The sequence below is a fragment of the Tsukamurella strandjordii genome (genome assembly GCF_039525985.1).
Taxonomy (GTDB): domain Bacteria; phylum Actinomycetota; class Actinomycetes; order Mycobacteriales; family Mycobacteriaceae; genus Tsukamurella; species Tsukamurella strandjordii.
Window position 1 is genome coordinate 464,689 of record NZ_BAAAII010000006.1, and the last position, 56,375, is coordinate 521,063.

Consider the following 56,375-nt stretch of genomic DNA (forward strand, 5'->3'; position numbering starts at 1 on the left):
TGTCAGCGCAGGAGGCTGAGCAGGTAATCGCTCGACGAGGGATCGATCGACAGACCGATGATGATCAGCACGAGGAGCACGATGCTCAGCAGCAGCCCGACGACACCGGTGATGAGGCCGGCGAGAGCCATGCCGTTGCCGTCCTGACCGGTCTGCTTCGTCTGCTTCATGGCGATGATGCCCATGATGATCGCGGCGATGCCGAACAGGATGCCGAGCCCCCACACGCAGGCCGACGGGATCGACAGGATGCCGCAGACCAGCGAGGCGATGGCCAGGCCGTTCGTGCCGCTCTGGGCGGGCTGGCCGTAGGCGGGGTAACCCACGCCCGGGCCGTTCGGGCCCGGGTAGGCGGGGTACTGGGGGAGCGCGCCGTACTGCTGCCCCGGCTGCGCGTACGGATCCGCGGGGGCCTGGTAGGGGTTCTGCGCGGCGTACGGGTCCGCGGGGGCCTGGTACGGGTTCTGCGCGCCGTACGGGTCCGCGGGAGCCTGGTACGGGTTCTGCGCGGCGTACGGCTCGCCCTGCGGCGCGTACGGGTTCGGCTGCGCCTGGTACGGGTTCTGGTGCGCGGCGTAGGGGTCGGGCAGTGCGTACGGATCGGCCGGGGCCGAGTACGGGTACGGGTCCGGCTGCGTCGGATACGCGGTGGTGGGGGCGTCGGCATCGCCTGCCGGCGAGGCACCCGCCGACCCGTCGGCCTGCGGCGCGATCACCGTCGGATCGTTCTCCCCCGTGCCGGGCTGTTGCGGATCGTTAGAAGTCATGTCCGCAAGTGTAAAGGTCGCCCCCGACTAGCTGCGGATGCCCGGGAACGGCCCCGTCACCGGTGTCACGCCGAGCGCCACCCGCCACCGTGCGCCGCGGACCGCCGCGGCACCCAGCCCCGTCACACCCAGGTGCCGCAGGCCGTCACTGTCGCCCTTGGAGAGCAGGCTGCGGTAGGCGGCCGCACTGTCGTCCTCGACGGCGGCGGCCACCTTCGCGGCGCTCACGGGATCGGTCACGGGCTCCGGCGGCGTGTACGCGGGAGCGGCGACGGGGACCTGCACGCCGGCACCGCCGAGCGCGCTGACCAGCGAATCGCGCTGCGCGCGGTGCTCCGCGGCGTACTTGGCGATCTCGCCGCGACGGGCGGGGGAGGCGTAGGCGTCCACCACGCCGTACAGGTACACGGCCGCGTATTCGGCCTGGAGGGCGGCGACGGCCGCTTCCTGCGCGGGGGTCATCCGAGCACCACCTCCGCGTGCACGCGGGTCGCGGCGGCCACCGAACCCAGGAGTGCGGCCTGGTAGCCCGATGCGGCGACCGCGGCATCGCCGGCGTCCTTCGCCGAGCGGGCGAGCTGCGCGGCGAAGGTCTGCCGGTTCAGGGTGCCGCCGGGGGCGGGCGCCGCGGACGAGGTGGGCGGAGACACCGAGGTGGGCCGCCGCAGGTAGCGCGACAGCTCGTCGGACAGTGCGGTGGCGTGCTGCGAGCGCTGATCGGCGATGAGCCGCATCTGCGGACCCACCGCACCGTCGAGTACCGCCAGCCCGCGGGCGGCGTCGGCGTCGGCCTGCGCGGCGAGGGCGGCCGCCTCCAGGCGCGTCGCCTGCGGGTCGTCGGCCTTCTCCTCGGGCGCGCAGCCGGCGAGGGCCGATGCACCCAGCAGGGCGCCGCCGGCGAGGAGCGCGGACGTCAGTGCGGTCCGCCGGTCGACGGTGCCGCGAAGGGGTTGCTCGGGTTCGGGACGCACGGTGCACGAGTCTAAGGGGACCGGCCGGACCGTGGTCGCGGCGCGTCGTAACGCGGGTACACTGATCGGAGCGTTCGGCACGGGGCGATGTGCCCCGTGACAATTTCACAGGGAGGCGCGTATGGCATACGACGAATCGGCGGTCCGCACCGTCATCGCACCTCACCTGGACGCGGCGGGACTCGATCTCGAGAATCTCCGCATCACCAACGCCGGCCCCAAATCGGTCATCGCCGTGGTGGTCGACAACGACTCCGGCCCCACCCTCGATCTCCTCGCGGATGTCGCGCGCACCCTGTCGGAGGCGGTCGACGGCGCCGACGATGTCTTCGGCGGGCAGGCCTTCACCCTGGAGGTCACCACGCCCGGTGCCGAGCGCCCGCTCACGCAGCCGCGGCACTGGCGGCGCGCCCGCGGGCGGCAGGCGGCGATCGAGCTCACCGACGGCACCAACCTCCTGGTCCGGATCGGCGCGCTCTCGGACGACGAGTCGACGGTGACCGTCGTCGTTCCGGGGGAGCGGAAGTCGGAACCGACCACACGCGATATCGCGCTGGACGAGGTGGCCGCCGCCGCGGCACGGGTGGAGTTCCGCAAGCCGAATCCGCGGGAGCTGGAGCTGTCCGGAATCACCCCGGGCCGCGTGATTCCCGGTGCCGAGCCGACCGACCTGACAACAGATGAGACCGGGCACGACGCCGGAGAAGAGGGCTAGATGAACATCGACATGGCGACCCTGCGGGCCATCGAGGCGGAGAAGGACATCTCCGTCGACACCGTGATCGATGCGATCCAGGTGGCACTGCTCACGGCGTACAAGCACACCGACGGCCACCAGCCGCACGCGCGGATCGACGTGGACCGCCGCACCGGCGAGGTGAAGGTGCTCGCGCAGGAGCTCGACGCCGACGGCAACATCATCACCGAATGGGACGACACCCCTGAGGGATTCGGCCGCATCGCCGCCGATTCCGCGCGCCAGCTGATCACCCAGCGTCTGCGCGACGCGGAGAACGATCGCACCTTCGGCGAGTTCGCCGTGTACGAGGGTGAGGTCGTCTCCGGTGTGGTGCAGGCGGACGCCCGCGCCGCGGCCCGCGGCTTCGTGGTGGTGCGGATCGGCAGCGAGCGCGAGGGCCACGAGGGCCTGCTCCCGCCCGCCGAGCAGGTGCCCGGCGAGACCTACGAGCACGGCGACCGGATGAAGTTCTACGTCGTGGGCGTGAGCCGCGGTCAGCGCGGCACCCAGATCACCCTGTCGCGAACGCACCCGAACCTGGTGAAGAAGCTGTTCGCGCTGGAGGTCCCGGAGATCGCCGACGGCAGCGTCGAGATCACCTCGGTGGCCCGCGAGGCCGGCCACCGGTCGAAGATCGCCGTGCGCACCTCGGTGCCGGGACTCAACGCCAAGGGCGCCTGCATCGGCCCGATGGGGCAGCGCGTGCGGAACGTGATGAGCGATCTCGACGGCGAGAAGATCGACATCATCGCCTACGACGACGATCCCGCGGTCTTCGTGGGCAACGCGCTGTCCCCGTCGTCGGTGGTGTCCGTCACCATCGTCGACCCGAAGGAGAAGGCCGCCCGCGTGGTGGTCCCCGACTTCAAGCTCTCGCTCGCCATCGGCAAGGAGGGGCAGAACGCCCGCCTCGCCGCCCGGCTCACCGGCTGGCGGATCGACATCCGTTCGGATGCGGAGACTGGCAGCCCCGAGTGAGTGAACCGGTCCGCACCTGCATCGGGTGCCGCCGCAGGGCGCCCGCCGCGGAGCTGATCCGCACGGTCGCGGTCGCGGGGGACGACGGTGCGCTGCGGGTCGTGGTCGACGGTGCGCGGCGGCTGCCGGGGCGCGGTGCCTGGCTGCACGATGCGCCCGAGTGCGTCGAGCAGGCGCGCCGCCGGAACGCGTTCCGGCGGGCGCTGCGGGTATCCGGCCCGCTCGACGACTCGATGCTGTCAGTCGGCGGCGGAGCTGCTGCCCAGTAGCTCCCGGACCCGGTTCGCGATGTGGATGAACTCGGAACGTTCCATCGTCTCGGAGTAGTCGCGTTCGGCCGGGAGATCCACTGCGAGCTCCTCGACGATGCGTCCCGGCCGCGGGCTCATCACGACGACGCGATTGGCCAGATACACCGCTTCAGCGACCGAGTGCGTCACCAGCACCACGGTGGTCCCGGTCTCGCGCCAGATCCGGTGCAATTCGACGTTCATCTTCTCCCTGGTCAGGGCGTCGAGAGCGCCGAAGGGCTCGTCCATGAGCAGGACCTTGGGCTCGTGCATCAGCGCCCGGCACAGCGAGACCCGCTGCTGCATACCGCCCGACAGTTCGTAGGGCATGGCGTTGGCGAAGCCGGTGAGCCCGGTCATCTCGAGGAGATGGTCGCACCGCTGCGCGGCGTCCTGCTTCGGCATACCTCGCATCTCGGCCTGCAGCAGGATGTTCTTCCGGACGTTGCGCCATTCGAGCAATGCCGCGCGCTGGAAGACGTAGCCGATCTCGCGTTGTGGACCGGAGACCACCTTGCCGCGCAGCCGGACCTCGCCCTGCGACGAGTCGGTGAGCCCCGCGATCACCTTCAGCAGCGTCGACTTTCCGCAGCCGGAGGGGCCGGCGATGGTGACGAACTCGCCGTCGGCCACGGTCATGTCGATGCCTTCGAGGGCGGTGGTGGTTCCGCGCTTGGAGGAGAAGGTGACGGTGAGGTCGGAGACGGAGATGGCTGCGGGCGCCGTCTCCGTGCGTTCCTGTGCAAGGGACATCGACATCGCTTCTCCTACTTGTCCTTCGGGGTGAACGACGAGTCCCAGTAGGTATCCGGGGCGTTCGCGGACTTCAGCAGACCCGCCTGGTTGAGCGTGGACAGCGTGGTCTTCCAATCCTCCTCGGCGTTGAGGCCGGGGCCCTTGCCCGCGGTGGCGGGCGTGTTCAGGAGCGGCACGGTCTGGCGCCACTGTGCGAGCAGGACGTCGCGGGCCGGGAGCTGCGGATCCTTGCCCGCCATCGAATCGACGGCCGCATCGGGTTCGGCGATCGCGGCGGAGAAGGACTCGCGGACGGCGTCCACCATCGACTGCACCAGTTCACGCGAGCCGCTGATGGTGTCGGTGGCGGTGATCAGTCCGTTGCTGTAGTAGTTCAGGCCCGCGTCGGAGTACTTGAGGTACCGCACCTCTCGTCCGCTCTTGGCGGCGATGGTGGGGCCCTGGTCGTGGGCGAAGCCGATGAGACCGTCGACCCGGCCGGACAGCATCGCGGACATCTTGCCGGCCGCGTCGAGGCTCTGCTGGGTCACCTGATCCTTGGCGATCCCCACCTTGTCGAGGTAGATCGGGAAGGTCGTGGTCGGTGCGTCACCGGCGGAGACTGCGATGGTCTTGCCGATCAGGTCCTTGGGGGTGTTGATGCCCGAGTCCGCGAAGACCTGTACTGCCGACGGTGTGGTCTGGAGGAAGACCGAGACGCTCTTGATCTTGACCCCCTTGTCGATGTTGCTCAGCACGGCAGGGGTGTCGGCCCAGCCGAATTCGGCCTGTTTCGCGCCGACGGCCTGTGCGGTCTTCGTCGATCCCTGCCCGGCGTCGATCGTGAGATCGATGCCGTGCTTGGCGAAGATCCCCTTCTGTACGCCGTAGTAGAACGGGGCGTGCTCACCGTACGGATACCAGTTGAGCATCAGGGTGGCCGCCTTGTTCCCCTTCGAGTCGGGAGCGGACTTCGCTCCGTCTCCGGATCCGCCACAGGCGGTCAGGGTCATGGCGATGGTTCCGGCGGCCGCGATTGCTGCCATCGTCCGGCGGTTGGGGTTCATGGTGTCTCCTGGGATGGTGGGCGCGTCAGACGCCGGGGGTTGTCGATGAGGCCGCGCGGCGCGAGGAATGCCACGGGATGAGCATCTTCTCGGCGATCTCGATGATCGCGAAGAGCACGATGCCGAGGCCGGACATGATGATGAGAGCCGCGAACAGCATTGCGGTGTCGACGTTTCCGTTCGCCTGGAGGATCACGTACCCCAGGCCTTCGTTGGATCCCACGAACTCGCCGACGACGGCGCCGGTCACGGCGAGGGTCGCCGCGACCTTGAGGCCGGACATGAGCTGGGGGAGCGAGGCGGGGAACCGGACCTTCGCGAAGGTCTTCAGGCGGCTCGCGCCCATCGTGGAGGTGAGCTCCAGGATCTCCGGGTCGACGGATCGCAGGCCGGCGAGACCGGATATCGCGATGGGGAAGAAGGCCATGAGGACGGCGACCAGGATCTTGGGCGTGGGGCCGAAACCGAGCCACACGATGAACAGGGGGGCGATGGCGATCTTCGGGACCACCTGTGCGAAGAGGATGAGCGGGTACAGGGTCTTCTCGATGTTCGGTGAGTAGACCATGACCACCGCGACGGCCACGCCGACGATCGCGGCGATGATGAAGCCGATCACCGTCTCCCACGTCGTCACCCACGTGTTCTCGGCCAGGTAGGAGGCATTGTCGCGTGCGACGCGCCAGGTATCCGCGGGCGAGGGGAGGATGTACGGCGCGACCAGTTCGGCCTTGGTGACGGCCCACCAGGCGATGAGGAGGCCGACGATCAGTGCCAGCGGACGCCAGAGGGTAGCGATGGTCGAACGCTGGATGAAGGAGGGTCTCGATCGATGGGGAACCGGTTTCGCGGTGCGAAGCGGTTCTGCCGGCGCGGATACGGCCATGGGCAGTTCCTCTTGTTCGAAGTGCCGGGAACGATCATCCGGGGATGATCGCCCGTGTGGGAATGCGCTTTCCGAAGCGTCTCGACGATAACGTGACGTAGCCCACACTGTCAACGAATTGGGCGAATCGGGCCCGTTCGCTCAGCGGGGGAGTCGCGTGCTGTCCCGCAGGACCACGGATCCGGTGAAACGTTCCCGGAGGTCGCCGTCGTTCGTATCCGTCCGCAGCGCGAGTTCGACGGCGCGGTAACCGATCTGCTCCAGGGGGAGGGCGACGGTGCTCAGGCTCGGGGTGTGGTCGCGCAGCGTGGGGATGTCGTCGAAGCCCGCGATGCAGATGTCGTCGGGAACGCGGAGTCCCTGTTCTCGCCACGCCGCGATGGCCCCGATCGCCATGACGTCGGTCACGGCGAAGACGCAGATCGGTGCGCGGCCCGAATCCGGTTCGAGGTGCAGGGCATCGGCGAGGCGGCGTGCGGCCGAGTAGCCGCCGTCGCGGGTGAAGTCGCCCGAGACCTCGACGAGCGGGGTGATCGCGTGGTTGCCGAGGGTCTCCACGAATCCGTTCCGCCGGTCGACCGCGGTGCGGATGGCCGCGGGGCCACCGATCACGGCGAAGTCGCGATGCCCCACCTCGACCAGGGCGTCGGCCAGTTCGCTTGCTCCGAGCCTGTTCTCGGGCTCGACGGCCCCTCCCGATGCGAGCGGCTGGCCGATCACCACGACCCTCCCGCCGTTCGCCTGATACTGGGCGAACAGTGCCTCGAGATCGCGGTCCAGGTCGCCGCTCTGGCGGGAGCCGGCGAGGATGATCGCATCCGCGCGGTGTGCGATGAGTGTGCTCACGGCGTCGCGTTCGATGGTGAAGTCCCGGTCGGTGCTCGCGAGGAGCACCTCTTTGGCCGCCGTCCGGGAGGCGCGCTGCACGCCCTGTGCGATCGACGAGAAGTACGGGTCGGCGATGTCGTGCACGATGAGCCCGAGCAGTCCGGTCGATGATCGGGCCAGGGCCTGGGCCTGGGCGTTGGCGACGTAGCCGAGTTCTCGCGCTGCGGTGCGGACGCGGTCGGCGACGTCCTCGCGCGGTGTGCGACTCGAGCCGTTGAGCACCCTGGAGGCGGTCGCCTGGGAGACGCCGGCGCGATCCGCGACGTGCTGCAGGGTGACCGCCATCTCGCCTCCGTCTCGGTTAGTGCCTGGTCGATTGTGCCGCTTGACTCCCGCGGCGGTTCTACCATACGCTGGGAAAGCGCATTCCGAAGTGCAACCGAACGCACGCGCGGCGTCCTGTGACGACCGCGCCCGAAGACGGGGCACACCCATATGACGAACAAGTCCACCGCACCGCGCCGCACTCTCCGGATCGCCATGAACGGCGTCACGGGCCGCATGGGGTACCGGCAGCATCTGGTCCGATCGATCCTGCCGCTCCGGGAGACCGGTCTGCGGCTCGACGATGGCACGCTGGTCGACGTCGAACCGATCCTGGTGGGACGCAACGCCGACCGGCTGGCCGAGCTCGCCGCGCTGCACCAGGTTCAGACCTGGACCACCGATGCCGCGGCCGTGATCGCCGACCCCGCCATCGACGTGTACTTCGACGCCCAGGTCACCTCGCGGCGCGCCGCCGCCCTGACCGCGGCGATCAAGGCGGGCAAGCACATCTACACGGAGAAGCCCACCGCCGAGACGCTGGAGGAGGCGATCGAGCTCGCCCGACTGGCGCAGAACGCCGGCGTCGTCGCGGGCGTGGTGCACGACAAGCTCTACCTGCCCGGCCTGGTGAAGCTCCGCCGCCTCGTCGACGAGGGGTTCTTCGGCCGCATCCTGTCGATGCGGGGCGACTTCGGCTACTGGGTGTTCGAGGGCGACGGGCAACCCGCGCAACGGCCGAGCTGGAACTATCGCGCCGAGGACGGCGGCGGCATCACCGTGGACATGTTCTGCCACTGGAACTACGTGATGGAGGGCATTCTCGGTCCGGTCCGATCGGTCACGGCGAAAGCGGTCACGCAGATCCCGGTGCGATGGGATGAGAACGGTCGCGAGTACGCCGCCACCGCGGACGACGCCGCCTACGGCATCTTCGAGATCGATGGCGGGATCATCGCGCAGATCAACTCGGCGTGGACGGTGCGCGTCCGTCGCGACGAGCTCGTCGAGTTCCAGGTCGACGGGACGCACGGCTCCGCGGTCGCGGGACTGCGCAACTGCGTCGCGCAACACCGGTCGAGCACCCCGAAACCGGTGTGGAATCCCGATCTGCCGGTCACCGAACCGTTCCGCGATCAATGGCTCGACGTTCCGGCGAACGCCGATCTGGACAACGGCTTCAAGCTGCAGTGGGAGGAGTTCCTGCGCGATGTGATCGCGGAGCGGCCCCACCGTTTCGGCCTGTTGTCGGCCGCACGCGGGGTGCAACTCGCCGAACTCGGCTTGCAGAGTTCCGAGCGCGGGATGCGCCTCGAGGTGCCGGAGATCGCGCTGTGAGCGTCACGGCGGGGCCCGGCGCTGATCTGGTCCTCCCCATCGACGGTCAACTGCACGCGCACCGCCTGGGGGAGCCCGGGCCATGGCATCGTCCGACTGCTCCGATCACCTCACGGATCGCCTTCGCTGCGGCACACGTCATCCCGCGTGTCACCGCCGATAACACCCCCGGTGCCCCGGCCGATCTCGATTGGGACGCCACCCTGGCCTACCGGCGTGAACTGTGGTCGTACGGACTCGGGGTGGCGGACGCGATGGACACCGCGCAGCGCGGTATGGGGATGAGCTGGACCGCCACCGCCGAACTCGTCCGGCGCAGCGCCGCCGAGGCGAATGCGGCGGGCGGGCGGATCGCCTGCGGCGCCGGCACCGATCAGCTCGATCTCGCCGTCCTCCCATCGGGCGCAGCCGGCCTCAGGGCTATCGGCGACGCCTATCGGGAGCAGGTCGATGTGGTGGCCGGCGCTGGAGCGCAGGTGGTGCTCATGGCATCTCGTGCGCTCGCGGCCGTCGCCCGGTCCGCCGAGGACTATCTGGCGGTGTACCGGACCGTGCTCCGCGAGGTGGAATCTCCCGTGATCCTGCACTGGCTGGGCGACGTCTTCGACCCCGCCCTCCGGGGCTACTGGGGCAGTACCGATATCGGTACCGCCACCGATACCTTCCTGCAACTGATCGGCGAGTACGCCGCGGTGATCGACGGCGTCAAGGTGTCCCTCCTCGACGCGCAGCACGAGATCGCCCTCCGCCGTGCGCTCCCGCCGGGCGTTCGGCTCTACACGGGAGACGATTTCAACTACCCGGAACTGATCGTGGGCGACGAGCGCGGACACTCCGACGCGCTGCTCGGGATCTTCGCGGCGATCTATCCCGCCGCATCCACCGCTCTGCAGGCGCTCGATGCGGGGGACGTGGACCGCGCCGGCGCGATCCTGGAATCCACTCGCGAGCTCGGGCGGGTGGTGTTCGAAGCGCCCACCTACTACTACAAGACCGGGATCGCGTTCCTGTCCTGGCTCAACGGCCAGCAGCCGGGCTTCGCCATGGTCAACGGGCTGGCCAGCGGCCGGTCGGTGGAGCATCTGTCGAAGGTCTTCGTGCTCGCGGACCGGGCCGGACTCCTGCGGGACCCGGGTCTCGCGGCGCACCGAATGCGCGGCTACCTCGAACTGAACGGAGTCTCGGCATGACGGATTTCGATCGGTTGTCGTTGAACACCCGGACCACCGAATCCTGGACCCTGCGCGAAGCGGTGGAGGGCGCGGCCGCCGCCGGACTCCCCGCGGTGGGACTGTGGCGGGACCGGCTCGCGGAGGCCGGCATCGACGAGGCGGTGAAGATCCTGCACGACAACGCGATACGCGTCTCCAGCCTGTGTCGCGGCGGGTTCCTCACCGACCACGACGATGCCGCGCTCGACGACAATCGGCGCGCCCTCGACGAGGCGGCCGCGGTCGGCGCTCCCGAACTGATCATCGTGGCGGGCGGTATGCCCGACCGCGATCTCCGTTCGGCGAGACAGCGCCTCGCGGACCGCATCGCCGAGCTCGTGCCGCATGCGGCCGAGCGCGGCGTGCGCCTCGCGCTCGAACCCCTGCACCCCATGTACTGCGCCGATCGGGCGGTGATCTCGACGCTCGGCCAGGCGCTCGCCCTCGCGGCACCGCATCCGGCCGCGAACGTCGGCGTCGTCGTGGACGCCTTCCACGTGTGGTGGGATCCGGATGTCGCCGATCAGATCGCCGAAGCGGGACGGCAGGGACGGATCAGCAGTTACCAGGTGTGCGATTGGCTCGTACCGATCGCCGCCGATCCGCTGCTCTCACGCGGGATGATGGGCGACGGTGTGATCGACTTCGGCCCGCTCACCGAGCAGGTGACGGCGGCGGGATATCGCGGCGACATCGAGGTCGAGATCTTCAATCGGGAGATCTGGGACGCCGACCCCGCCACCGTGGTCGAGACGATGAAGCGACGCTACCGCGACCTGGTGCTGCCGGGTCTCGCCGTCGGCGCGTGAGAGTCGTCATCGCGCCGGACTCGTTCAAGGGATCCATCGATGCCGAGCAGGCGGCGTCGGCCCTTCGCGACGGCTGGCTCGGCGTCCGGCCGGATGACGAGGTGATCGCCCTGCCGCAGGCCGATGGTGGCGAGGGGACCGTCGCCACCATCGCCGCGGCCCCGCAGTGGCTGAACCGATCCTCCGAGGTCACCGGCCCCGATGGGCGTCCCGTGCGGGCGCGCTGGACCCGTGCGCGCGGCGGTGACACGGTGATCGAGCTGGCCGAATCCTCGGGGATCGCCCTCGTCCAGCAGCTCATGCCGATGACCGCGACCACCGACGGCCTGGGCGAGGTCATCGCCGCCGCACTCGACGAGGGCGCCACCCGCATCCGCATCGGGCTGGGCGGATCGGCGAGCACGGACGGCGGTTTCGGGGCGCTGCGCGCCCTCGGGTTGCGTGCCTTCGACCGGTGCGGCTGTGCGCTCGGGACGGGGGCGACGGTGCGCGACGTCGCCGCCGTCGATCTGACCCATCTGCGTTCCCTGCCTCCGGGCGGCGTCGAACTCCTCGTCGACACGGACATCCCGCTGTACGGCCCCGACGGGGCCGCGCAGGTCTACGGACCGCAGAAGGGCGCGGATTCCACCCAGGTGCGCGAGCTCGACGACGGGCTCCGCTCCTGGGCGGCCGCGCTCGCCGCCGCGGGATGCGATCCCGCGCTCGTCGGTGCCCAGGGCGCCGGCGCTGCCGGTGGAGTCGGGTTCGGTCTCCTGTGCTGGGGCGCCACCGCGACGTCGGGGGCGGACCGGATCGCCGAGCTGACCGGGCTCGCACAGAACCTGCCGACCGCCGACATCGTGGTGACCGGGGAGGGGAGATTCGACGCCACCTCCCTCACCGGCAAGGTCGTCGGGCGGATCGTCGACCGGTGCCGGGCCGCGGCTACCCCCGTCGTCGTGGTCGCCGGGCAGGTCGCGATCGCCCCGCAGACCGGGATAACGCCAGTTCACACGCTTTCGTTGACGGATCTCGCGGGTACCGCGGAGGAGTCACTCGCCGATCCGGCGCGCTGGTTGCGGGCCGCCGGCGACCGCGCGGCGAAACGATTTGCCCCGACGCGCTAGTATTGACAACGGTCTGAAGACGGCAGGTCTTGCAGTGACCGCCGTACGGAAGAATCGAAGGAATCGAGCTGAAGACATGAGCAAACCGTGAAGCACCAGCGATGAACGGCAATCGGTGTAACTAACCGAGGTCGGCGGGACCTTTCCAGTGCCCTCGACCTCGCAGATGAGGAGAGTAGTGGCAGGCAAGGCCCGTGTGCACGAGTTGGCTAAAGAGCTCGGTGTCACCAGCAAGGAAGTTCTCGCACGGCTCAGTGAGCAGGGCGAGTTCGTGAAGTCCGCGTCGTCGACGGTGGAAGCACCCGTCGCGCGACGCCTGCGCGAGTCGTACGGATCCAAGTCCGACGGCGCCGCGAAGCCGGGGCCCGCGGCCCCGGCGAAGAAGCCCGGCCCCGCGGCCGCGAGCACCCCCGCCCCGTCGTCCGATGCGGCCCCCAAGCCCGCGTCCGCCCGTCCGGGTCCCCGCCCCGCCGCACCTGCGGCGGAGCCGGCACCCGAGCCCGCAGCACCGGCCGCACCCGCGGCCCCCGCTGCGAGCGCGCCCGCACCGTCGACCGAGGATCGTCCGGCCGCGCCGTCGCGTCCCGGTCCGCGTCCGGCGGGCCCGAAGCCCGGCCCGCGCACCCCGCGCGTCGGCAACAACCCCTTCTCGTCGCAGGCTCCCGTCGAGCGTGCGCCGCGTCCGCAGCCGGGCCCCGGTGGTCCGCGTCCGCAGGGCGGCGCCCGTCCGGCTCCCGGCCAGGGTGGTCCGCGTCCTCAGGGTGGCGCGCGTCCGGCTCCCGGCCAGGGTGGCCCCCGTCCCCAGGGTGGTCGCCCGGCGGCCGGTCCCGGTGGGCCCCGTCCCACCCCCGGCAGCATGCCTCCCCGTCCGAACCCCGGCGCCATGCCCTCGCGCGCTGCGCGTCCGGCCGCTCAGGGCCGTCCCGGCCCCGGTGGTCGTGGTGGGCCCGGCGGTCGTCCCGGCGGCGGTGGCGGCGGCTACCGCGGTGGACCCGGCGGTGGTACCGGAACCGGTGCACCCGCGGGTGGATTCCGGGGACGTCCCGGTGGTGGCGGTCGTGGCCGTCCCGGCGGGACCGCCGGTGCCTTCGGCCGTCCCGGTGGCGCACCGCGTCGTGGCCGGAAGAGCAAGCGCGCGAAACGCGCCGAATACGAGAACATGCAGGCTCCGATCGCCGGTGGCGTTCGGCTTCCGCGTGGTCAGGGCGAGACCATCCGTCTCGCTCGCGGCGCCTCGCTGAGCGACTTCGCCGAGAAGATCGACGCGAACCCCGCATCGCTGGTCCAGGCGCTGTTCAACCTGGGCGAGATGGTCACCGCGACCCAGTCGGTGAACGAGGAGACCCTCGTGCTGCTGGGCGAGGAGATGAACTACGTCGTCCAGGTCGTCAGCCCCGAGGACGAGGATCGCGAGCTGCTCGACAGCTTCGACCTCACCTACGGCGAGGACGAGGGCGACGAGGACGATCTCGAGCAGCGTCCGCCGGTGGTCACCGTCATGGGCCACGTCGATCACGGTAAGACCCGACTGCTCGACACGATCCGCAAGGCGAACGTCCGCGAGGGCGAGGCCGGCGGCATCACGCAGCACATCGGTGCCTACCAGGTGCTCACCGAGCTCGACGGCAACGAGCGTCTGATCACGTTCATCGATACCCCGGGTCACGAGGCGTTCACCGCCATGCGTGCCCGCGGTGCCAAGGCCACCGACCTCGCGATCCTCGTGGTCGCGGCCGACGACGGCGTCATGCCGCAGACGGTGGAGGCCATCAACCACGCGCAGGCGGCCGATGTGCCGATCGTGGTGGCGGTGAACAAGATCGACAAGGAGGGCGCGCAGCCCGAGAAGATCCGCGGACAGCTCACCGAGTACGGCCTCATTCCCGAGGAGTACGGCGGCGACACCATGTTCGTCGACATCTCGGCCAAGCAGGGTACGAACGTCGAGGCGCTGCTCGAAGCAGTGCTGCTGACCGCCGATGCCTCGCTGGACCTGCGGGCGAACCCGGACATGGACGCGCAGGGTGTGGCCATCGAGGCCCACCTCGACCGCGGCCGTGGCCCCGTGGCCACCGTGCTCATCCAGCGCGGCACCCTGCGGGTCGGCGATTCGATCGTGGCGGGCGACGCCTACGGTCGCGTCCGGCGCATGGTCGACGAGAACGGCGACGACATCACGGAGGCGACCCCGTCGCGTCCGGCCCAGGTCATCGGCTTCACGTCGGTGCCCGGCGCAGGTGACAACCTGCTCGTGGTCGACGAGGACCGGATCGCCCGGCAGATCGCCGACCGGCGTGCGGCGCGCAAGCGCAACGCGCTGGCCGCGAAGTCGCGCAAGCGCGTCTCGCTCGAGGATCTGGATGCCGCGCTCAAGGAGACGAGCCAGCTCAACCTCATCCTCAAGGGCGACAACTCCGGCACCGTCGAGGCCCTCGAAGAGGCCCTCCTCGGCATCGAGATCGACGACGAGGTGCAGCTGCGCGTCATCGACCGCGGCGTCGGTGGCGTCACCGAGACCAACGTCAACCTGGCGTCGGCGTCGAACGCGATCATCATCGCCTTCAACGTGCGTGCCGAGGGCAAGGCCACCGAGCTCGCCAACCGCGAGGGCGTGGAGATCCGGTACTACTCGGTGATCTACCAGGCGATCGACGAGGTCGAGGCCGCGCTCAAGGGCATGCTCAAGCCGGTCTACGAGGAGAAGGAGCTCGGCCAGGCCGAGATCCGCGCCATCTTCAAGTCGTCCAAGGTGGGCAACATCGCGGGCTGCCTGGTGCAGTCCGGGATCATGCGCCGCAACGCGAAGGCACGCCTGCTGCGTGACTCGACCGTGGTGGCCGAGAACCTCACCGTCACCTCGCTCAAGCGCGAGAAGGACGATGCGACGGAGGTCCGCGAGGGCTACGAATGCGGTCTGACGCTCTCGTACTCCGACATCAAGGTCGGCGACGTGATCGAGACCTACGAGCTGGTCGAGAAGCCGCGCGCCTGACGGGTACCGCGGTGTTCATCGGCGCCCTCGAGATAGATCTGCTGCTCGGGGACGTGCACTCGCTCAAGCAGAAGCGGTCGGTGGTCAAGCCCATCCTCGCCGAGCTGCGGAGATTCTCCGTCAGCGCGGCCGAGGTGGGCCACCACGACCTGCACCGCCGTGCGGTGATCGGGGTCGGCGTCGTCGGCCCCGATCACGCGCACGTCGTCGAGATCCTGGACCGGTGTGAGCGCTCCGCCGCGGGGCATCCCGAAGTGGAGCTGCTGTCGGTGCGCCGCCGGTTGTTCGGTCCGGAGGACTGAGGATGCACTGTGTCTCAGTCGTGTAACAAGGTGTGTATATGCTCGCTCAATCGCGCAGCATGCAAGTTCGAGAGAGTGAGGGATTGATCGATGGCTGATCCGGCCCGGGCGGCGAGGCTCGCCAAGCGGATCGCGACGATCGTCGCGACCGCCATCGAACACGACATCAAGGACCCGCGCCTGGACTTCGTCACCGTGACCGACGCGCGGGTGACGAACGATCTGCACGACGCCACCGTGTACTACACGGTGATGGGTCCGACCCTCGATACCGAACCCGATTACGAGTCCGCGGCGGCCGGCCTGGAGAAGGCCCGCGGCCAGCTGCGCACCAAGGTCGGGGCCGGCACCGGCGTGCGGTTCACCCCCACGCTGCGGTTCGAACCGGACACCGTCCCGGAGGCCGTGGCCACCATGGAGGCGCTGCTCGCCAAGGCCCGCGAGCAGGACGAGCGGGTGGCCGCTGCGGCCGCGAACGCGACGCCGGCCGGCGAGGCCGATCCCTACAAGCACGACGACGACGCCGATCTCCCGGCGGACGAGGACGAGGCGGACAGGTGACTTCGGGCCTCGCGGCCGTCGCTGCCGCGCTCGATGGTGCGCGCCGGGTGGCCGTGTACTGCCACGTCCGGCCCGACGCGGACACCATCGGATCCGGACTGGGACTGGCCCGGATCCTGCGGGCGCTCGGCGCCGAGGTCTCCGTGACCCACCCCGGCCCGTCGCTGCCGTCGGGGATCACCCGGCTGATCACCGACGACGCCTTCCGTGCCCCGCTCGATGCCGAGGTGGCCGTGGCGGTCGACTGCGCCAGCTCCGAGCGGCTCGGCGATCTGGAGGAGTCCTTCCTCGCGGCACCGGTCCGCGTGGTGATCGACCATCACGCCACCAACAACGGCTTCGGGACTGTGAACCTGGTGGACCCCGCGGCGAACAGCACCACCGAGCTGGTGCTCGCCGTGGCCGACGCGCTGGGCGTGCCGATCGACGCGCCGACCGCCGACTGCCTGTACGCCGGCCTGGTGACGGACACCGGCTCGTTCCGCTGGTCCACGCACACCGGGCACGTCATGGCCGCCCGACTCCTCGAGGCGGGGGCGGAGGGCCGCGAGCTGGCCCGCGAGCTGCTCGACACCCACCCCCGCGCCTGGTTCACGATGGCGGCGGCGGTGCTCGGTTCGGCACGGGCCGCACTCGACGCCTTCGGCGGGCTCGGCGCGGTGTACGCGGTGTGTTCGGCCGCCGACCGCGGCGACCTGCGCTGGGATGCCGCCGAATCCCTCATCGACCTGCTGCGCACCGCCGACGACTGCGAGGTCGCCGCGCTGTTCAAGGAGGGGGAGCCGGGCGTGTGGTCGGCCTCGCTCCGCGCCCGCAGCCTCGTCGACGTCTCCGCCTTCGCCCGCGAGGTCGGCGGTGGCGGTCACCGTCTGGCCGCCGGATACACCACTCGCGGCACGGCCGACGAGGTGGTGCGCGCCTTCCTCGAGCGCGTGTGACCGAGGCCGCCACCACCTCGACCCGCGGTCTCGGGCGACGCATCGTCGGTCAGGCCCTGCCCGCGCTGGGCGTGCTGGCCGCCGAGCCGCTGTACCTGTTGTGGGACACCGCCATCATCGGACGCCTCGGCGCGTTGCCGCTCGCCGGACTCGCCGTGGGCGGACTGATCCTGGCCACGGTGTCCACCCAGCTCACCTTCCTGTCCTACGGCACCACCTCGCGGTCGGCGCGGCGGTACGGCTCCGGCGACACCGACGGTGCCGTCACCGAGGGAGTGCAGGCCACGTGGCTGGCGCTCACGGTCGGCGGCCTGCTGCTGCTGGCCGTGCAGATCTTCGCCGGACCGGTGACGCGGGCGATCGCCGGCCGCGAGGACATCGCCGCGGCCGCGGAGTCCTGGCTGCGGGTGGCCTCCTTCGGCATCCCCTTGATCCTGCTGACCATGGCGGGCAACGGGTGGCTCCGCGGCGTGCAACGGCCCCGGCCGCCGTTGGTCTTCGTGCTGGTGGGGCTCGGGCTGTCGACGGTGCTGTGCCCGGTGCTGGTGCACGGCCTCGCGGGGGCTCCGGAGCTGGGACTGGTGGGCTCCGCGTGGGCCAACCTGGCGGGACAGACGGTGAGCGGAGTCCTCTTCCTCGGGGCGGTGGCGCGTGCCGCGCCGTCCCTGCGGCTGCGGCCGGCGATCGTGCGCGCGCAGTTGGTGCTGGGCCGCGACCTGATCGTGCGCAGCCTCTCGTTCCAGATCTGCTTCATCTCGTCGGGCGCCGTGGCGGCCCGCGCGGGTGCGCAGTACGTGGGTGCGCACCAGATCGCGATGCAGCTGTGGAACTTCGTGGCGCTGGTGCTGGATTCGCTGGCGATCGCGGCGCAGACCCTCGTCGGTGCGGCGCTGGGTGCGAAGGACCGGATCGGTGCGCGACGGCTCGGGTGGCGGGTCACGGTGTGGTCCACGGGGTTCGCGGTGGTCATCGCCGCGGCACTGGCGGCGGCCAGCGGGGTGCTGCCGCGGGTCTTCACGACCGATCCGGCGGTGCTGGACGCGCTGCGGGTGCCGTGGTGGTTCCTGGTGGCGATGATCCCGGTGGCGGGGGTGGTGTTCGCCCTCGACGGTGTGCTGCTCGGCGCGTCGGACGCGGCCTTCCTGCGCACCGCCACGATGGCCTCGGCGCTGATCGGCTTCCTGCCGCTGATCTGGCTGTCCTACGCCTTCGGGTGGGGCCTGGCGGGCATCTGGTCGGGGCTCGCGGCCTTCATGGCCCTGCGCTGCATGACGGTGGTGGTCCGGTTCTCCGGGACCGCGTGGGAGCGGGTGGGCGCACCGGCCTGAGCGGCTGGCTTGCAATGACGCCGGAAATACGTTCGTATGTCACACATGATGAACACTGTGAACTTCGGCACGTCCGGCGTCCGCCGGCTGCTCGCCGTCGCCGCCGCGGTGGCCGGAGCGGGTGCCGTGGTGGCCTGTTCCCCCTCGGACGGCGGGTCGATGCCGTCCTTCACCGTCAACCCGTCGGCGCCGGCCACCGTCTCGGCCCCGTCGTCCGCGTCCGGGTCGTCGTCGGCCTCCGCGACCACGACGACCGCCGCCCCTGCGCCGGCACCCACGCAGGGCGGCAGCACGCCGTGGCAGACGACCTATCCGCAGACGCCGTACCCGACGGCCACGGAGACCACCCAGACCCCGGTGCCGCAGACCACGCAGCCGCAGCAGCCCACGATCCCGCGCACCATCGTGCTGCCGTCGGGGATCCAGCTGCCCCCGGGCGTGCCGCCCACGATCACGCTGCCGCCCGGGTTCCCCACGCAGCTCCCGCGCTAGCGGGAGGCGCGGGGCGCGCCCTGGCCCGGATCGATCCGGGTGGGGCCGTCCTTGCCGGGGGTCACGTCGAAGTCGAAGATCGACGTCGGGATGTACACGGTGGCACAGGAGTTCGGGATGTCGACGACGCCCGAGAGGCGTCCCTCGATCGGTGCCGCTCCCAGCAGTAGGTAGGCCTGCTCCGGGCTGTAGCCGAACTTGGTGAGGTAGTCGATCGCGTGCAGGCAGGCGCGCTGGTACGACAGGTGCGAGTCCAGGTAGCGCTGCTCGCCGTCCAGGGTCACCGAGGTGCCGGAGAAGGCGAGGAACTGCTCGTACCGCGGGCCCACGTCGCCGCCGGGCAGGAAGATCGCGTTCTCGCTGACGCCGTAGGTCTCCATGCCGCCGGAGATGATGTCGACGTGCAGGTCGATGAAGCCGCCCATCTCGATGGCGCCGCAGAAGGTGATCTCGCCGTCGCCCTGGCTGAAGTGCAGATCGCCCACCGAGAGGTTCGCGCCGTCCACGAACACCGGGTAGAAGACGCGGGTACCGCGGGTGAGGTTCTTGATGTCCTGGTTGCCGCCGTTCTCGCGCGGCGGCGCGGTGCGCGCGCCCTCCGCGGCGGCCGCGGTGAAGGCGTCGCCGGTGAGGGTGCCGAGGACCGCGTCGTTCGGCTCGGGCGGGAGCGCGAGCGGCGGCACGCGGTCGGGGTCGGTCGCGATCAGCGCGGCCTCACGGGCGTTCCAGCGGGCCAGGAGGTCCTTCGACGGTGCGGTGCCCATCAGACCGGGATGGACGATCCCGGTGAAGCTCACGTGCGGGATGTGCCGCGAGGTGGCGGTGTGGCCGGTGAAGTCCCAGACGGCCTTGTAGGCGTCGGGGAACTGATCGGTGAGGAAGCCGCCGCCGTTCTCCTTGGCGAAGATGCCGGTGTAGCCCCAGCCCTGGCCGGCCAGCGGGCCGCTGTCCTCCTGCGGGATCGGGCCCACGTCCACGATGTCCACGATCAGCAGGTCACCCGGCTTCGCGCCCTCCACGGCGATCGGCCCGGACAGCGTGTGCACGGTCGACAGCGGCGCGTTGAGGATGTCCTCGGCGGAGTCGTCGTTGTGGATGGCACCGTCGAACCACTCCCGGCAGTGCACCCGGAAGGTGTCTCCCGGCTTCACGGTCACGGCGGGCGGGATGGCGTAGTGCCACCGGTTGTGGCCCACCTTCTCCTGATCGGTGAACTTCTTCGAGGAATCGAGCGGGAAGACGACCTCTGGCATGGGACGAGCCTCTCTTCGGTGGGTGTTTCAGGGACGGGGGAGCGCTGCGTGCCGCGGGTTCGACGGTGCGCCGCCGCCGGACCGCGGGCCCGGGCTGCTGACCACTGCGGGCCGTTCGGCGGTGGCCTTGGTGGCGTCGAGCAGGCGCATCGCGCCCGAGGCGCCCGCGCCCAGTCGCGGTGCGGTGATGCCGCGGGGCGACTGTTCGCCGCAGCGACACGCCGTGGCATCGGGGACATCGCGCATCGAGAAGACCGCGTCGAACGGTCCGCAACTGCGGCACCGGAATTCGTAGGTCGGCATGTTTAGTACCGTATCGGTGCTACCCGATCCGTGCAGGTTTTCCATCAGGTCCGGGGGTAGCGTTACCGCCGATGCCACCCAAGAGCCGCAGCCGCAAGGCCGTGATCGCGCGGCGCCGAGCGCGCCGCGTGGCCGCCGCCGACAACGATCTGACCCCGCAGGACTGGAGTCTGCTCGTCGAACTGTGGGGTGCCTGCGCCTACTGCGGGGCGCCGGGGCCCTTCCAGAAGGACTGCGTACTGCCCATCTCCCGCGGGGGCCGCTACACCCGCGAGAACGTGGTGCCCGCCTGCCGCTCGTGCAACGCCAGCAAGTGCAATTCCGAGGTCACGGGGTGGATGCGCCGGAAGCGCCTGGACGAGAAGGCCTTCCTGCAGGGGCATGCGGAGATCCTGTACCGGCTCCGGCAGTGAGCTCCGCCGTCGCCGCGGCCCGCTTGTCCTGATCGTCTTTGCGCTGCACCGACGCCCGCATCTGGTCGATGTTCTCCCGAAGCACGTCGGAGACCAGCTCGTCGGTGCGCGGATCCTTGAGCACCTGGAAGACCATCCGGAAGACGGTGTCGGTGATCAGCCGGATGATGTCGTCGTGGAACGGGATGTACTTGACCCGCTTGGTCTGCGGGTCGTTCTTGACCGTCTCCAGGATCATCTCGTCCATCTCGCCGCGGTTCTCCTCGAGGGCCGCGGCGATGTTGGCGGTGTAGTTGCCGGTCCGCAGCACGTCGGCCACCTCGTCGAGCACCGCGACGGTGATCGGGCGCTTCACCGCCTCCACCACGGTGCCCGTGGCGCGGTTGACCACGGCGGCGGTGATCCGGTCGCCGTAGACCCGGTCGATCGCGCGGGCCAGCCGGGCCAGCGCCACGACGATGCGCAGCAGGCGGAAGGCGCGGAACCACGGCGCCGTGAGCACGAACGCCGGCACCATGCCGAGCACCTCGTACCAGTTGTGGAGCAGGAACTTGTGGTGCCAGCCCACGCGCCGCCACCGCCACAGGAACTCGGCGGCGAAGATCGCGCAGATCACGCCGTCGACGATGAAGATGGTGGTCTCGGTGGATTTCGCCACGTCGAAGAAGCTGATCCACGCGATCAGGGCGACGGAGACGACGGCGAGGCCGACCATGGCCCAATCGGTCCACAGGACGGGCGGTTTGCGTGGGTACGCGCCGAGTTCTTCGGTTGCGGTAGCGGCCATCGCCTCCGAGACTACTGAGCGGCGCGGCGGGTGGTCACGCCTTCGGTGTGGCGACGCGCTGCACGTCGTCGATGATCCGGCCGGCGCCGATCACGCCGATGCCCACCATCCACGTCTCGTCCTCGACCGCGTGCGCGCGGTTCGCGGCCACGGCGGGCAGGGCGCCCCAGCGCTGGGTGACGGTCTGCGCGGACGGGGCGGCGTTGGCGCCGAGGGTGTAGAAGATCGAATCGCCGTTGATCTCCCCGAAGTTCTCCAGCGAGGTCTCGATCATCGAGTACTCGTTCCACTGCTTCGGCGGGATGGTGAAGCCCATCGAGGTGAGCACGGAGCCCGAGAACGTGTCGGGACCGTAGAGCCGGAATCCGGAGGCGCGGAACCGGACGATGGAGACGGAGGTGCCGGGGGCGCCCACCTGCTTGCCCACCTCCGCGGCGCGGGCGTCGAGGTCGGCCAGCTGCGTGGTCATCTGGTCCGTCCGGTTCACCGCGAGTGCGGTGATGGTGGCCTGCTCCTTCCAGTTCGTCCCGGTGTCCACCGAGTAGACGGTGGGGGCGATGGCGCTGAGCTGCGGGTAGATCTTCTCGTGGCGCACCTTCGAGCCGATGATCAGATCGGGCTTGAGCTTGGCGATGGCCTCGAGATCGGGGCTCGTGGTCAGGCCCACGGATTCGGTGCCGTCGAGCTTGTCGCGGAGGTAGCCGGGGAAGCCCGCCTTCGCGGCGGACTCCGAGGCGCCCACGGGCTTGATGCCGAGCGAGACCAGCGCGTCCAGGTGCGGTGAGTCGATGACCACGATCCGCGTGGGGTTCTCGGGCACCTTCGTCCGGCCCATCGCGTGGTCGACGGTGCGTGTGGGCGCCGCTGTGCCGGTATCGCTCGAGCCGCAGGCGACGAGGGTGGCGGCGGTCGCGACGGCGAGCGAGGCGGCGAGGAAACGGCGGCGCGTGGGCCGCGGTGCGGTGGTCATGGATCGAGACCCTAGCATTCGGACATTAGGGTTACCTTGCCTAAATTCTTGGGATCGCATCGCCGTGCGGCGTCGGTGGCGCGACGCACCGGCCGGTAGCGTGGAGGGGTGGCGAAGCTCTTTGCGATCAGTGACCTGCACGTCGGGCATCGCGGCAACGAGGTGATCGTCGAGCGGATCCAGCCGGAGTCGCCGGACGACTGGCTGATCCTGGCGGGTGACATCTGCGAGCGCACGGATGCGCTCGACGAGGTGCTGGCCGCCGTGGCCCCGCGGTTCGCGAAGGTCATCTGGGTGCCCGGCAACCACGAGCTCTACACCACCGCGAAGGACCCGATGCAGGTCTTCGGCGAGGCCCGCTACGACCATCTCGTGGACCTGTGCCGCAGCCACGGCGTGCTCACGCCGGAGGACCCGTACCCCGTTTTCGACGATCCCGAGCTCGGACCCGTGACGCTGGTGCCGATGTTCCTGCTCTACGACTACACCTTCCGCGACGCCGATAAGACCGCGCTGCAGGCGCTGGCCGCGGCGCGCGAGAACAACGTGGTGGCCACCGACGAGTTCCTGCTCTCGGCCGAGCCCTACGCCACCCGCGACGCCTGGTGCCGGGCGCGACTGGAGTACACGCGTCGCCGGCTGGCCGCGCTGCCCGCGGACACGAAGACGGTGCTGATCAACCACTGGCCGCTGCGCCGCGAGCCCACCGAGGTGCTGTTCTATCCGGACTTCGCGCTGTGGTGCGGCACGGTCGAGACCGCGGATTGGCACGTGCGGTACAACGCCGAGGCGGCGGTGTACGGGCACCTGCACATTCCGCGCACCACCTGGTACGACGGGGTGCGGTTCGAGGAGGTGTCGGTGGGCTATCCGCGGGAGTGGAAGCAGCGCGGGCTGCCCGAGCCCTTCCTGCGGCAGATCCTGCCCGCTCCCGGTTACACCGAGGAATCGCTGGGCGAGTACGGCGTGCACTTCACCGTGGATCCGGCGGAGGCGGCGAAGGCACGGGAACGAGTAGCGAACATGCGCGATGCGGCGCGCCAGCGCGTGGCGGAGCGCCGGGCGGCGCGCGAGGCCCGGGAGGGGAAGAAGTGATCCTGCAGTCGATGATGCCGCGGGGAGTGGTGGCACGGGAGTCCCACTCCGATGTGGACGCCCCGCTGCATCCGCGGGAGGCCGCGCAGATCGCCAAGGCGGTCCCCAAGCGTCAGGCCGAGTATGCGACGGTGCGTTATCTGGCGCGGGACGCGCTGGGCGAGTTGGGCATCGGCGATGCCGTGCTGGTCAAAGGCGAGGGCGGCGGTGTCGACTGGCCGCGCAATGTGGTCGGCGCGCTCACCCATTGCGACGGCTACCGCGGCGCGGTGGTGGGCTACCGGATGGGGGTGCGCACCATCGGGATCGACGCTGAGCCGCACCTACCGCTCCCGGACAAGGTGCTGCCCTCGGTGTCGGTCGAGTCCGAGCGCGAGGTGCTCGCCGCCCGCCCCGAGGACGGCCTGCACTGGGACCGGCTCCTGTTCTGCGCCAAGGAGGCCACGTACAAGGCCTGGAACCCGATCACGGGCCGGTGGCTGGGTTTCGAGGACGCGGAGATCACCTTCGAGCTCGGTGCGCGGACCGACGACGCCGCCGAGGGAACGTTCCACTCGCGGATCCTGATCGACGGGAAGGCGACGGACGGCGGGGCTCCGGTCGCCTCCTTCGACGGCCGGTGGCGCATCGTCGACGGCCTCATCGTGACCTCGATCGCGGTGGTGTGAGGTGGCCTATCTCGAACCGGACGGCGCCGGACTGATCATCGTCGACAAGCCGGCGGGCCTCACCAGTCACGACGTGGTTGCGCGCTGCCGCCGCGCAATGGGCACCCGGAAGGTGGGCCACGCGGGCACACTCGATCCGATGGCGACGGGCGTGCTGGTGATCGGCATCGAACGTGCCACGAAACTGCTCGGCCACCTCGCGCTCACCACCAAGGCCTACTCCGCCACCGTCCGGCTCGGGGCCAGTACCTCGACCGACGACGCCGAGGGCGAGATCACCGGCGGCGCCGCGGCGTCCGGGATCTCGGAGGCCGAGGTCCTGGCCGCCATGGTGCCGCTCACCGGCGATATCGAGCAGGTGCCGTCCTCCGTGAGCGCCATCAAGGTCGACGGTAAGCGGGCGCACCAGTTGGTCCGGGAGGGAGCGGACGTGCAGCTCAAGGCGCGCCCGGTGCGGGTCGACGAGTTCTCGGCGTCGGCCTTCCGGCGCGACGGCGATTTCCTCGATGTCGATGTGCACGTGGAGTGCTCATCGGGCACCTACGTGCGGGCGCTGGCCCGGGACCTCGGCGCGGCGCTCGGCGTGGGTGGCCACCTGACCGCGCTGCGCCGCACCCGCGTCGGGCCCTTCGGGCTGGACCAGGCGATCACGATCGACGATCTCTTCGAGCAGCCGCGCCTGTCGTACGACATCGACGCCGCCGTGGCAACGGGTTTCGCGGTGCGTGAGATCACCGAGGAGCAGGCCGTCGACCTCTCGCTGGGGCGGTGGCTCGAACCGATCGGGATGCCCGGCGTGTACGCCGCCGTGGCGCCCGGCGGACGGGCCATCGCACTGCTCGAGGAGTCCGGCAAGCGGGCGAGCTCGGTCTTCGTGGTGCGGCCCGCCGCCTGAATCACACGCCCGGGATCGGTGCGGGGCCCACGTAGCGCGCGGACGGCCGGATGATCTTGCCGTCGCGGGCCTGTTCGAGGATGTTCGCGGTCCAGCCGACCACGCGGGCCACTGCGAAGGTGGGGGTGAACATCGACGGCGGCAGGCCGGCCTCGCTCATCACGACCCCCGCGTAGTACTCGACGTTCGCGTACAGCCTGCGGCCCGGCTTGAGTTCGTTGATGGCCGATTCGATCTCGCGCTCCACCGCGGTGGCCCGCCGCACCAGCGCGCTGTCGTAACCCATCGCGACCTGCTTGAGCAGTTCCGAGCGCGGGTCGTGCGTGCGGTACACGGCGTGCCCGAAACCCATGATCTTCTCCTCGTTCGCGATCCGTTCGCGCACCCAGGCGCGGGTGTTCGACGGGTCGCCGATCGCGTCGAGTGCGGCGAGAGCGCGGCTCGGCGCGCCGCCGTGCAGGGGGCCGAGGAAGGCGCCGACCGCCCCCAGTAGGCAGGAGGCCATATCCGATCCGGCGGAGGCGATCACGCGTCCGGCGAAGGTCGAGGCGTTGAAGCCGTGGTCGATCGTGGCCACGAGATAGGTCTGCACGGCGGCCACATCCCTCGGATTCGCTGCGCCGGTGGCCATCCGCAGGTAGTCGGCCGCGTGTGCCGCCTCCGGATCGGGGTCGAGCACGTCCAGTCCGTTCGCCAGACGGTGCGCCGCCGCCAGGATGGTGGGGAAGGCCGCCGCGTAGCGCAGCGCCGCCTCCCGCCGGGCCTCCTCCGGGAGGTCGAGCATCGGGCGATCGTCGAGGCCGAGCGCGGAGAGGGCGATCCGCAGGGCGCGCAGCGGGTCGGCGCCCTCGGTGACCGTGGCGCGCAGCAGGTCCACGGTGCCGCCGGGGATCGCACGCAGCTCGCCGATGCGGCGGGCGAAGACGGCGGACTGCTCGGGGGTGGGGAGTGCGCCGTCGAGCATGAGCTGCCAGACGTCCTCGAACGGGCGGGTGCGGGCGAGCACGGTGGCGTCGCGGTCGCGGTAGTGGAAGAAGCCCTGTTCACCGCGGACGTCACCGAGTTCGGTGTCGGCCACGACGACGTTCTTGAGTCCGCGCGGGGCGGTGATCGCACTGGTCATGCCCCGAGTCTGGCGATGTTGATCAATGTCTGCAATGTTGATTGAATCAACCCTGTGGACACCTGGATCACCACGACGGAGGCCGCGCAGCGGCTCGGGGTGAAGCGCGGCACGCTGTACTCCTACGTGAGCCGCGGCGTGCTCGTCTCGCGCCGGATGCCGGGGCAGGCGGAGTCGCTGTTCGATCGGACGCAGATCGATTCGCTGGCCGCCGCCAAACACGACGGCCGGCGCGAGGCCGAGCGGCTACTGCGGTTCCGGGCCGTGACCACCCGGGTCTCGGCGTTGCGCGACGATCGGTTGTTCCTGCGCGGACGGTCGATCGAATCCGTGTGCACGGCGATGGATTTCGGCGGCGCCTCCCGCTTCGTGCTGCAGACCGCGGTGGCGCACCCACCGCCGGACGTGGCGCTCGACGTCGCGCGGGCCGTGAGCCTGGAGCGGCGCATCCCACTCGCCGTGGCGCTACTCGCCGCACACGATCCGCTGCGGGCGGACCGCTCCTCGGTGGCTGAGCGGGCGCTGGGGTTGCTCCCCGTACTCGCGGACCTGGTCCCGGAGGTGCGGCTCGATCATCCGTGGATCGATGCACTCGCGACCTGTCTCATCGACAACGGTCTCGCCGCCTCCACCACGGCGGCCCGGGTCGCGGCCTCCGCCCGGGCCGGCCTGCTCGACGCCCTCGTGGCCGGCTACGGCGCCATGTCCGGACCGCTGCACGGCGGTGCCCCGCTCGCGGCGTACCGGCTGCTGGAGAGGGTGCTGCGTGGTGACGACGTGGACGAGGTGATCGCCGAATCGGCCGGTGGCGGAGCCGTCCCCGGGTTCGGGCACATCGTGTACACCGATCACGATCCGCGGGCGACCGTGGTGCTCGACCTGGTGCGCGCCCAGCGGCCGGAGGCACCCGCGCTCGCGGCGCTCGCCGCGGTGGCGGAGCGGGTGGACCGCCGCATCAACATCGATCTCGCGGGTGCGGTCGTCGCGTTGACGCTGGAACTGCCGCCGCAGACGGGCGAGGTGCTGTTCCAGTACGGTCGCACCGTGGGGATGGCCGCGCACATCGCCGAGGAGTACGACGAGGCGCCGCTGCGGTGGCGCGGATCGAACAGCGGGGGAGAGCGATGACCGCACTGGCCGAGGCGATCCGGGCGGACCTGCGCGCCGCCGCCGATCCCGAACGGGCGCCGAAGATGCAGGCCTACATGAAATCGACGATGCCCTTCCTCGGTGTTCCGGCGCCGCTGGCACGCTCGATCACCTCCGCGGCCCGGCGCGAGCACACACCGACCGATCTCGACGATCTGCTCGGCACCGTGAACGACCTGTGGGACGGCGCCGCCTACCGCGAGGAGCGCTACGCCGCTCAGCACCTGCTCCGTGGGCGGCTCACCAAGGGCCGGTTCGATCTGCTGCCGCTGCACGAGCACATCGCGGTCACCGGGGCCTGGTGGGATCACGTGGACGAGGTGGCCCGCCACATCGCTGATCTGCACGACGAGTACCCCGACCGGACCGCCGATGCCGTGCGGTTGTGGAGCCGGGGCGAGAACCTGTGGCTGCGCCGGCTGGCGATCATCTCGCAGCTCGGCCGCAAGGACCGGCTCGACACCGCGCTGCTGACCGAGGTGATCGAACCGGCCCTGTCCGAATCGGAGTTCTTCCTCCGCAAGGCGATCGGGTGGGCGCTGCGTGAGCACGCCAAGACCGATCCCGCATGGGTCCGCGATTACGTGGCCGAACACGAGGACGTGCTGAGCGGGCTGTCCACACGCGAGGCGCTCAAGAACCTCTGACGCTGCATCCGCGCATCCGCCAGGACCAGCGCCACGGCAACCGCCGCGAGGACGGCACCGGCGACCGGCAGTGCGCGGTAGCCCAGTCCCTGATCGAGTAGGGCGCCACCGAACCAGGGACCGAAGGCGATGCCCACGTTGAAGGCGGCGGCGGTGAAGGCGGGCGCCAGGGCCGGTGCGCCGGGAGCCAATCCGAAGATCCTCGAGTTCAACACCGGGTTGGTCACGAAGCCCGCGGCGCCGAGCGCCCCGGCCGCGATCGCAGTCGGAATCGCCTGGGGGAGAGCCGCCGCCAGGACTAGCGAGACGATCGCCAGGGCCGCGGTACCCGCGACCAGGGTCGACATCGGGTGCCGGTCCGCGATGCGTCCGCCGAGCGCGATGCCCCCGACCGCACCGACCCCGTACAGCGCCAGCACCAGCGGGACGGTGCTCGGTGCGAGCCGGGTGGTGTCGATGAGCATCGCGCCGAGGTAGCCGAACGAGATCAACAGTGCCGCCACGGACGTCGCAGTGATGGCGTAGGAGAGCCACAGCCGGGGGACGCGCAGTCCCCGGATCTCCTCCCGGGGGCGCGCCGACGCGCCACCGCCGACGTCCCGCGGCACCGTCACGGCCACCGCGATTCCCGCCACCGCGGTGGCGACCGCGACGGCCAGGAAGGTCGCCCGCCATCCCGCGTGCTGTCCGAGCACGGTTCCCGCGGGCAGGCCGATCACGGTGGCCACGGTGAGCCCGCCCGCGATCACGCTCATCGCCCGCCCGCGCCGGTCCGCGGGGACCAGCGCCATCGCGGTGGTGGCGGCCACCGCCCAGAAGCCCGCGTAGACGAAGGCGCCCGCGAAGCGCATCGCGAGGAGCACCGCGAACGAGTCCGTGGCGGCGCTGATCAGGTGGGTGACGGCGAAGACCGCGGTGAACACCAGCAGCGCGCGCCGCTTGGGCCAGCGCAGGGTGGCCAGCGCCAGCACCGGTGCGCCCACCATCATGCCGACGGCGAAGCCCGAGATCAGGAGTCCCGCACGGGGAATGGATATTCCGAGGTCGACGGCGAGCTCGGGCAGCAGCCCGGCGAGCATCATCTCCGAGGTTCCCTGGGCGAAGATGCCGAATCCGAGGATCACGATGGCGAGGGGCATCAGAGCAGCGACCCTCCGCTGGCGTCGATCCACTGTCCCGTCACCCAGGCGGCGGCGTCGGATACCAGGAAGCCGACGATGCCCGCCACGTCCGCGGGCTGTCCGATTCGGCCGAGGGGTGAGTCGGCTGCCATGGCGGCGCGTCCCTCCTCGGTGGCGAGCCGGGCGGCGTTCATCTCGGTCGCGGTGCCGCCCGGACCCACGGCGTTGACGGTGATCGATCGGGGAGCGAGTTCTTTGGCCAGGGCGTAGGTGAGTGCGTCGACCGCGGCCTTCGACATCGCGTAGGGCAGGAGGGAGGGGTTGTACGAGCCGTGGGTGAAGCGCGTGGAGATGTTCACGATCCGGCCGCCGTCGCGCAGGCGCGGGAGGCCGCGCTGCGTCACGAAGAAGGGGGCGCGGGCATTCACCGCGTGCACCAGATCGAAGGCGTCCACCGTGACGTCCTGGAACGGGAGCCGCCCGCCGAGGATGCCGGCGTTGTTGATCAGGATGTCGACGCCGTCGAAGTGGGCGTCGTACTCGGTCCACAGCGTCTCGGCGTCTCCCGTCGTTCCCAGTTCGGCCGCGATGGCCACCGCGGCGCCGCCCCCGGCCTCGATCCGCTCCACGGTCTCCCGGGCGGCGTCGGCGTTGCTGCCGTAGTGCACGGCGACCCGCGCGCCGCGGGCGCCGAGGTTCTCCGCGATCGCCCTGCCGATCCCGCGCCCGCCGCCGGTGACCAGCGCTGACTTGCCGGTCAGGTCCTGTTCCATGTCGCTCCTCCAATAACGTAGTGATCGTTACGGAAGTACCGTAGCAGATTACGTAGCGATCGCTATAGAATGTCTTGCATGGCTACCTCGACCCGCGGGCGACCGCGTTCCTTCGATCGGGATGCGGCGCTGGATGCGGCCGCGAAGCTGTTCTGGGAACGCGGCTACGAGGCGACCTCGGTGCGCGACCTCACGGAGCGGCTGGGGGTGGAGGCGCCCAGCCTGTATCGCGCCTTCGGTGACAAGCGCAGCCTGTTCGAGGAGGCGGTCGGGGAGTACGACCGTCGGTACGGCGGATTCATCGACCTCGCGCTCGCGGAGGGGGCGACGGCGCGGGACGCCGCGATCCGGCTGCTCACCGAGGGGCCGGCGCGGTACACCCGCGACGGGCTGCCGCGGGGCTGTCTGGTCGTCAGTGGCGACGCGGGAACCGCGGACGAGGGTGTCGCCGGATGGATGATCGCGATGCGATCGGCCAACGTCGCGCGACTGACGGACCGCATCCGGCGCGACGTCGCCGCCGGCGAGTTGCCCGCCGATGTCGATCCGCAGGCGTTGGCCCGATTCACGATGAGTTCGCTCAACGGGCTCGCCGAGGCGGCCCGCGAGGGCGTCCCGCTGGTGGAGTTGGAGGCGGTCGCCGCGATCGCCCGCGGCGTGTGGGAACGAATCAACGATTGATTGTCGGGTCAGTTGATTTCATGGTGGAGGCATGCGCACCGTGCCGCGCCGAAGTACGCGCACAACGCGGTCACGCTCCTTATGGTGCTGCGCGCCGCCGGCTGGGCGTACGCCCGGCGCGGCGCCTGGTCAGTCCCGGACCCAGATCGACTGGGCGGCCACATCTCCCAGGTCGAGGGGCGCACCGTCGTTGACGGTAACCGCGATCGTCCCGAGGAACTTGCGTAGTTCCACCACGTCGATGCGTGCGTCGGGCGCGATGCCCACCTCTTGGAAGTAGCGCAGCATCTCCGGGTCGGCGTCGGAGATCCGGGCCACGGTGCACGTCTGCCCCGCGCCGAGCTCCGAGAGCAGCCGGGCGTCGGGCGTGGGGACGGTGCCGTCGGGTTGGGGGATCGGATCGCCGTGCGGATCGCGCTCGGGGAAGCCGAGCCGCTCGTCGAGCCGGGCCAGGAACCGCTCGGAGACGGCGTGCTCGAGGACCTCGGCCTCGTCGTGCACCTCGTCCCAGCCGTAGCCCAGTTCCGACACCAGGAAGGTCTCCAGGAGCCGGTGGCGCCGCACCATCGCGGTGGCCGCCGCCCGGCCGGCATCGGTCAGGGTCACCGCGCCGTACTTGGCGTGATTGACCAGACCTTGATCGGCGAGTTTGCGGATGGCCTCGGACGCGGTGGAGGCGGAGACGCCGAGCGCATCGGAGAGCGACTTCGTGCTGACCTTCACATCGGACCACTCCTGAGCGGTCCAGATCTGCTTCAGGTAGTCCTGTGTGACCGCGGACAGCTCGCTCACGGGCCGGGCGGGGGCGGGCCGCGAATCAGACAGGGGAGGCTTACTCACGCGTCCACCATAGGCGGTCCGATAGGGTGAGTGCGTGCTTCGCTGGCGAGGGCTCGATGACGTTCCCGCGGACTGGGGACGCTGTGTGGTGACGATCGGCGTGTTCGACGGTGTACACCGCGGACACGCCCAATTGATCGCACGGGCGACCGCGGAGGCGCATGCCCGCGGCCTGCCGGCCGTGCTCATGACCTTCGACCCCCATCCCGCCGAAGTGGTGCGGCCCGGATCGCATCCGCCGCAACTGACCACGCTCACGCGGCGCGCCGAACTCGCCGAGGAGCTCGGCATCGACGTCTTCTGCGTGATGCCCTTCACCGCCACCGTCATGGCGCAGCCGGCCGAGGATTTCGTGCATTCCGTTCTGGTCGAGCGCCTGCACGCCGCCGCCGTGGTGGTGGGCGACAACTTCACCTTCGGATACCGCGCCCTCGGCAACGTCGAGATGCTCACCACGCTGGGCCGCAAATTCGGCTTCTCAGTGGATTCGGTGCCGCTGCTCACCGAGCACGCCGTGACCTTCTCGTCGACCTACATCCGGTCCTGTGTCGACGCGGGCGATGTGGCCGCCGCCGCGGAGGCGCTCGGGCGCCCGCACCGCGTCGAGGGCGTCGTCGTGCGCGGCGACGGCCGCGGCCGGGAGCTGGGTTTCCCGACCGCCAATGTCGCGCCGCCGATGTTCGCCGCGATCCCCGCGGACGGCGTGTACGCGGCGTGGTTCACGGTGCTCGGCGCCGGCCCGGTCGTGGGCCAGGTGACGCCGGGGGAGCGGTACCCCGCCGCCGTGTCGGTGGGCAGCAACCCCACCTTCTCGGGGCGCACGCGCACCGTCGAGGCTTTCGTGCTCGACACCTCCGCCGACCTCTACGGCCAGCACGTGGCGGTCGACTTCGTGGAGCGCGTGCGCGGCATGGTGCGCTTCGATTCGATCGACGAGCTGCTCGAAGCCATGAGCGGCGATGTCGACAGGACCCGGACGATTCTGGGAATCGCCTGACCTCTGGTAAGTTGGTTGATCGTGCCTGCTGTGGTTCGCGGCGGCGGCACGGATGTAGCGACGCGATACTGAAACAAGGAGCCGATCCATGGCGCTCACCACTGAGCAGAAGAAGTCCATCCTCGCCGAGTACGGCCTGCACGAGACCGACACCGGTTCTCCCGAGGCCCAGGTCGCGATGCTGACCAAGCGCATCGTCGACCTCACCGAGCACCTCAAGACCCACAAGCACGATCACCACAGCCGTCGCGGCCTGCTGCTGCTCGTCGGCCGTCGTCGCCGTCTGCTGAAGTACGTCGCCTCGGTCGACATCAACCGCTACCGCACGCTCATCGAGCGTCTCGGCCTGCGCCGCTAAGAGTTCTTCACCGACGGCCCGCTCCCGGAACTCGGGGGCGGGCCGTCGGCGTTTGACCTCCGGGTGCGGTTCATCGGTCCTTCACCTCCCCGGGTCGCGGCGGCCACCTCGGGGTGTCGCCCGGGTCACATTGGCCCGGTAACACCAGTACCCATGTCGCAACGATCAGCCACGTTCGATGTCCTGCCCGACCGCAGCCTCGCCGCGGGTACCTCCCGCCGCCGGTTCATGACCTGGATGGGCCTGGTGGGCGGAGTCGCCTTCACCCCGCAGCTGATGGGCGGGCCCATCGCCGCAGCGCAGCCGCTCGAGTCGGGTGACCCGTTCACGCTGGGGGTCGCCTCGGGCGATCCGCTGCCCGACGGCGTGGTGCTGTGGACACGACTCGCACGCAGTCCGTTGCAGCCCGGTGGCGGCATGCCCGACCGGCCGGTCGCCGTCCAGTGGGAGATCGCCGCGGACCGCGGTTTCCGCTCGGTGATCCAGCGCGGCGAGACCGCCGCCGTGCCGCAGGACGGCCACAGCGTGCACGTCGACGTGCGGGGCCTGCGTTCGGCCACCGATTACTACTACCGATTCCGCAGCGGTCCCGATGTCTCGCCGATCGGCCGGACCCGAACGGCGCCCGCGGCCGGGGCCCGGGTGAGCGCCTTGTCCTTCGCCGTCGTCTCCTGCCAGGCCTGGACCGACGGCTACTTCAACGCCTTCGCCGATCTGGCCGCCGCGGCGCCCGATGTGGTCTTCCACCTCGGCGATTACGTCTACGAGTACGAGATCAAGCCCGCGACGGTGCGCCGGCCCACCACGGAGGTGCCCCAGTCGGCCTGGACCGAGATGACCACGCTGGCCGATTGCCGCGACCGCTACGCGCTCTACAAACTCGATCCCGACCTGCAGGCCGCGCACCGAGCGGCACCGTTCATCTGCGCGTACGACGACCACGAGGTCGAGAACAACTGGGCCGCGGGGATTCCGGAGAAGGGGCAATCGCCGTCGGAGTTCATCGTGCGTCGCGCGGCTGCCTTCAAGGCCTGGTGGGAGAACATGCCGGTGCGCGCCGCCCTGCGTCCGGACGGTCCGGACATCCGGATGTACCGGCGCTTCGACTTCGGCGATCTGGCCCGGTTCAGCGTGCTCGACACTCGGCAGTACCGCAGCGATCAGGCGAATGACGACAAGGCGAGCCCGCAGGATGCGGCGACGGCCGATCCCGCGCGCACGATCACGGGCGCGGCGCAGGAGAAGTGGATCCTCGACGGTCTCGCCACGGGCGGCGCACAGTGGAACGTGCTCGCGCATCAGACCACGATCGCCGATCTCGCGCGGAACACGGACGGTCGGCGGATCGTCTCGATGGACGGCTGGAGCGGCTACGAGGCATCGCGGTCCCGGATCCTCGACGGGGCCGCGCAGCGCCGGGTCTCCAACCTGGTCTCGATCGTCGGGGACATCCATCGCAACGTGGTCTCGGAGCTGAAGTCCACCTACACGCGTGAGGCTCCCACGGTCGGCGTGGAACTGGCGGGCACCTCGATCGCCTCGGGCAAGGACGGAAAAGACAGTGACGAGGCCGATAAGGCCATCAAGGCGGCCTCACCGCACGTGAAATTCGGTAACGCGCAGCGCGGCTACGTGCTCAACCGGCTGTCCCGGGATCAGTGGCGTGCGGAGTTCCGCGTGGCCGATTCGATCGCCAGCCGTGGACTGCCGCTGCACCGCCGCGCGGTGATCTCCATCCCCTCGGGGAGGCCCGAGATCACCGTCGACTGACATCAGCCGCGGCCGAGCAGCGTACCGCCGTTGACCTGGAGGATCTGGCCGGTGGTCCAGCCCGCGTCGGGCGCGGCGAGGTAGGAGACTGCGGCTGCCACCTCGGCGGGGGTGCCGGGACGGCCCGCGGGGATCTGCGCGATGCGGCTCTCCGCCAGTTCGGTGGTGAGCCGCTCGGACCAGAACTCGGTGTCGGGCACGAACCCCGGGGCCACCACGTTGACGGTGATGCCCTCGGCCGCGACCTCGGTTGCCAGGCCCAGCGACCAGCCGTGCAGCGCCGCCTTGGCCGCCCCGTAGGCCCCCGGACCGCGGAGACCGGCGATCGAGCTGATCGAGACGATCCGCGCGCCCGGCCGGGTGAGGTGCGGTCGCAGTGCCTCGGTGGTCAGTACCGCGGTGATCACGTTGAGCCGGAAGGCCTCCGTGTAGAGATCGGCCAGCTCGGTGAGCGTCGTGGGGGAGCGCCGGGGGTTGCCGCCCACGTTGTTGACCAGGACGTCCACGGTGCCCTGCTGCGTGGCGGCGCCCGCCAGCGCCTCGGCGCCCTCGGGCGTGGTGAGGTCCGCGGCGACGACCGAGACCAGCTCGGCACCGACTGCGGCGTTGATGGCCGCGGCGGTATCGGCGAGCACCTGCTGCCTGCGCCCGACGATGAGAACGTGGTCGCCGTCCTCGGCCAGCCGCTGTGCGATGGCCCTTCCGATTCCCGTTCCGCCACCGGTGACCACTGCTCGTCTCGACATAGTTAGAGCATCACACGAAATTCGCCGGTGCGCAGATCGAGCGCGACCCGGATCAGCGGTCCTGGGGTTTGATGAACGGGAAGGCCAGGGTGGCACGGATGTTCACGCCGGCGAGCAGCATGATGATGCGGTCCACGCCGATGCCGAGGCCGCCGGTGGGCGGCATCGCGTAGGAGAGCGCGTCGAGGAAGGACTCGTCGAGCTCCATCGCCTCGGGATCGCCCGCCGCCGCGGCCATGGACTGCTGGGTGAGCCGCTCGCGCTGGTCGATCGGGTCGGTCAGCTCGGTGTACGCGGTGCCCAGTTCGGCGCCGAAACCCACCAGGTCCCACTGCTCCGTCAGCCGGGGGTCCCGGCGATGCTTGCGGGCCAGCGGTGAGACCTCGATCGGGAAATCGCAGTAGAACGTGGGAAATTCGGTCTGCTTCTCGACCAGCCCCTCGTACAGCTCCATCACGAGCTTGCCCGCCGACGCCCCGGTCGGGGTCGCCACGTGCCAGTGGCGGCACAGTGCCTCGAGCTCCTCGACCTCGGTGTCGGGAGTCACCGAGGTACCCGTCGCGCGGGAGACGGCCTCGTGCACCGTGGTCACGGGCCACTCGGCGGTGAGATCCACTTCGCGGGTGCCGCCCTCGCCGTCGGGCCGGATCGCCACCGGGCGCCCGTTCACCGCGACGGCGGCGGCGAGGATCACCTCGCGGGTCAGGGTGCGCATCGTCGTGTAATCGCCGTACGCCTGATACGCCTCGAGCGAGGTGAACTCCGGATTGTGGGTGGCATCGGCGCCCTCGTTGCGGAAGTTCCGGTTGATCTCGAAGATCTTCCCCATCCCGCCCACGGCCAACCGCTTGAGGTACAGCTCGGGGGCGATGCGCAGGTACAGATCCATGTCGTAGGCGTTGATGTGGGTGGTGAACGGGCGCGCCGCGGCGCCGCCGTGCACCGATTGCAACATCGGCGTCTCGACCTCGGTGAAGCCGTGCCCCGCGAAGGTGGACCGCATCGACGCGACGGCGCGCGAGCGACGGTAGAGCAGATCGACCGCGCCCTCATCGGTCATGAGGTCGAGCGAGCGGTTGCGGGCCCTGGTCTCCTCGCCCAGGCGGACACGGGGTTTGGGTACCGGTGACAGGCACTTGCCGGCCATCGCCCAATCCTGCAGCAGCACCGACAGTTCACCGATGTGCGAGGTGACCATCTCCCCGGTCACCGACACCAGATCGCCCATGTCGATCGACTCCCGCCAGAAGGCGCGCCGATCGTCCGGGGTGCGCCCGCGTTCGGCGATCACCTGCAGCCGCGCACCGCCCTCGTGCAGATCGACGAAGGTGACGCCGCCGTAGTCGCGGATGCCGCGGATCCGCCCGGTCACCGAGACCTGCGTCCCCGTGGCGGAATCGGCGGCCAGCCCGGTCAGTCGCTCGCGCACCTCGGCGAGTGAGGCCGTCCGCGGCACCGATGGCGGATAGCCCGGCATCCCGGCGTCCTCCATCGCGGTGAGCTTGCGCCGCCGCACACGCTGCTGCTCGGAGAGCCTCGGGGCGGGCACCTCGCGGTGCAGTAGGCGCTCCTCCTCGGCGAGCAGGCGCACCACGAACTCGGGGTCGCGCTGATCCTGCTGATCGGGAACCTCGGGACCGGACAGGAACTTCGGGCCGATCTGGGGGAGGAAGCCCTCGGCGGTGCCGACCGCGATGCCCGCGCGGACTGCGGTGAGCGACGGGTCGTAGCAGAGGATCCGGGGCACCCAGTCGGGCCGGTACTTGTCGTTCGACCGGTACAGCGTCTCGAGCTGGTAGAACTTCGAGGCGAAACTCAGGACCGAATCCACCATCCGTGTGACCGGTCCCGCGCCGACCCGGTCGGCCTCGAAGAAGACCGCGCGGAAGACGGCGAAGTTCAACGAGATCCGCCGGATGCCGATCTCGGCGCTCTGCTCCACCAGCTTGGCCACCATGAACTCGTTGAGGCCGTTCTCGGCGTTGCGGTCGCGGCGCATCAGATCGAGCGAGAGGCCGCGGGTGCCCCACGGGACGAAGCTGAGCAGGCCGCGCACCTCACCGGTGGCGTCGTGGGCCGTGACCAGCACGCACCGTCCGTCCACGGGATCGCCGATCCGGTTGAGTGCCATGGAGAAACCGCGCTCGGTCTCCTCGCCGCGCCACTTCTCGGCGAGCTGCGCCACCTGGCTCAGTTCCTCCGCGGTGAGGTCGGCATGGCGACGCACGCGCAGGGTGTAGCCGGCGGTGCTCACGCGGGTCACGGCCTGCCGCACCGCGCGCATGTCGCGGCCCTTGAGCGTGAACCGGTCGACGTGGATGATCGCCTCGTCACCGATGTTGAGGGTGCGCAGCCCGGCGTCCTCGTAGACGGCGGCGCCGTCGGCGCTCGCCGCCAGGACGGCCGGGTACAGGCTGTGCCGGCGGCAGTCCTCCAGCCAGGCGTTCACCGCGGCGCGCCAGGATTCCCGGTCGCCGATCGGGTCGGCGCTGGCCATGGAGACCGGACCGACCACCCGGCTCGTGACCACGGCCCGACGGTCGGGCGCGGCGATCACCGACTTGTCGCGCCGGGTGGCGAAGTAGCCCAGCGAATCGTCCTCGCCGTAGGTCAGCAGCAGGCGCCGTACTTCCAGCTCCTCGGGCTCGGTCATCAGCTCGTCGCCGCGGCCGGCCCGCCAGAACGCCATCAGGGCCAGGATCAGCACCGTCGCCGACATGACACCGGCGAAGGAGTAGATCCAGGGCGGTCCCGAGTGTCCGTTGAGCATCAGGTCGAGCCGCCGGGGGAGGGAGACGCCGAAGGTGGAGCGCAGGGCCCACACCGCGATCTCGACGGGGCCGCGCAGCCTGCCCGGGAAGGTGAAGGTGAGCGCGAGCGTGATGAGGTACGACAGCAGCAGGCCGCCGGTGAGCACGCCGATCGCGGCGCGGCGCGAGCCGTGCGCGAGACGCGCCGGGAAGGCAGGCCGGGCTGAGATCGCCAGGGCCAGCGTCGCCGCGCTGACCGCCGCGGCCAGGGCCGCTCCCGGGAGGGAGTAGCGGACCTCGAAGTAGTTCGCCACCAGCCACGGGACGCGCGCGGACCCCTCGTCGCCCAGTTCCTCGGTGACGATGAGGCCGAGCACGAGGACGTTCGCGGCGACCTCGAGGGCCATCAGCGCACAGGCCACGGTGTGCGCCGCGCGGAGCCGCCGCCGGAGCGCTCCGCTGAGCACCGTGAGCAGCGCGACGAACAGGAGGCTGGGGAAGGCGGGGATGCCGAACACGCCCAGGATGTCGGCCGTGAAGTTGAAGAAGCGGTCGCCGCGGATCACCGCGCCGAGCAGCGAAACGACGGCCGCGAAGAACATGGCCCGCGCCAGCCAGGTGGCGGTGGCCTCGTTGGTCCGCTCGCGGACGCTCTGCTGCATCGGCTACCTCTCTCGGCGTGTGCGTACCGGCGTGTACGACTCACGTGGAAAAGACTCCAAATGATAGCCTTGACACAGGTCCGTCCGACGTCGGCGCCGGTGAAAGCCGGTCACGACGATGCGAAGCGCCACCACGGTGTCACTCCCTGCGGGGTGGTCCTCGGTAGTGGCCGCCGGAGTCCTGCGACAGCACGCTGTCCGCGGAGATTCCGACGGCTTCGATCGATGACCGCACCGGGGCGCTCCGCCGCCGCGTCGAATGACGAGGCCGTGCGCAACTGCGCGTGGCCGGGCACGGACGGTCCTGTGTCCGAAAGGTTCCACTTCACTTCATGTCCGACAACATCCAGGTCGAACTGGACGACGACATCACCGAAGCCGTCGCCGTCATCGACAACGGTTCGTTCGGCAAGCGCACCATCCGGTTCGAGACCGGCCGGTTCGCGCTGCAGGCCGCCGGTGCCGTCGCCGCCTACCTCGACGACGAGACCATGCTGCTGTCGACCACGGCGCACAGCAAGCACCCCAAGGAGCACTTCGACTTCTTCCCCCTCACGGTGGACGTCGAGGAGCGCATGTACGCCGCGGGCCGCATCCCCGGCTCGTTCTTCCGTCGCGAGGGTCGCCCGTCGACCGACGCGATCCTCACCTGCCGCCTGATCGACCGGCCGCTGCGCCCGTCCTTCGTCGACGGCCTGCGTAACGAGATCCAGGTCGTCGTGACCGTGCTCTCGCTCGATCCCAAGGACCTGTACGACGTGGTGGCCATCAACGCCGCCTCCGCGTCCACCCAGATCGCGGGCCTGCCCTTCTCCGGCCCCGTCGGCGGCGTGCGCGTCGCCCTGATCGACGGCCAGTGGGTCGCCTTCCCGACCGTCGAGCAGCTCGAGGGCGCCGTCTTCGACATGGTCGTCGCGGGTCGCATCGTCTCGGGCTCCGGCAAGGACGCCGACGTCGCGATCATGATGGTCGAGGCCGAGGCCACCGAGAACGTCATCGAGCTCGTCGCGGGCGGCGCCACCGCGCCGACCGAGGCCGTCGTGGCCGAGGGCCTCGAGGCCGCCAAGCCCTTCATCGCCGCACTGTGCGAGGCGCAGAAGGAGCTGGCCGCGCGCGCTGCCAAGCCCACCGGCGAGTTCCCGCTGTTCCCGGCCTACCAGGACGACGTCTTCGCCGCCGTCGAGGCTGCTGCCTCGGCCAAGCTGGACGCCGCACTGTCGATCGCCGGCAAGCAGGAGCGCGACGCCGCCACCGACGCCCTCAAGGGTGAGGTGCTCGAGGAGCTGGGCCCGAAGTTCGAGGGCCGCGAGGGCGAGATCGGCGCGGCCTTCCGCTCGCTGACCAAGAAGCTGGTGCGCAAGCGCATCCTCACCGACCACTTCCGCATCGACGGCCGTGGCATCACCGACATCCGCTCGCTGAGCGCCGAGATCGCCGTGATCCCGCGCGCGCACGGCAGCGCGCTGTTCGAGCGCGGCGAGACCCAGATCCTGGGTGTCACCACGCTGGACATGGTGAAGATGGCGCAGCAGATCGACTCGCTCGGACCCGAGAAGAGCAAGCGCTACATGCACCACTACAACTTCCCGCCGTACTCGACCGGTGAGACCGGCCGCGTGGGCAGCCCGAAGCGTCGCGAGATCGGCCACGGCGCGCTCGCCGAGCGCGCACTGGTGCCCGTGCTGCCGTCGGTGGAGGAGTTCCCCTACGCCATCCGTCAGGTCTCGGAGGCGCTGAGCTCCAACGGTTCCACGTCGATGGGCTCGGTGTGCGCCTCGACCATGTCGCTGCTCAACGCCGGTGTGCCGCTGAAGGCCCCCGTCGCGGGTATCGCCATGGGCCTGGTGTCCGACGAGGTCGACGGTCAGGCCCGCTACGTAGCCCTGACCGACATCCTCGGTGCCGAGGACGCCTTCGGCGACATGGACTTCAAGGTGGCGGGCACCAGTGACTTCGTCACCGCGCTGCAGCTCGACACCAAGCTCGACGGCATCCCCTCGCAGGTCCTGGCCGGCGCCCTGGCGCAGGCCAAGGACGCTCGCACCACGATCCTCGAGGTCATGGCCGAGGCGATCGACGCGCCCGACGAGATGAGCCCGTACGCCCCGCGGATCACCACCATCAAGGTGCCCGTGGACAAGATCGGTGAGGTCATCGGCCCCAAGGGCAAGACGATCAACTCCATCACCGAGGAGACCGGCGCCAACATCTCCATCGAGGATGACGGCACCGTGTTCGTCGGTGCGGCCGACGGCCCGTCGGCACAGGCGGCGATCGACCGGATCAACGCCATCGCCAACCCGCAGCTGCCGAAGGTGGGCGAGCGCTTCCTGGGCACCGTGGTCAAGACCACGGCGTTCGGTGCCTTCGTCTCGCTGGTGCCCGGCCGTGACGGCCTGGTGCACATCAGCAAGCTGGGCAACGGCAAGCGCGTGAACAAGGTCGAGGACGTGGTCAACGTCGGCAGCAAGCTGCAGGTGGAGATCGCGGACATCGACGAGCGCGGCAAGATCAGCCTGATCCCCGTGGTCGAGGAGGCGGCTCCGGCCGCCGAGTCGGACGCCGCGGCGACCGAGGCGTAGCACTGAGCGGCCTGAAAACGCAGGCTGCGCGGGCGGGGGCATCCGGATCGGGTGCCCCCGTCCGTCGTAGTGTGCTGCCCGGCGGCCTGCGGGTGGTCACGGAGACGGTGCCGGGTTCCCGGTCCGCCGCCGTCGGCCTGTGGGTGGCGGTCGGCTCGCGCGACGAGCACCCCGCCTCGGCGGGCTCGGCGCATTTCCTGGAACACCTGCTGTTCAAGGCGACTCCGCACCGTGATGCGGCGTCGCTGGCAGCCGAGATGGACGCGGTGGGCGGCGAGATCAACGCCTTCACCTCGAAGGAGCACACGTGCTACTACGCGCACGTGCTCGACACCGATCTCGAGCTGGCCGTCGACGTCGTCACCGATGTGGTGCTCGGCGGCCTGTGCCGCCCGCTCGACGTCGACGTCGAACGCGAGGTGGTCCTCGAGGAGCTCGCCATGCGCGACGACGATCCGGAGGACCTCGCCAACGAGGCGGCCACGGCCGCGCTGTTCGGCGATCATCCGCTGGCGCGGCCCGTGCTCGGCACCGAGGAGTCGGTCTCGGCGATGACCGCCGCGCGGCTGCGCGGATTCCACCGGCGTCGCTACACACCCGAGCGGATGGTGCTGGCCGTCGCCGGCAATGTGACGCACGCGCAGGTGGTCCGGTTGGCGCGCAAGGCTTTCGCCGGCCGGCTCGACGGTGCGCGGGAATCGGCGCCGGTGCGTTCCGGGATCCGGCGGGCGCCGAAGGCGCCGTCGCTCACCGTGGTGGGCCGCGAGGGCGAGCAGTCGCACCTGGTGGCCGGGACTCGCGCGTACGGCCGGTTCCATCCCGATCGGTGGGCGCTCTCGGTGCTCAACACGGCGATCGGTGGCGGGCTGAGTTCGCGTCTGTTCCAGGAGATCCGGGAGCAACGCGGTCTGGCTTACACGGTGTACTCCGCCGTGGACACCTACGCGGACACCGGTGCCTTCTCGGTGTACGCCGGGTGCTCGCCGGAGCGGCTCGGCGAGGTCGCCGCGGTCGCCCGGGCGGTGCTGGAGGACGTGCGCGACAACGGTCTCACCCCGGCGGAACTGGCGCGTGCCAAGGGATCTCTGCGCGGCGGGCTGGTGCTGGGGCTCGAGGACGTGCAGTCCCGGATGCATCGGATCGGTCGCAGCGAGATCAACTACCAGAACCAGCGCACGGTGACCCGGACGCTGGCGACCATCGACCGGGTGTCCGCGGATGATGTGAACCGCGTTGCGCGGGATCTGCTGTCGCGGCCCTTCGGGGGAGCGGTCCTCGGGCCGCACCGCGGCAAGCGGGGGCTACCCGCATCGGTGCGTAATTGGCTGGGATGATTTCCGCGCGCGGGAAAGCTGTCGTTCGGTGACAAAACTTTCGATCTGAATCGCGCATTTCCTCGACCGGGGGTGTTCTCGGCCGTGGCGAATTGTCGGGTTGGCGGTCCGTGGAATCGGACGGGGTTGTACGCTTTGCAATGCCAAAAACGATTCCATGATCAAAGGAATGCCAATGACATCGTTCGCACGTCTTGCGGTCGCCTCCGTCGCCGCCGTCGGAGCGGTCGTCACGCTCGTGCCGGCCTCGGCGAATGCGGCCGGCTCGGTCATCTTCCGCGGCACCGTCACCGGCGGTACCTCGATTCGGACCGACGCCCCGAACGCCACCGTGACCTGGGTCGGTGACTACGACGACGCCGGGAGCCTGCTCGTGCGCACCAACTGCGTGATCGCCCGCCACGAGCTGGGCGTGATCGGCATTCCGCCGTCGCCGCTGCCCAAGGAGCGGTGCGAGGGAATCAAGGGCGTCGACCTGTCCGATCGCCTGCTGTTCTGGCAGAACGCCACCACCGGCGCCTCGGGTTCGGCCCGGTCCGAATACGACGGCACCTTCCAGGTGAAGCCGGGCAAGGGCGCGATCACCGTGCAGATCACCGGCATCGTGGGGACCGCGATCGCGAGCTACGCGGGATAACCACAGACGAAAGGCGGCGCCCCTCGGTTCGAGGGACGCCGCCTTTCGTGTGCGCTACGTGCGGTACGCCGGGGGCACGGGCTTCCCTTCGGCGGCGAGCACGCCGCGCAGCCGCGTCGGGTAGTCGGTGATGATGCCGTCCACGCCGTAGCCGATCTGGCGGCGCATCTCCGCCGCCTCGTTCACGGTCCACGGGATCACCTGCAGGCCGGCGGCGTGCGCCGCGGTCACGAGCTTCGCATCGGAGAGCTCGTAGTCGGGCGACAGCACGTCGAATCCGGCCGCCTTCACGGCGCGCACCACGTCACCGTCGAACTTCTCGTAGCTCACCGGGCCCAGCCAGGCCGAGTTCTTCTTCCAGGTGGTGGCGTCGTACAGGGCCACCAGCGGCACCGACGGGGCCTGGGCGCGCACCAGCGGCAGCGAGCGCCAGTCGAAGCTCTGCACCGTGATCCGGTCCAGGACACCGGCCGTGCGGGCGGCGCCCAGGATGCGGTCCACGAACTCCTGCGGCTGCGCCGACTTCGACCGGTCCTCGGCCTCGATCTTGGTCTCGATGTTGTAGCGGATCGTGTTGCCCCGGTAGCCCGCCACCAGATCGAAGAGCTGGGGGAGCGTGGCGATGCGGTTGCCCTCGACCACCTTCGCGTCCGGGAACTTCGGCAGCTTCTTATCGCACCGCAGCGTTCGCACCTGGGCGTAGGTGAGATCGTGGATCGTCTTGCCCACGTACGGGAACTGCGGGTCGCCCGGCGTGGCCGCGTCGGTGTCGCTGCACTTGTCGGCCTGCACCGTGGGGTCGTGCCAGATCAGCGGCACCTTGTCCTTGGTGAGCACGATGTCGAGTTCGAGCGTGCTCACCCCCAGCTCCACGGAACGGGCGAAGCCGTACAGCGATTCCTCGGTGTGCTCGCCCCGGCCGCCGCGATGCGACTGCAGGTCGAAGGAGGACGACGGGGCCGCCTGCACGGGAGCGGCCAGCGCGGCCCCTCCGACGACGACGGTGACGGTGGCGGCCGCAGCGGCGATCCGGCGCAGGGCGGGTGAGCTGATTCGCATGGCGGAACGGTAGCCGCGCCGGGTGAACCGGCGGTGAATGCCGAACGCCCGCGAGGTCGGTGACCCCGCGGGCGTTCGGCGCACCGTCAGTCCTGCTTGTCGTTCGCGTGCGTCACCTTGTTCACCACCGCGTCCTTGAGTGACCACTTCGCCGCCATATCGCCGCCCAGGTGGTCGGAGACGCGCGGCCGGATGATCAGCCAGCTGAGCGACAGCACGGCCACGAACACCGGCACGCCGATCAGCACCACGATGAAGTTGGTCTTGTCCCAGAACGCGTCGGCGCTCTTCCAGCCCGAGTAGGCCATGCCGACGATCACGAAGAACAGGAAGGCCAGGCCCACGTAACTCATGAACGGGGCCCACGGCGCCCGGAACGAGCTCGACGGGACGAGACCGGCGTCGGACAGCTTCCGGTAGCGGATGTGGCAGATGAAGATCATCGACCACACGCCCACGACGGCGATCGCGGACGCTTCCAGGGCGATGTCGAAGGCCTTGCCGGGGACCAGCGCGTTGAGGACGGCACCGGCCACGTAGAACAGCGAGGTCACCAGGATGCCGGTGGCCGGCACGCCGGACTTGCTCATGTTCATGAACATCTTCGGCGCCTCGCGGCTGGCGGCGAGGCTGCGCAGCATGCGGCCGGTGGTGTACAGGCCCGCGTTGAGCGAGCTCATCGCGGCGATGATCAGTACCGCGTTGATCAAGTCGGCCATCCAGCCGATGCCGAGCCGCTCGAAGACCGTGACGAAGGGCGAGGAGTAGTTGCCCTGGTTGTCCGTGACGCCGTACTGGCTGGTGGGCAGGATGCACACGAGCAGGAAGATCGAACCGCAGTAGAACACGGCGATACGCAGGATCACCGAGTTCACGGCCTTGGGCACCTCGCGCTGCGGGTTCTGCATCTCGCCGGCGGCGATGCCCACCATTTCGATGGCGGCGTAGGCGAAGACGACGCCCGACATCACGACGATGGGCGCGAGCCAGCCGAAGGTCTCGCTGTGCGGCCAGAAGCCGCCGGGGTTGCTCCACAGGTTGGAGAAGCCGGCCTGGTGTTCGGGTTGAGCGGGGATGCCGAGCGCGGGATCGGCCTCCTTGCCCTTGATGGTCACCTGGCCGATCACCAGCACCAGTCCCACGACGAGGAACATCACGATGGCGCCGACCTTGAGGATCGATGCCCAGAACTCGAATTCACCGAAGGCGCGCGCCGAGAGCAGGTTGATCACCAGCACGATCGCCAGAGCGATGATCACCGTGACCCAGTTCGGGGCGTCTATCCACTTCTTCGTGTACTTGGCCACCGCGGACAGTTCCGCGACGCCCGTCAGTGCCCAGAAGATCCAGTACAGCCAGCCTGCCGCGAACGCCGCGCCCTCGCCGAAGAACTCGCGGGCGTACGAGACGAAGGCACCGGAACTCTGCCGGTACAGCACCATCTCGCCCAGGGCCCGCATCAGGAAGAAGGCGATCACGCCCACGAAGGCGTAGCTGAACAGCAGGGCGGGGCCGGTGCTGTTGAGGCGGGTGGCCGAGCCCAGGAACAGGCCGGTGCCGATGGCGCCACCGATGGCGATCATCTGCACGTGTCGCCGGCCGAGGGTCTGCTTGTAGCCCTCCTGCTCGGCGGCGAACTTATCGACGGGTTTCGTCATGGATGGGTCTTTCTCCTCGACGTGACGGTGCGCGGTGGGTTGTGCGCTGGATGGGAATGTAGACCCCGCAACCGTTCCGCGGACGTGTTACCGCGAGATGACTTTCGGATATCCATCAGCGGCGGCGTGTAAACATAGGGCATGACCGACTTCTCCGACCTCGGGGAGCTCTTCGCATTCCTCTCGCAGCACGCGCCCTTCGACGGGTTGCCGGACGAGGAGCGGGCGCGGCTGGTGGCCGATTCGTCGGTGAGCGAGTACGCCCGCGGTGTGCTGATCCTCGACGGCATGTCGGCGTCGCCGGAGCACGCCTACGTGGTGCTCTCCGGACAGGTGGGGCTGTGGAACCTGCCCAACGTGGCGTCGGTGGACCGCGGCGATGTCGACGAGGTGGTGGGGCCGGGCGGCGTCTTCGGCTACGTGGTGATCCTGGTGGGCGCCAAGGGCGGCCCCCGCGCGGTGGCGCTGACCGACGTGACGCTGCTGCAGCTCCCGGCGTGGGCGGTGGCGGACATGTTCTCCACGCCCGCCGGGGCCGCCTTCCTCGCCACCGAGCTCGCCAAACCGGCTCCGGGGCGGTCGTCGGAGCAGGTCAGTGAGCGCAACGTGGGCGAGATCGTGCTCCGCGACCCCGTGACCTGCCCGCCCACCATCAGCATCCGCGAGGCCGCCACCGCGATGACCGAGGCGAAATCGGGCTACATCGTGGTCCAGAACGGGGCCGGGGAGCCGCTGGGCATCGTCACCGATCACGACCTGCGGGCGCGGGTGATCTCCCAGGCCAGACCCGTGACCGATGCCGTCTCCGCCGTGATGACGGCGCCGCTGCACGGCGTGCCGGCCACCACGCTGTCGAGCGATGTGCTGATCGACATGCTCGACCGCAAACTGCACTACATGGCCGTGCTCGACCCGAAGGGGGTCGTGCAGGGCGTGGTCCAGGACGTCGACTTCCTCACCGTGCCCACCACATCGACCTTCGCGCTGCAGCGCCGGATCGAGCGGGCACCGGCGGAGGAGCTGCCGGACATCGGCCGGACCATCCGCGAGATCTTTCCGGTCCTCACCCGGCAGCACGCCCCGGTGCGGCACGTCTCCGGTGTCGCGGCGGTGGCGATCGAGGCCATGGTGCGCCGCTGTATCGAGCTCGAACTGCCCGTGCACCCGGAGCTGCACGAGGGCGATTTCACCTGGTTGTCCCTGGGCAGCGTCTCCCGGCGCGAGGTGGTGCCCAGCTCGGACGTCGACAGTGCCATCATCCTCACCGATATGCCCGGCGCCACCGAGGCGCAGGTCGAGGAGCGGCGTTCGGCCGCCCTCGCCCTCGCCACCGCGGTGCACGACCGGCTCGAGGAGTGCGGTATCCCGTCGGACACCAACGGGGCGATCGCCGCGAAGCCCAGGTTCTGCCGCACCGAGTCCGAATGGCTCTACGCGGCAGGCGAATGGATCGACGCGCCGCTGTCCAACAACGCCATGATGATGGCCTCGCTGCTGGTGGACGGGCGCCCGGTGTGGGGCGATCTGACCCTGCAGCCGGTGGCCGGCGTGTACCAGCACCTGTCGGAGCATCAGCACTCCTTCATGCTGATGCTCCGGGAGGCGCTCACCGCCAAGGCCAGGATCCGTTCCGTGCGGGATGTGATCTCCTTGCGCGGCGGTACCTTCGACATCAAGGCGCACGCCCTCGTACCCGTGGTGAACATCGCCCGGTGGGCGGCGCTGAGCCGCGGTTCCACCAAGCTGCAGACCCGCAACCGGCTCGCCGCCGGTGCGGATTCGCCCGTGCTGCCGGATGATTCGGCTGAGGTGCTGCGCGACTGCTTCTCCATCCTGGAGCGGATCCGAATGGAGTACCAGGTGGGGCAGATGGCCAAGGGACGCACACCCGGCGATGTGCTGTCGATCCGCCGGATCCCGTCGCTCGACCGCGGCCTGCTGGAACAGTGCGTACGCGAGATCGCCGCGGTGCAGCGCCGGATGGGCAACCTCGCGCAGTACCTCGATACCGGGGAGTGGTGAGCGGGTTGCTCAGCCCAGCACCGACTCCGGGGTCTTGGCCGGGATGTCGAGGGCTGCGCCCACGCTGGCGTTGAGCAGCTCCCCGTCGTGCGTCGAGAGGCCGGCGGCGAGCGCGGGATCGTCGGAGCAGGCGGCGCGCCAGCCCTTGTCGGCGATCTTCAGCACGTAGGGCAGCGTCGCGCCAGTGAGGGCGAAGGTGGAGGTGCGGGGCACGGCGCCGGGCATGTTCGCCACGCAGTAGAACACCGTCTCGCCCACGGTGAAGGTCGGATCGTCGTGCGTGGTGGGGCGCGAGTCGGCGAAGCAGCCGCCCTGGTCGATCGCGATGTCCACCAGGACGGCGCCGGGCCGCATGCGGTGCACCAGCTCGGTGGACACCAGCTTCGGCGCGGCGGCGCCCGGGATCAGGACGGCGCCGATCACCAGATCGGACTCCACCACGGCCTCCTCCAGCGCGAGCGAGGTCGAGTAACTGGTGTGCACGCGGCCGCCGAACTGCGCGTTCACGGCGCGCATCTTGCGCACGTCGAGATCGAAGACCGTCACATCGGCGCCCATGCCGGCCGCGATCTGCGCGGCGTTGATGCCGGACACGCCGCCGCCGAGCACGGTGACCTTCGCGGGCGCGGTGCCGGGGACGCCGCCCATGAGCACGCCGCGGCCGCCCTTGGAGCGCATCAGGTGATAGCTGCCCACCTGCGGCGCGAGCCGGCCGGCCACCTCGGACATCGGGGCCAGCAGCGGGAGCGAGCCATCGGCCAGCTGCACCGTCTCGTAGGCGATCGACGTGGTCTTCGAGCCCAGCAGCGCATCGGTGCAGGGGCGTGACGCCGCGAGGTGCAGGTAGGTGAAGATCGTCTGGTCGGGACGCATCCGCGCGTACTCCGGTTCGATCGGCTCCTTGACCTTGAGCAGCAGATCGGCCTCGCCCCACACGTCGTCGGCCGAGGGCACGATGCGCGCACCCGCCGCCGTGAAGTCGTCGTCGCTGATGGCCGAACCCAGGCCCGCGCCCTGCTGGATCAGGACGTCGTGGCCGTGGCGCGCCAGTTCGGCGACGCCGCCGGGCGTGATCGCCACGCGGTACTCGTTGTTCTTGATCTCGGTGGGGATTCCGACACGCATCGTGTGCTCCTGTTCGGGACGGGATGGGCGAGCTATGGCCTGTGTCACAAGTGTGAAGAAACATCGACAAGTGCACAATCCCTCCGAAGGAGATTCTGTAATCTTCGGCCATGGGAGACGAAGATTCTCAGAACTCCGCGTACCGCCCGCCGCTGCCGAACGATCGTCGTCCGCTTCTCGATGAGGTGGACCGCCGCATCCTGCTGGTGCTGCAGCGCGACGGCCGGGTCTCCAACGCCGCGCTCGCCGAGGAGGTCGGTCTCGCCGCCTCCACCGTGCACACCCGGGTGCGCCGGCTGGTGGAGGCGAACGTGATCCGCGGCTTCTACGCCGATGTCGATCCCGCCGCCGTGGGTCGCCCGCTGCGCGCCATGATCTCCGTGCGCCTGCGCTCCACCGCCCGCCACCGCATCCGCCAGTTCGTGGAATCGGTGATCGACCTGCCACCCGTGATCGACGCCTACTTCCTGGCCGGCGGCGACGACTACGTGCTGCACGTGGCGGCCATCGACACCGACGATCTACGGCACCTCGTCGAACACCTCAGTGCGCGTGAGGAGATCGCCGGCACCAATACCTCGCTCGTCTTCGAACACGTCCGGGGTTCGGCCCCGCTGTAGCGGCTCAGCGACGCGGGTCGGCGCGGCCGTTGCCGTACAGGAACTCCGCGCGGCCGGACCGGTCGGCGCCGATGAAGGCGTACATCTGCGGATCGGGCTCCGTCCCTCCGACCATGACGATGTCGCCGCACCACGGGATCAGCGGCACCGGCTCTGCGGTGAACGCCGGGCCGTCGGCATCGTCGGGAAAGGACGAGACCAGGCGGAGCTCGCCGTGGTCGAGGTACACACGCGAGGATTCCGTGGACGTGGCGTACGTGCCGACGAATCGGTGCGGGTCGATGCTCGGCGTGGGGTTGGTCGGCACCGGACGCGCGGGAGGGCGGAGCCCCGTCAGGCGCTCGATCACGCTCGCGGCCACGGACTCCGCGACCTGCCCGCCCCCTTCGCCGTTGGTCAGGACCGCCACGGCGATTCCGTGTTCGGGGAGCATGCGCAAGGTTGCTTCCTGCCCGATCGTGGTGCCGTCGTGACCGATCAGTGCCGCACCGTGCCAATCGAAGAGCTCCCAGCCGAGGCCTCGGGCCGATTCGTCTCCACCGACGTCGGTCTGGCGAAGATGGCTCGCCCGCATGGCCGTCGCACTGCGTTCGGACAGCACGCGCTCGCCGGTCGGCGCCAGCCCGCCGCCGAGGTGGGCCATCGCGAACCGCACCAGATCACTCGCCGACATCGCCAGCATCGAGCCCGCAGGCGCCATGGACATCGGTGTGCCCCAGACCCGCGCGGGAACCGTCGCCCCGTCGGCCCGCCGGACGTGCCCATGCGCGGCACCGAGGCGCCCGGCGCTCGCGATGCCGGTTGCGGCGCCGGTGATCTCCAGCGGGTCGAGGAGTCGATCGCGAAGAACCCGCTCGAACGGAACCCCGTGGACCACTTCCAGAATGCGGCCCAGCACCACGAAGCCGGCGTTGTTGTACGAGGACAGCCGTCCCGGCGCGAAGAACTGCGGAGCCGTCGCGAGACGCTCGACGTACCGCGCGATGCAACCGGGCCCGTCACCCGTGTCGTGAAAGAGATCGCCTTCGAAACCTGCACTGTGCGTGAGCAGATGGCGGACGGAGATGGTGGCGCAGGCGTCCGGATCGGCGGTCCGGAACTCCGGGAGGTGCCGCTGTACGGGCGCGTCCAGGTCGATCCGCCCCGCGTCCACGAGTTGCATGACGAGCGTTGCGGTCCACACCTTGGTGATCGAACCGATCTGAAACGGTGTGCGCTCGGCGACCGGAGCAGCGGCACCGACGTGTGCCGTCCCGTGCGCGAAGGAGGTGACCCGGCCGTCGGCCAGCACCGCGACGGACACCGCAGGTACGCTCTGCTCTTCCAGCAGCGCGGGGACGGTGCACTGGAGCCACTCCCGCAGTTCCTGCCGCTGATCCACAGCGTTCTCCTTCCCCGCCCGAAAATGCGTTGCCCGGGGCGATCGTGTCCGTAAGACTCAACCCGAATCGTGGCCCCGTGTCACTCGAAATAGGCGGAGCGCGTGGGGCTCAGCGCCAGGCTCGGCCCCACTCGGTGGTGGGGCCACTCCCAGAAGGTAGGAACTGTGACGGAATTCGCCCCCGTAGTCGGCGCCCAGTGGTCGGACCCTTTCGAACGGGGCGAGAAGGTGACCGACACCGGAACCTTCCGGCTCGCGATCGACGACGACCTCGATCACGAATCGCGGGCGCAGATCCTCGTCCGCGGCGACCGCACCTACGCGCTCGTCGACCGGGCCACGGCGGGCCTGCCCGGGATCGCCGATGCGGTCGACGAACGGTCGCTCCGCGCCGCGCTCGATAGCGGCGGCGTCGTCATGAACGGTCCGGATCATCTCTTCTTCCTCCCGGGTGCGCGCAAGGCCGACCTGCTCGCGGGCCGCGACGCCCCGTCCGTCCGGCAGCTCACGACCGCGGACGCTGAGGCCTTCGAGGCCTTCGAGGCGGCGTCGTCGGACCAGGACCTCGACGACGCCTACGTGGAACTGGACCACTGGGTCGTCTTCGGTGCCTTTGACAGCGGCCGCCTGGTCGCGGCAGGCAGTGCCTACCCGTTCGAGGGCGATACCCAGCTCGCCGACCTCGGCGTCCTCACCCTCGCGGACCGGCGGGGGCGCGGGTACGCGTGCGCCGTTGTCCATGCGATGGCGCGGCACGTGATCGCGCTCGGCTACGAGCCCCAGTACCGATGCCAGCTCGACAATGCGGGGTCGATCGCGCTTGCCGCCAAGGCCGGTTTCGCTGAGTTCGGAACCTGGGATCAGCCACTGCCCGCTGACGACTGACGGCCGGCCGGCACCCTGCTGCAACCGGTGACGATCCTGGTGTCGCCGTCCGGAACCGGCCTTGCCTAGTGTGAACGGGTGAGTGCAACCAGGATCATCCGCGCGGCCGACCGCACCCACTGGCGCGGGGAGGGGTTGTACACCCGCCAGTCGATGCCCTTCACCGGGAACTTCGACCTCGGTGCCAACGCGCACGGCCAGCTCCTGGTGCACAACGACGATCTCGTGGACCCCGGCGCCGGCGTCGACCGGCACTTCCACCGCGACGCCGAGATCGTCACCTGGGTGGTGGCGGGGGAGATCCACCACGACGATTCGTCGGGGTCGAGGGGGCTCGTGCGCGCCGGGCAGATCCAGGCGATGAGCGCGGGGACCGGTGTCAACCACCGCGAACAGAACCCGCGCGCCACGCGCACCGTGGCCCGCGTGATCCAGATGTGGCTGCCGCCGAACGAACCCGGAGGTGTGCCCGAGTACCGCACCGCCGACGTCGCGCTGGACGGACGCGGCCTGGTCACGGCGGCCTCCGGGATCGCCGGGCACGAGCCGGCGGTCGCCATCGGCAACGATGCCGCGGCGCTGTACGCCGCCCGCCTCTCCGCGGGCGAGGCGGTCACGCTCCCGCCCGCGCCCTTCGGGCACCTGTTCGTGGTGGCCGGCACCGTCGAGGCCGACGGTGAGCTGCTCGCCGAGGGTGACGCCCTGCGCACCGTCGACTCCGATGAGCTGCACGTGCGCGCCACCGCGGACGCGGAGATCCTGTTCTGGGAGATGCGGGCGCAGGCGCGCTCGGCGCTGCGCTGACGGTGATTGCGCCGCGGTCCTGCGCATCGGGTGCTGCTGTAGCAAGATTCTCCGCGTGAGCGAGACCGAGCCGACAGCCGAACACCGCCGCCTCGCCGAGAGCCCCGGACCCGACGGGCCCTGGCGCCTGTGGGGCCCGTACCTGTCCGGGCGGCAGTGGGGAACCGTCCGCGAGGACTACAGCGCCGACGGCGATGCCTGGGCCAGTTTCGGATTCGAGCAGGCGCACCGCCGCGCCTACCGGTGGGGCGAGGACGGGCTGGGCGGCATCTGCGATCGCTACGGCTTCCTCAACCTGGCCGTGGGCCTGTGGAACCACAACGACCCCATACTCAAGGAACGGCTGTTCGGGCTCACCAACGCCCAGGGCAACCACGGTGAGGACGTCAAGGAGTACTGGTGGCCCGTGGACGGGACGCCGACGCACAGCTGGATGCACTGGATGTACCGGTATCCGCAGGCCGAGTATCCCTATCAGCGGCTGCGCGAGGAGAACGCGGCCCGCGACCGCACCCAGCGCGAGTTCGAGCTCGCCGACACCGGCATCCTCGCGGACAACCGCTTCTTCGACGTGCACGTGCGCTACGGCAAGGCGGCCCCCGACGACATCTGCGTGGAGATCGAAGCCGTGAACAACGGCCCGTCGCCCGCCCCGCTCGATCTGCTGCCGCAACTGTGGCTGCGCAACACCTGGGCCTGGGGCCACGACGACCGCCGCGGGGAGATCGCGCGGCTGCCGCAGTCCGAGCTCGCCGCGGGCGGCCTGGAGGCCGTCCGGGTGACGCACCAGTGGCTGGGCGAGTACTACCTCGCGGCCGAGGGTGAACCCGAAGTCCTGTTCTGCGACAACGAGACCGACGGCGTGGAGTTGTTCGGCAACGCGGAGAACGCCTCGCCCTATCCGAAGGACGCGATCAACAAGCGGGTGGTGCACGGCGACGAGGCAGCGGTCAATCCGGAGGGGCGCGGCACCAAGGCCGCGTTCTGGTACCGGTTCGCCTCGGTCCCGCCGGGGGAGAGCGTGACGGTGCGGCTGCGCCTGTCGCACCGCGCACCGTCGCTGGATACCTTCGGTCCCGGTTTCGCCGCCGTGCTGGCCGACCGCCGCGCCGAGGCCGACGAGTTCTACGGCACCGTGATCCACGAGGACGTGACCGGTGAGGACCGGCACGTGGCGCGCCGCGCCTACGCCGGCATGCTGTGGAACAAGCAGCTCTACCGGTACGACGTGGAGAGCTGGCTCGACGGCGACCCGGCCGTGGACCCCTCGCCGCGCGAGCGGGCGGATCCGGGGCGCCGCAACACCAACTGGAAGCACTTCTCGCTGGCCGACGTGATCTCGATGCCCGACGAGTGGGAGTACCCCTGGTTCGCCGCCTGGGACCTGGCCTTCCACTGCATCCCGCTGGCCCACGTGGACGCCGAGTTCGCCAAGGAACAGCTGGTGCTCATGTGCCGCGAATGGGCGATGCACCCCAACGGCCAACTCCCCGCCTACGAATGGGAGTTCAGCGACGTCAATCCGCCCGTGCACGCCTGGGCCGCGTGGCACGTGTACCGCATCGACGGCTACCGCGACCGCGACTTCCTGGTGCGCGTCTTCACCAAGTTGCTGCTCAACTTCTCCTGGTGGGTCAACAGCAAGGGCTCCGACGATGCCGGGGTCTTCGAGGGCGGCTTCCTCGGCATGGACAACATCGGCTTCTTCAACCGCTCGGCGCCGCTGCCGCCCGGCTATCGCTTGGAGCAGTCGGACGCCACCAGCTGGATGGCCTTCTACTGCCAGCAGATGTTCAAGATCGCGCTCGAACTGTCCCGGCACGATCCGGCGTGGCAGGACTGCGCCACCAAGTTCCTCGAGCATTTCCTGCAGATCTCCCGCGCCACCTACAATTTCGGCTCGCACGGGCTCTCCCTGTGGGACGACGAGGACGGCTTCTTCTACGACGTGCTGGTGCGGCCCGATGGCACCGCGCAGCCGATGCGGGTGCGATCGATGGTGGGGCTGCTCCCCATCCTGGGGGCCACCGACGTGCCCACCTGGATCGCCGAGAAGTGTCCCGACGTCACCGCGCGGCTCAATTGGCTGCGCCAGCGCCGCCCCGAACTGGTGGAGCCACTGCTCGACAGCATCGGCGAGGGCGGCGAGCGGAAGATGCTGCTGTCGCTGGTGAATCCGGACCGGCTGCGGCGCGTGCTGGAGCGCATGTTCGACCCCGCGGAGTTCCTGGCGCCCTACGGCATCCGCTCGCTGTCGAAGGCGGAGCAGCAGGTGACCGAGGATGTCGAGGGCAACTCCGTCTCGATCGCCTACGAGCCCGGCGAATCGACCACCGGGATGTACGGCGGCAACTCGAACTGGCGCGGTCCCGTGTGGTTCCCGGTGAACGTGCTGCTGGCCGACAAGCTGCGCACCTACGGCCGGCACTTCGGCGACGCGTTCACCATCGCCATCCCCACCGGCTCGGACAACCTGTGCACGCTCGAGGAGGCGGCCGATGTGATCGACGGTGGGCTGGTGGGGCTCTTCCGCCCGGTCACCAGGCCCGACGGTGGCGGCGCCCGCCGGCCGGCCGACGCCGCGCGGATCGAGGGAAGCGACAATCCGCTGTGGTCCCAGCACCCCACCTTCTACGAGTACTTCGACGGCGATACGGGCGAGGGGCTCGGTGCCACACACCAGACCGGATGGACGGGTCTGGTGGCTCACTTGCACAACCCGCGTCTGCCTTTGGAGCCGCCCGCGTCCGATACACCCGTGCATTCCGAAAACAATGGTGAATTCACCTGATTGAGAACAGTGTACGCATTGCTTCGGGGAGTTAAGATTCGCTCCACGCGGGACGCTGACAACGGCATCCGCCCGGAGGTCAGGGACGATGATGCGATCCAAATCGGGGGTTGGGGCCGAGGTTCCGGTCCTCGCTGACGCGGAACCGGACGCCCGTGTCTTCGATGTAGTGGGAGTGGGTTTCGGACCCGCCAATCTCGCCTTGGCGATCGCGCTGGAGGAATCCGCGGCGGAGATCGACGCCGTCTTCCTCGAACGCCGCGACCGCTTCCAGTGGCACCCGGGAATGCTGTTGCCGGGCACCACGATGCAGATCAGCTTTCTCAAGGATCTCGCCACGCTCCGCAACCCGCACAGCACCTTCTCCTTCGTCTCCTACCTGGCGGCGCGCGGGCGGCTGGTCGATTTCGTCAACCGCGCGACACTCACCCCGGAACGGGCCGAATTCGCCGACTACCTCGCGTGGGCGGCCGGCCGCTTCGACCGGGTCGTGGCCTACGGCGAGGAAGTGACCGCCATCGAGGCGGCCGAACCCACCGCGCCCGCGGGCGCCCGGTTCGCCGTGCGCCACCGCGGTCGCGATGGCACGGTCTCCACGGTCTGGGCGCGGTCCGTGGTCGTCGCGCGGGGCCTGCAGGCGAGCCTTCCGGACTGGGCGCGCAGCAACGCCGACAGTGGGCGCGTCTTCCACGCGATCGAACTGCTCGACCGCGTCGACGAGCTGCGGCGCCGACTCGGCGGAGGCCTCGACGCGGGCCGGTTCCTCGTGGTCGGAGGCGGTCAGTCGGCCGCCGAGGTGGCCGCGTACCTG

General features: G+C 70.0%; 53 protein-coding genes (1 of these 53 running past the window's edge). 32 read left to right on the forward strand and 21 right to left on the reverse strand.

Annotated elements, in window-relative coordinates:
* Positions 1–2: 2 nt before the first annotated feature.
* The 3 genes from ABD108_RS13390 to ABD108_RS13400 are packed head-to-tail and all read right to left on the reverse strand — an operon-like array spanning position 3 to position 1,738.
* Positions 3–767, reverse strand: a complete 765-nt coding sequence (locus ABD108_RS13390) for a DUF4190 domain-containing protein (RefSeq protein ID WP_343930537.1) — start codon at positions 765–767, stop codon at positions 3–5.
* 27 nt (positions 768–794) lie between these two features.
* Positions 795–1,229, reverse strand: a complete 435-nt coding sequence (locus tag ABD108_RS13395; protein WP_220659241.1) for a ferritin-like domain-containing protein — start codon at positions 1,227–1,229, stop codon at positions 795–797.
* A complete protein-coding gene (locus tag ABD108_RS13400; RefSeq protein ID WP_220659240.1) occupies positions 1,226–1,738 on the reverse strand; it encodes a hypothetical protein in 513 nt (170 codons plus the stop codon). Before ABD108_RS13400 ends, ABD108_RS13395 begins: the two co-directional genes overlap by 4 nt.
* 121 nt (positions 1,739–1,859) lie before the next feature.
* Between ABD108_RS13400 and rimP the strand changes: the two genes are divergently transcribed.
* The 3 genes from rimP to ABD108_RS13415 are packed head-to-tail and all read left to right on the forward strand — an operon-like array spanning position 1,860 to position 3,724.
* Positions 1,860–2,453: a ribosome maturation factor RimP gene (gene rimP / locus ABD108_RS13405; protein ID WP_305110871.1), complete on the forward strand. Its 594-nt coding sequence runs from the start codon at positions 1,860–1,862 to the stop codon at positions 2,451–2,453.
* Entirely contained in the window at positions 2,454–3,455 is a 1,002-nt protein-coding gene (gene nusA / locus ABD108_RS13410) for a transcription termination factor NusA (protein ID WP_220659238.1), read from the forward strand.
* Positions 3,452–3,724 (forward strand): YlxR family protein, encoded by a 273-nt coding sequence (locus tag ABD108_RS13415; protein WP_220659237.1) that lies wholly within the window; start codon positions 3,452–3,454, stop codon positions 3,722–3,724. The genes nusA and ABD108_RS13415 overlap by 4 nt, the downstream gene beginning before the upstream one ends.
* Here the strand turns inward: ABD108_RS13415 and ABD108_RS13420 are convergent.
* The 4 genes from ABD108_RS13420 to ABD108_RS13435 all read right to left on the reverse strand — a co-directional run bounded on the left by ABD108_RS13420 (position 3,695) and on the right by ABD108_RS13435 (position 7,606).
* Positions 3,695–4,504: an ABC transporter ATP-binding protein gene (locus ABD108_RS13420; protein ID WP_305110870.1), complete on the reverse strand. Its 810-nt coding sequence runs from the start codon at positions 4,502–4,504 to the stop codon at positions 3,695–3,697. The genes ABD108_RS13415 and ABD108_RS13420 overlap by 30 nt on opposite strands.
* 8 nt (positions 4,505–4,512) lie before the next feature.
* On the reverse strand, positions 4,513–5,547 hold the full coding sequence (locus tag ABD108_RS13425) for an ABC transporter substrate-binding protein (protein ID WP_343930538.1): 1,035 nt from the start codon (positions 5,545–5,547) through the stop codon (positions 4,513–4,515).
* Positions 5,548–5,572: 25 nt separating this feature from the next.
* Complete coding sequence (locus tag ABD108_RS13430; protein ID WP_343930539.1) at positions 5,573–6,433, reverse strand: ABC transporter permease; 861 nt, start codon at positions 6,431–6,433, stop codon at positions 5,573–5,575.
* Between the two features lie 141 nt (positions 6,434–6,574).
* A complete protein-coding gene (locus tag ABD108_RS13435; RefSeq protein WP_343930540.1) occupies positions 6,575–7,606 on the reverse strand; it encodes a LacI family DNA-binding transcriptional regulator in 1,032 nt (343 codons plus the stop codon).
* A gap of 150 nt (positions 7,607–7,756) precedes the next feature.
* Here ABD108_RS13435 and ABD108_RS13440 point away from each other — a divergent pair, with 150 nt between their 5' ends.
* The 10 genes from ABD108_RS13440 (at position 7,757) to ABD108_RS13485 (ending at position 18,665) form a co-directional block, all read left to right on the forward strand.
* The gene (locus ABD108_RS13440) at positions 7,757–8,923 is read left to right on the forward strand and encodes a Gfo/Idh/MocA family protein (protein ID WP_343930541.1); all 1,167 of its coding nucleotides are present in this window, start codon (positions 7,757–7,759) and stop codon (positions 8,921–8,923) included.
* A 26-nt stretch (positions 8,924–8,949) separates the two neighbouring features.
* Positions 8,950–10,113 (forward strand): dihydrodipicolinate synthase family protein, encoded by a 1,164-nt coding sequence (locus tag ABD108_RS13445; RefSeq protein WP_425579789.1) that lies wholly within the window; start codon positions 8,950–8,952, stop codon positions 10,111–10,113.
* Positions 10,110–10,943 (forward strand): sugar phosphate isomerase/epimerase family protein, encoded by an 834-nt coding sequence (locus tag ABD108_RS13450; protein ID WP_220659230.1) that lies wholly within the window; start codon positions 10,110–10,112, stop codon positions 10,941–10,943. Before ABD108_RS13445 ends, ABD108_RS13450 begins: the two co-directional genes overlap by 4 nt.
* A complete protein-coding gene (locus ABD108_RS13455; protein ID WP_220659229.1) occupies positions 10,940–12,052 on the forward strand; it encodes a glycerate kinase family protein in 1,113 nt (370 codons plus the stop codon). The genes ABD108_RS13450 and ABD108_RS13455 overlap by 4 nt, the downstream gene beginning before the upstream one ends.
* A 178-nt stretch (positions 12,053–12,230) precedes the next feature.
* Positions 12,231–15,044 (forward strand): translation initiation factor IF-2, encoded by a 2,814-nt coding sequence (gene infB / locus ABD108_RS13460; protein WP_343930543.1) that lies wholly within the window; start codon positions 12,231–12,233, stop codon positions 15,042–15,044.
* Positions 15,045–15,055: 11 nt separating this feature from the next.
* The gene (locus ABD108_RS13465; RefSeq protein ID WP_220659228.1) at positions 15,056–15,346 is read left to right on the forward strand and encodes a DUF503 domain-containing protein; all 291 of its coding nucleotides are present in this window, start codon (positions 15,056–15,058) and stop codon (positions 15,344–15,346) included.
* 90 nt (positions 15,347–15,436) lie between these two features.
* Complete coding sequence (rbfA, locus tag ABD108_RS13470) at positions 15,437–15,907, forward strand: 30S ribosome-binding factor RbfA (RefSeq protein ID WP_220659227.1); 471 nt, start codon at positions 15,437–15,439, stop codon at positions 15,905–15,907.
* Complete coding sequence (locus tag ABD108_RS13475) at positions 15,904–16,845, forward strand: DHH family phosphoesterase (RefSeq protein ID WP_220659226.1); 942 nt, start codon at positions 15,904–15,906, stop codon at positions 16,843–16,845. Before rbfA ends, ABD108_RS13475 begins: the two co-directional genes overlap by 4 nt.
* Positions 16,842–18,173, forward strand: coding sequence for an MATE family efflux transporter (locus ABD108_RS13480; RefSeq protein WP_343930544.1), 1,332 nt, complete (start codon positions 16,842–16,844; stop codon positions 18,171–18,173). The genes ABD108_RS13475 and ABD108_RS13480 overlap by 4 nt, the downstream gene beginning before the upstream one ends.
* A gap of 45 nt (positions 18,174–18,218) precedes the next feature.
* Positions 18,219–18,665 carry a hypothetical protein gene (locus ABD108_RS13485; protein WP_343930545.1) on the forward strand — a complete coding sequence of 149 codons (447 nt, stop codon included), beginning with the start codon at positions 18,219–18,221 and terminating at the stop codon, positions 18,663–18,665.
* On the opposite strand, the gene fmdA is transcribed toward ABD108_RS13485, so the two are convergent.
* Together fmdA and ABD108_RS13495 are read right to left on the reverse strand one after the other, a co-directional pair.
* Positions 18,662–19,918, reverse strand: coding sequence for a formamidase (gene fmdA, locus ABD108_RS13490; protein WP_343930546.1), 1,257 nt, complete (start codon positions 19,916–19,918; stop codon positions 18,662–18,664). The genes ABD108_RS13485 and fmdA overlap by 4 nt on opposite strands.
* A 27-nt stretch (positions 19,919–19,945) precedes the next feature.
* Positions 19,946–20,221, reverse strand: coding sequence for an FmdB family zinc ribbon protein (locus tag ABD108_RS13495; RefSeq protein ID WP_220659222.1), 276 nt, complete (start codon positions 20,219–20,221; stop codon positions 19,946–19,948).
* Between the two features lie 71 nt (positions 20,222–20,292).
* Between ABD108_RS13495 and ABD108_RS13500 the strand changes: the two genes are divergently transcribed.
* Positions 20,293–20,634, forward strand: a complete 342-nt coding sequence (locus tag ABD108_RS13500; protein WP_220659221.1) for an HNH endonuclease — start codon at positions 20,293–20,295, stop codon at positions 20,632–20,634.
* On the opposite strand, the gene ABD108_RS13505 is transcribed toward ABD108_RS13500, so the two are convergent.
* Together ABD108_RS13505 and ABD108_RS13510 are read right to left on the reverse strand one after the other, a co-directional pair.
* Complete coding sequence (locus tag ABD108_RS13505; protein ID WP_343930547.1) at positions 20,549–21,421, reverse strand: ion transporter; 873 nt, start codon at positions 21,419–21,421, stop codon at positions 20,549–20,551. The two genes, ABD108_RS13500 and ABD108_RS13505, sit on opposite strands and share 86 nt — an antisense overlap.
* A gap of 34 nt (positions 21,422–21,455) precedes the next feature.
* Entirely contained in the window at positions 21,456–22,391 is a 936-nt protein-coding gene (locus ABD108_RS13510) for an ABC transporter substrate-binding protein (protein ID WP_343930548.1), read from the reverse strand.
* A 108-nt stretch (positions 22,392–22,499) separates the two neighbouring features.
* Between ABD108_RS13510 and ABD108_RS13515 the strand changes: the two genes are divergently transcribed.
* The 3 genes from ABD108_RS13515 to truB are packed head-to-tail and all read left to right on the forward strand — an operon-like array spanning position 22,500 to position 25,049.
* Complete coding sequence (locus tag ABD108_RS13515; protein WP_220659218.1) at positions 22,500–23,486, forward strand: metallophosphoesterase family protein; 987 nt, start codon at positions 22,500–22,502, stop codon at positions 23,484–23,486.
* Positions 23,486–24,154 carry a 4'-phosphopantetheinyl transferase family protein gene (locus ABD108_RS13520; RefSeq protein WP_220659634.1) on the forward strand — a complete coding sequence of 223 codons (669 nt, stop codon included), beginning with the start codon at positions 23,486–23,488 and terminating at the stop codon, positions 24,152–24,154. The genes ABD108_RS13515 and ABD108_RS13520 overlap by 1 nt, the downstream gene beginning before the upstream one ends.
* Position 24,155: 1 nt before the next feature.
* Positions 24,156–25,049 carry a tRNA pseudouridine(55) synthase TruB gene (gene truB, locus ABD108_RS13525; protein WP_220659217.1) on the forward strand — a complete coding sequence of 298 codons (894 nt, stop codon included), beginning with the start codon at positions 24,156–24,158 and terminating at the stop codon, positions 25,047–25,049.
* A 1-nt stretch (position 25,050) separates the two neighbouring features.
* Here the strand turns inward: truB and ABD108_RS13530 are convergent, their stop codons facing one another.
* A complete protein-coding gene (locus ABD108_RS13530) occupies positions 25,051–26,172 on the reverse strand; it encodes a citrate/2-methylcitrate synthase (RefSeq protein ID WP_220659216.1) in 1,122 nt (373 codons plus the stop codon).
* A 54-nt stretch (positions 26,173–26,226) separates the two neighbouring features.
* Between ABD108_RS13530 and ABD108_RS13535 the strand changes: the two genes are divergently transcribed.
* Both ABD108_RS13535 and ABD108_RS13540 read left to right on the forward strand, forming a co-directional pair.
* Complete coding sequence (locus ABD108_RS13535; RefSeq protein ID WP_220659215.1) at positions 26,227–27,300, forward strand: citrate/2-methylcitrate synthase; 1,074 nt, start codon at positions 26,227–26,229, stop codon at positions 27,298–27,300.
* A complete protein-coding gene (locus ABD108_RS13540) occupies positions 27,297–27,968 on the forward strand; it encodes a DNA alkylation repair protein (RefSeq protein WP_220659214.1) in 672 nt (223 codons plus the stop codon). The genes ABD108_RS13535 and ABD108_RS13540 overlap by 4 nt, the downstream gene beginning before the upstream one ends.
* Here the strand turns inward: ABD108_RS13540 and ABD108_RS13545 are convergent.
* Complete coding sequence (locus tag ABD108_RS13545; RefSeq protein ID WP_220659213.1) at positions 27,902–29,107, reverse strand: Cmx/CmrA family chloramphenicol efflux MFS transporter; 1,206 nt, start codon at positions 29,105–29,107, stop codon at positions 27,902–27,904. The genes ABD108_RS13540 and ABD108_RS13545 overlap by 67 nt on opposite strands.
* Positions 29,107–29,862 carry an SDR family oxidoreductase gene (locus ABD108_RS13550; RefSeq protein ID WP_220659212.1) on the reverse strand — a complete coding sequence of 252 codons (756 nt, stop codon included), beginning with the start codon at positions 29,860–29,862 and terminating at the stop codon, positions 29,107–29,109. The genes ABD108_RS13545 and ABD108_RS13550 overlap by 1 nt, the downstream gene beginning before the upstream one ends.
* A gap of 78 nt (positions 29,863–29,940) precedes the next feature.
* On the opposite strand from ABD108_RS13550, the gene ABD108_RS13555 reads away from it, so the two are divergent.
* Entirely contained in the window at positions 29,941–30,543 is a 603-nt protein-coding gene (locus ABD108_RS13555) for a TetR/AcrR family transcriptional regulator (RefSeq protein ID WP_220659211.1), read from the forward strand.
* A 129-nt stretch (positions 30,544–30,672) separates the two neighbouring features.
* Here ABD108_RS13555 and ABD108_RS13560 read toward each other — a convergent pair whose 3' ends face one another.
* Positions 30,673–31,383 carry a metal-dependent transcriptional regulator gene (locus ABD108_RS13560; protein ID WP_344184508.1) on the reverse strand — a complete coding sequence of 237 codons (711 nt, stop codon included), beginning with the start codon at positions 31,381–31,383 and terminating at the stop codon, positions 30,673–30,675.
* 34 nt (positions 31,384–31,417) lie between these two features.
* Between ABD108_RS13560 and ABD108_RS13565 the strand changes: the two genes are divergently transcribed.
* From ABD108_RS13565 to ABD108_RS13575, 3 genes are all read left to right on the forward strand, one after another.
* Entirely contained in the window at positions 31,418–32,380 is a 963-nt protein-coding gene (locus tag ABD108_RS13565; RefSeq protein WP_220659210.1) for a bifunctional riboflavin kinase/FAD synthetase, read from the forward strand.
* A gap of 88 nt (positions 32,381–32,468) precedes the next feature.
* Positions 32,469–32,738 (forward strand): 30S ribosomal protein S15, encoded by a 270-nt coding sequence (gene rpsO, locus ABD108_RS13570; RefSeq protein ID WP_220659209.1) that lies wholly within the window; start codon positions 32,469–32,471, stop codon positions 32,736–32,738.
* Positions 32,739–32,891: 153 nt separating this feature from the next.
* Complete coding sequence (locus ABD108_RS13575) at positions 32,892–34,508, forward strand: alkaline phosphatase D family protein (RefSeq protein ID WP_343930549.1); 1,617 nt, start codon at positions 32,892–32,894, stop codon at positions 34,506–34,508.
* Between the two features lie 2 nt (positions 34,509–34,510).
* On the opposite strand, the gene ABD108_RS13580 is transcribed toward ABD108_RS13575, so the two are convergent.
* A complete protein-coding gene (locus tag ABD108_RS13580) occupies positions 34,511–35,254 on the reverse strand; it encodes an SDR family oxidoreductase (protein ID WP_220659207.1) in 744 nt (247 codons plus the stop codon).
* 52 nt (positions 35,255–35,306) lie between these two features.
* Entirely contained in the window at positions 35,307–38,666 is a 3,360-nt protein-coding gene (gene lysX / locus ABD108_RS13585) for a bifunctional lysylphosphatidylglycerol synthetase/lysine--tRNA ligase LysX (RefSeq protein WP_220659206.1), read from the reverse strand.
* Positions 38,667–38,998: 332 nt separating this feature from the next.
* On the opposite strand from lysX, the gene ABD108_RS13590 reads away from it, so the two are divergent.
* The 3 genes from ABD108_RS13590 (at position 38,999) to ABD108_RS13600 (ending at position 43,219) form a co-directional block, all read left to right on the forward strand.
* Complete coding sequence (locus ABD108_RS13590) at positions 38,999–41,248, forward strand: polyribonucleotide nucleotidyltransferase (RefSeq protein WP_220659205.1); 2,250 nt, start codon at positions 38,999–39,001, stop codon at positions 41,246–41,248.
* A gap of 2 nt (positions 41,249–41,250) precedes the next feature.
* Entirely contained in the window at positions 41,251–42,582 is a 1,332-nt protein-coding gene (locus ABD108_RS13595; protein WP_220659632.1) for a M16 family metallopeptidase, read from the forward strand.
* Positions 42,583–42,757: 175 nt separating this feature from the next.
* On the forward strand, positions 42,758–43,219 hold the full coding sequence (locus ABD108_RS13600; protein WP_343930550.1) for a hypothetical protein: 462 nt from the start codon (positions 42,758–42,760) through the stop codon (positions 43,217–43,219).
* Positions 43,220–43,273: 54 nt separating this feature from the next.
* Here the strand turns inward: ABD108_RS13600 and ABD108_RS13605 are convergent, their stop codons facing one another.
* Together ABD108_RS13605 and ABD108_RS13610 are read right to left on the reverse strand one after the other, a co-directional pair.
* A complete protein-coding gene (locus tag ABD108_RS13605; RefSeq protein ID WP_343930551.1) occupies positions 43,274–44,278 on the reverse strand; it encodes a glycerophosphodiester phosphodiesterase in 1,005 nt (334 codons plus the stop codon).
* Between the two features lie 86 nt (positions 44,279–44,364).
* Entirely contained in the window at positions 44,365–45,936 is a 1,572-nt protein-coding gene (locus ABD108_RS13610) for an amino acid permease (RefSeq protein ID WP_220659202.1), read from the reverse strand.
* Between the two features lie 141 nt (positions 45,937–46,077).
* On the opposite strand from ABD108_RS13610, the gene ABD108_RS13615 reads away from it, so the two are divergent.
* On the forward strand, positions 46,078–47,958 hold the full coding sequence (locus ABD108_RS13615) for a DUF294 nucleotidyltransferase-like domain-containing protein (RefSeq protein WP_343930552.1): 1,881 nt from the start codon (positions 46,078–46,080) through the stop codon (positions 47,956–47,958).
* Between the two features lie 9 nt (positions 47,959–47,967).
* On the opposite strand, the gene ald is transcribed toward ABD108_RS13615, so the two are convergent.
* Positions 47,968–49,083, reverse strand: coding sequence for an alanine dehydrogenase (gene ald, locus ABD108_RS13620; RefSeq protein ID WP_220659200.1), 1,116 nt, complete (start codon positions 49,081–49,083; stop codon positions 47,968–47,970).
* A 110-nt stretch (positions 49,084–49,193) separates the two neighbouring features.
* Between ald and ABD108_RS13625 the strand changes: the two genes are divergently transcribed.
* Positions 49,194–49,703 (forward strand): Lrp/AsnC family transcriptional regulator, encoded by a 510-nt coding sequence (locus ABD108_RS13625; protein ID WP_220659199.1) that lies wholly within the window; start codon positions 49,194–49,196, stop codon positions 49,701–49,703.
* 4 nt (positions 49,704–49,707) lie between these two features.
* On the opposite strand, the gene ABD108_RS13630 is transcribed toward ABD108_RS13625, so the two are convergent.
* Positions 49,708–51,084: a serine hydrolase domain-containing protein gene (locus ABD108_RS13630; protein ID WP_343930553.1), complete on the reverse strand. Its 1,377-nt coding sequence runs from the start codon at positions 51,082–51,084 to the stop codon at positions 49,708–49,710.
* Between the two features lie 165 nt (positions 51,085–51,249).
* Here ABD108_RS13630 and ABD108_RS13635 point away from each other — a divergent pair, with 165 nt between their 5' ends.
* The 4 genes from ABD108_RS13635 to ABD108_RS13650 all read left to right on the forward strand — a co-directional run.
* The gene (locus tag ABD108_RS13635; RefSeq protein WP_343930554.1) at positions 51,250–51,969 is read left to right on the forward strand and encodes a GNAT family N-acetyltransferase; all 720 of its coding nucleotides are present in this window, start codon (positions 51,250–51,252) and stop codon (positions 51,967–51,969) included.
* Positions 51,970–52,047: 78 nt separating this feature from the next.
* Entirely contained in the window at positions 52,048–52,773 is a 726-nt protein-coding gene (locus tag ABD108_RS13640) for a pirin family protein (protein ID WP_343930555.1), read from the forward strand.
* A gap of 55 nt (positions 52,774–52,828) precedes the next feature.
* Positions 52,829–55,564, forward strand: a complete 2,736-nt coding sequence (locus ABD108_RS13645) for an MGH1-like glycoside hydrolase domain-containing protein (protein ID WP_343930556.1) — start codon at positions 52,829–52,831, stop codon at positions 55,562–55,564.
* A 91-nt stretch (positions 55,565–55,655) separates the two neighbouring features.
* On the forward strand, positions 55,656–56,375 hold the 5' portion of the coding sequence (locus ABD108_RS13650) for a lysine N(6)-hydroxylase/L-ornithine N(5)-oxygenase family protein (RefSeq protein ID WP_343930650.1). The gene runs 615 nt beyond the window's last position; only the first 720 of its 1,335 coding nucleotides appear in the window; the start codon lies at positions 55,656–55,658; its stop codon lies off the right edge, out of view.

What these genes read in the sequence shown, in the direction of transcription:
- ABD108_RS13390 (WP_343930537.1), bottom strand. Translation starts at nt 767, where the DNA reads ATGACTTCTAACGATCCGCAACAGCCCGGCACGGGGGAGAACGATCCG.
- ABD108_RS13395 (WP_220659241.1), bottom strand. Translation starts at nt 1,229, where the DNA reads ATGACCCCCGCGCAGGAAGCGGCCGTCGCCGCCCTCCAGGCCGAATAC.
- rimP (WP_305110871.1), top strand. Translation starts at nt 1,860, where the DNA reads ATGGCATACGACGAATCGGCGGTCCGCACCGTCATCGCACCTCACCTG.
- nusA (WP_220659238.1), top strand. Translation starts at nt 2,454, where the DNA reads ATGAACATCGACATGGCGACCCTGCGGGCCATCGAGGCGGAGAAGGAC.
- ABD108_RS13420 (WP_305110870.1), bottom strand. Translation starts at nt 4,504, where the DNA reads ATGTCGATGTCCCTTGCACAGGAACGCACGGAGACGGCGCCCGCAGCC.
- ABD108_RS13425 (WP_343930538.1), bottom strand. Translation starts at nt 5,547, where the DNA reads ATGAACCCCAACCGCCGGACGATGGCAGCAATCGCGGCCGCCGGAACC.
- ABD108_RS13430 (WP_343930539.1), bottom strand. Translation starts at nt 6,433, where the DNA reads ATGGCCGTATCCGCGCCGGCAGAACCGCTTCGCACCGCGAAACCGGTT.
- ABD108_RS13435 (WP_343930540.1), bottom strand. Translation starts at nt 7,606, where the DNA reads ATGGCGGTCACCCTGCAGCACGTCGCGGATCGCGCCGGCGTCTCCCAG.
- ABD108_RS13440 (WP_343930541.1), top strand. Translation starts at nt 7,757, where the DNA reads ATGACGAACAAGTCCACCGCACCGCGCCGCACTCTCCGGATCGCCATG.
- ABD108_RS13450 (WP_220659230.1), top strand. Translation starts at nt 10,110, where the DNA reads ATGACGGATTTCGATCGGTTGTCGTTGAACACCCGGACCACCGAATCC.
- rbfA (WP_220659227.1), top strand. Translation starts at nt 15,437, where the DNA reads ATGGCTGATCCGGCCCGGGCGGCGAGGCTCGCCAAGCGGATCGCGACG.
- ABD108_RS13485 (WP_343930545.1), top strand. Translation starts at nt 18,219, where the DNA reads ATGATGAACACTGTGAACTTCGGCACGTCCGGCGTCCGCCGGCTGCTC.
- fmdA (WP_343930546.1), bottom strand. Translation starts at nt 19,918, where the DNA reads ATGCCAGAGGTCGTCTTCCCGCTCGATTCCTCGAAGAAGTTCACCGAT.
- ABD108_RS13495 (WP_220659222.1), bottom strand. Translation starts at nt 20,221, where the DNA reads ATGCCGACCTACGAATTCCGGTGCCGCAGTTGCGGACCGTTCGACGCG.
- ABD108_RS13500 (WP_220659221.1), top strand. Translation starts at nt 20,293, where the DNA reads ATGCCACCCAAGAGCCGCAGCCGCAAGGCCGTGATCGCGCGGCGCCGA.
- ABD108_RS13505 (WP_343930547.1), bottom strand. Translation starts at nt 21,421, where the DNA reads ATGGCCGCTACCGCAACCGAAGAACTCGGCGCGTACCCACGCAAACCG.
- ABD108_RS13510 (WP_343930548.1), bottom strand. Translation starts at nt 22,391, where the DNA reads ATGACCACCGCACCGCGGCCCACGCGCCGCCGTTTCCTCGCCGCCTCG.
- ABD108_RS13530 (WP_220659216.1), bottom strand. Translation starts at nt 26,172, where the DNA reads ATGACCAGTGCGATCACCGCCCCGCGCGGACTCAAGAACGTCGTCGTG.
- ABD108_RS13540 (WP_220659214.1), top strand. Translation starts at nt 27,297, where the DNA reads ATGACCGCACTGGCCGAGGCGATCCGGGCGGACCTGCGCGCCGCCGCC.
- ABD108_RS13545 (WP_220659213.1), bottom strand. Translation starts at nt 29,107, where the DNA reads ATGCCCCTCGCCATCGTGATCCTCGGATTCGGCATCTTCGCCCAGGGA.
- ABD108_RS13550 (WP_220659212.1), bottom strand. Translation starts at nt 29,862, where the DNA reads ATGGAACAGGACCTGACCGGCAAGTCAGCGCTGGTCACCGGCGGCGGG.
- ABD108_RS13555 (WP_220659211.1), top strand. Translation starts at nt 29,941, where the DNA reads ATGGCTACCTCGACCCGCGGGCGACCGCGTTCCTTCGATCGGGATGCG.
- rpsO (WP_220659209.1), top strand. Translation starts at nt 32,469, where the DNA reads ATGGCGCTCACCACTGAGCAGAAGAAGTCCATCCTCGCCGAGTACGGC.
- ABD108_RS13575 (WP_343930549.1), top strand. Translation starts at nt 32,892, where the DNA reads ATGTCGCAACGATCAGCCACGTTCGATGTCCTGCCCGACCGCAGCCTC.
- ABD108_RS13580 (WP_220659207.1), bottom strand. Translation starts at nt 35,254, where the DNA reads ATGTCGAGACGAGCAGTGGTCACCGGTGGCGGAACGGGAATCGGAAGG.
- lysX (WP_220659206.1), bottom strand. Translation starts at nt 38,666, where the DNA reads ATGCAGCAGAGCGTCCGCGAGCGGACCAACGAGGCCACCGCCACCTGG.
- ABD108_RS13590 (WP_220659205.1), top strand. Translation starts at nt 38,999, where the DNA reads ATGTCCGACAACATCCAGGTCGAACTGGACGACGACATCACCGAAGCC.
- ABD108_RS13600 (WP_343930550.1), top strand. Translation starts at nt 42,758, where the DNA reads ATGACATCGTTCGCACGTCTTGCGGTCGCCTCCGTCGCCGCCGTCGGA.
- ABD108_RS13605 (WP_343930551.1), bottom strand. Translation starts at nt 44,278, where the DNA reads ATGCGAATCAGCTCACCCGCCCTGCGCCGGATCGCCGCTGCGGCCGCC.
- ABD108_RS13610 (WP_220659202.1), bottom strand. Translation starts at nt 45,936, where the DNA reads ATGACGAAACCCGTCGATAAGTTCGCCGCCGAGCAGGAGGGCTACAAG.
- ABD108_RS13615 (WP_343930552.1), top strand. Translation starts at nt 46,078, where the DNA reads ATGACCGACTTCTCCGACCTCGGGGAGCTCTTCGCATTCCTCTCGCAG.
- ald (WP_220659200.1), bottom strand. Translation starts at nt 49,083, where the DNA reads ATGCGTGTCGGAATCCCCACCGAGATCAAGAACAACGAGTACCGCGTG.
- ABD108_RS13625 (WP_220659199.1), top strand. Translation starts at nt 49,194, where the DNA reads ATGGGAGACGAAGATTCTCAGAACTCCGCGTACCGCCCGCCGCTGCCG.